Here is a 57671-nt window from a genome sequence, read left to right on the forward strand (position 1 = left end):
CATCGGACAGCAGCACATTTTAGGCCCTGGTAAGCCACTGCGCCGTGCGCTAGAGGCGGGTCACATTCACTCTATGATCCTTTGGGGACCACCAGGCACAGGCAAAACGACATTAGCGGAAGTGGCTGCAAACTATGCCAATGCTGAAGTCGAGCGTGTGTCTGCGGTAACGTCTGGTGTGAAAGAAATCCGTGCTGCAATCGAGAAAGCACGTGAGAACAAAATGGCGGGCCGTCGCACCATCTTATTTGTGGATGAGGTGCATCGCTTCAACAAATCTCAACAAGATGCGTTTTTACCGCATATCGAAGATGGCACGGTTACCTTTATTGGTGCGACGACAGAAAACCCATCGTTTGAGTTAAACAACGCATTGCTGTCACGTGCACGTGTCTACAAGCTAACGTCTCTCGATAAAGATGAAATCTCACTGGCGCTGAATCAAGCGATCAGCGATAAAGAACGTGGCTTGGGTAACACACCTGCACACTTCGCTGATAACGTATTAGACCGCCTAGCAGAACTGGTAAACGGTGACGCTCGCATGTCTCTCAATTATCTTGAGCTGCTCTACGACATGGCAGAAGACAATGCGCAAGGTGAAAAAGAGATCACGCTTAAGTTGCTTGCGGAAGTAGCAGGGGAGAAAGTCTCTCGCTTTGATAACAAAGGTGATATCTGGTACGACTTAATCTCTGCGGTCCACAAGTCGATTCGTGGCTCTAACCCAGATGCGGCGCTTTACTGGGCTGCACGTATGATTGCAGCGGGATGTGATCCTCTTTACATTGCCCGTCGATTACTTGCGATAGCATCGGAAGATGTCGGCAATGCGGACCCTAGAGCCATGCAAGTGGCACTCTCCGCGTGGGACTGTTTTACGCGCGTTGGTCCAGCAGAAGGTGAACGTGCGATTGCACAGGCGATCGTGTACTTAGCGTGTGCGCCAAAAAGTAACGCGGTGTATACAGCATGGAAACAAGCGCTCACGGACGCTCATAACTTACCTGAATATGAAGTGCCGCATCACCTTCGAAATGCGCCAACCAGTTTGATGAAAGACATGGGTTATGGGGCTGAGTATCGTTATGCTCACGATGAGCCTGGTGCTTACGCAGCAGGTGAGCAATATTTGCCACCTGAAATGGGCGATCGTAGGTACTATCAGCCGACAAATCGTGGTCTAGAGACCAAAATCGGCGAAAAGTTAGATTACTTGGCTACTTTAGACGCAAATAGCCCACAAAAGCGCTATGAAAAGTAGGCGTTTTTGGATACATTTGTTCAGTAAATTTTTTTAACGCGTACGCTTGGAAAGTGCGCGTGATTTCACAACAAAAAGCATAGGATTAACAATGCTGGATTCTAAATTACTTCGTACAGAGCTGGATGAAACAGCTGCTAAACTGGCGCGTCGTGGCTTTAAGCTAGACGTAGATACTATTCGTAAACTTGAAGAACAACGTAAGTCCATTCAAGTAGAAGTAGAAAATTTACAATCCACGCGTAACTCCATCTCCAAGCAAATCGGCCAAAAAATGGCGGCTGGCGACAAAGAAGGCGCAGAAGAGATCAAGAAACAAATCGGTACGCTAGGTAGCGATCTTGATGCGAAGAAAGTTGAACTTGAGCAAGTAATGGCTCAACTAGACGAATTCACGCTTTCTGTACCAAACATCCCAGCAGATGAAGTGCCAGATGGCAAAGATGAAAACGACAACGTTGAAATCTCTCGTTGGGGTGAGCCAAAGTCTTACGACTTCGAACTGAAAGATCACGTTGACCTAGGCGAAATGGGCGACGGTCTAGACTTCGCCAGTGCAGTTAAGATCACTGGCGCACGTTTCATCGTGATGAAAGGCCAATTCGCTCGTCTACACCGTGCAATCGCTCAGTTTATGCTAGATCTTCACACTGAAGAGCACGGCTACACAGAAATGTACGTACCTTACCTAGTAAACTCTGACAGCCTATTCGGTACTGGTCAGCTTCCTAAGTTCGGTAAAGATCTTTTCCACACTGAGCCTTTAGCGGAAAAAGTAAACGACGAAGAGCCTCGTAAACTGTCTCTAATCCCTACTGCAGAAGTACCTGTAACGAACCTAGTTCGTGACACGATTTCTGACGAAGCGGATCTACCAATTAAGATGACAGCGCACACGCCATGTTTCCGCTCAGAAGCAGGTTCTTACGGTCGTGATACTCGTGGTCTGATCCGTATGCACCAGTTCGACAAAGTTGAGCTAGTACAAATCACTAAGCCAGAAGATTCAATGAACGCACTAGAAGAGCTAACAGGTCATGCTGAGAAAGTTCTACAACTTCTTGAGCTTCCTTACCGTAAAGTGGTTCTATGTACAGGTGACATGGGCTTTGGCGCTCGTAAGACTTACGACCTAGAAGTTTGGGTTCCTGCTCAAGAAACTTACCGTGAAATCTCTTCATGTTCTAACATGTGGGACTTCCAAGCTCGTCGTATGCAAGCGCGTTTCCGTCGTAAAGGCGAGAAGAAACCTGAGCTTGTACACACGCTAAACGGTTCTGGTCTTGCTGTAGGTCGTACAATGGTTGCTATTCTAGAAAACAACCAAGAAGCAGACGGCCGCATTGCGATCCCTACAGTACTTCAGAAGTACATGGCAGGCGCAACGCACATCGGTTAATTCATTAACCACTAGAACACCAAAACCCAGCCTTAGTGCTGGGTTTTTTGTTATCTGCGTCGAGTGAAAATTGATTATTACTAAGCTGCAATAGTGTTTTCGAATTTACCCTAATTATCTTGTTATTTGTAATCGATATAATCATCCACCTTATCACGGTAAGTAGATTTTCTCATTCAAGTAACGAGGAGGGCTTATGGCCGTAGGGTGGGCAAATGACGATAGCGTCAGCCAACAAATTCAAAACACAATAGACGACGAGATTTCCCGTGTTCGTGGCAGTATCACAAAGGGTGAGAGCGCCCATTACTGCGATGAGTGTGGTGATGAGATTCCGGAAGCGCGTCGTCTTGCTATGAAAGGCGTTCGTTTGTGTATCGAATGTCAGTCAACAATCGAATTGGTGTCTCAACGCCAAGCATTGTTCAATAGACGAGCGAGTAAAGACAGTCAACTCCGATAACTTTACTGCTCTAATAAATAACGAGACGGTTTGAGTCTCATACTCAAACCGTTTTCATGTTCAATTGAACTATGAAGCGAAGCAGTCTTTACGTTGTAACGCAGCATCAATCGCATTCACTAACTTTTCAATATCTTCTGGCTTGCTGATGAACGGCGGCATCATATAAATCAGTTTGCCAAATGGACGAATCCACACTCCGTGTTCAACAAACAAGGCTTGGATGGCTTCCATATTCACAGGGAGATGCGTCTCCACTACGCCAATGGCACCTAACCAACGGGTGTTTTTCACCAACTCGTATTCTTCAAGTTTTGGCAGTAACTCAGAAAACAGCGCTTCGATTTGTTGGGTTTGCTGTTGCCAGTTACCTTGTTCAATCAATTCCAAACTTGCAGTGGCAACAGCGCAGGCAAGTGGGTTACCCATAAAGGTTGGACCGTGCATAAAACACCCAGCATCACCACCACAAACGGTATCCGCAACGTGTTTGCTCGCCAGGGTCGCAGAGAGAGTCATGTAGCCTCCAGTGAGTGCTTTCCCAACACACAGAATGTCTGGTTGAATATCTGCATGTTCGCAAGCAAACAACTTACCAGTACGCCCAAATCCGGTTGCGATCTCATCTGCAATTAATAACAAACCGTATTTGTCGCAAAGCCTACGCACGCCTTTGAGAAATTCTGGATGGTAGATACGCATGCCGCCCGCGCCTTGAACGATAGGTTCTAGGATCACCGCAGCAAGTTCTTGGTGGAGCGTTTCAATCTTGTGCTCGAAGTCGGTAAGGTCCTCTGGCTTCCATTCATCCCAATAACCACAAGTTGGTGACTCCGCAAAGATATGTTCAGGCAAAAAGCCTTTGTAAAGAGAGTGCATTGAGTTGTCAGGATCGGTAACCGACATCGCCGCAAACGTATCGCCGTGATAACCGTGTCGCAAAGTAAGAAACTTCGGTCGGCGTTCGCCTTTTGCATGCCAATATTGCAGTGCCATTTTTAAGCTGACTTCTACGGCAACGGAGCCTGAATCGGCAAGGAATACATGTTCAAGATTACTTGGGGCTAGGGATAGCAACTTCTTACACAAACTGATTGCTGGCTGGTGGGTAATCCCGCCAAACATCACGTGAGAGACCTGATCGATTTGCTGGTGAGCGGCTTGATTTAAATGCGGATGGTTGTAGCCGTGGATCGCCGACCACCAAGAAGACATGCCATCGACAAGCTCAGTACCGTCTTCCAATTTAATGTGAACACCACTTGCTGATGCCACTGGGTAGCAGGTCAGAGGTGTCAATGTCGAAGTGTAAGGATGCCAGATATGCTGGCGGTCGAAGGCGAGATCCATGTGCGATTCCAATAACAGTTAAGATTAAAAAATAAACAGATGTAAACTTTATTATTTTGTGTTGTGTTGACAGTTTATCGAGACTCAGTAGACTGTCAACACAACAACAAAAGTGACTAAAGGAATACACGTGGAAGTTCGTCATAACTGGACGCATGCTGAAGTGCGCGATCTCATGGAAAAACCATTCATGGATCTCCTATTCGAAGCGCAGCTTGTACATCGTCAATATCAACAAACCAACCATGTTCAAGTAAGCACGCTTCTGTCGATTAAGACAGGTGCTTGTCCAGAAGATTGTAAGTACTGTCCTCAGAGTGCTCGTTACACCACAGACATCGAGAAAGAGCGTCTGATGGAAGTAGAACGCGTACTCGATGCTGCGCAAAAAGCCAAAAATGCTGGTTCTACTCGATTCTGTATGGGCGCAGCATGGAAAAATCCAAAAGAGCGTGACATGCCGCATTTGACCGACATGATCAAAGGCGTGAAGAGCATGGGTTTAGAAACGTGTATGACATTAGGCATGTTGACGCCAGATCAAGCAAAACAACTGGCAACCGCAGGTTTGGATTACTACAACCACAACCTAGATACGTCTCCTGAATTTTACGGCAACATCATTACCACACGTACTTATCAAGACCGTTTAGATACTTTGTCTCATGTTCGTGATGCTGGCATGAAGATCTGTTCCGGTGGCATCATCGGTATGGGTGAAAGTGCTAACGACCGAGCAGGTTTGTTGGTTGAATTGGCTAACTTGCCGGTACACCCTGAAAGCGTTCCAATCAACATGCTCGTGAAGGTAAAGGGGACACCACTGGAAGAAGTGGATGATGTTGAGCCTTTCGATTTCATTCGCCTGATTGCGATTGCACGAATCATGATGCCTCAATCAGCCGTTCGTTTATCCGCTGGCCGTGAAAACATGAACGAACAAATGCAAGCGCTGTGTTTTATGGCGGGTGCAAACTCCGTCTTCTACGGCTGCAAGCTTCTGACAACGCCAAACCCTTCTGAAGACAAAGACATGATGCTGTTCAATAAGCTCGGCATTAACAGTCAAGAGGTGTCTCAAAAGCCTGATGAAATCGAAGAAAACGAGTTACTCGATCGCGTCGTAGAGCGCGTTGCTGCCCGTCCGACAAAAGACGACCTTTTCTACGATGCCAGCGTTTAAATCTCGTATCGAGTCCGCCCTTGCTGAGCGTAAAACGCAAGGGTTGAATCGTTCTATGAATGTGGTGTTTGCCGGTAACCAGTCCGTTTTGGAACACGAAGGCAGACGCTACATCAACTTCTCAAGTAATGATTATTTGGGCTTAGCCAATGACCAAGCGCTTGTTCGGGCTTGGCAGCAAGGTTTAAGCGTATACGGCAGTGGCAGTGGAGCATCGCCAATGGTCACTGGCTTTAGTGCCGCGCACAGCAATTTAGAAGCCGCACTAACTGAATGGTTGGGCTACGACAGAGCAATTCTGTTTGGTTCTGGATTCAGTGCTAATCAAGCCTTGTTGTTCACCTTGTTAGAAAAGTCAGACGTATTGATCCAAGACCGTTTGAATCATGCTTCATTGATGGAAGCGGGGGCGTTGTCACCAGCTAAGATGAAGCGTTTCAAGCACAATGACATCGAGCATCTAAAATCGCTGTTGAATAGCGAAGGCAACCATCTAGTTGTGACTGAAGGAGTATTCAGCATGGACGGTGACTGTGCGCCGCTCAGCGATATAGCTGAAGTCACTCGCAGTCATGATGCTTGGTTTGCTGTCGATGACGCTCATGGTATTGGCGTTCTTGGTCAATCCGGTGGTGGCTCTTGCGAGCTTGCCGCGGTTAAGCCTGAGTTATTGGTCGTTACCTTCGGTAAAGCGTTTGGTATGTCTGGCGCGGCTATTTTATGTGACCACGCAACGGGGGACTTTTTAACTCAGTTTGCTCGTCACCATGTGTATTCCACGGCGATACCACCAGCACAAGCGTATGCGTTGACTCATGCAGTCTCGATGGTTCAAGAGCAGTCTTGGCGACGTGAAAAGCTCTCTGAGCTTAGTGAAGTGTATCGAGATAGTCTTAGCGACCTTGAGGGGTTTGTTGAGACTCAAACTTCGATTAAGCCCTTTTTGATTGGTGAATCTGAATTGGCTTTGCGAGTAGCAGGTGCTTGTCGCCAAAACGGTATTTGGGTTACCGCTATTCGACCACCGACGGTGCCTAAAGGGACGTCTCGTCTTCGAATCACACTCACTGCCAATCACACCAACGAACAAGTTAAAACGCTTTCAATGGCATTGAAGCAAGCATTAGGAGCGCTGTAATGGATAATGCAACTACCGCATTAGCGCAAACGCTCGCGTTAGAGAGTTTCCATCAAGATAAAGACGCGATTGCCTCTTCGTTTGGTAAAGCAGCAGAAACGTACGACAAACACGCGGCTTTTCAACGTGATGTCGGGCATCAGCTGCTTGATAAACTTCCTGAAAACTTGACGGGAAAACGTGTATTGGATTTAGGTTGTGGCACGGGTTATTTCTCCCAACTACTTCAACAACGTGGTGCGGAAGTAGTCTGTGGCGATATCTCTCAAGCCATGTTAGATAAAGCAGAGCAGCGTTGTGGTGCAGTACGAATGCATTACCAAGTTGCTGATGCTGAAAACTTACCATTTGACGATGATAGCTTCGATTACGTGTTTTCAAGTTTAGCGCTGCAATGGTGTACAGATTTAAGTTACCCACTAAAAGAAGTGCGCCGCGTGCTAAAAAATGGTGGGAAAGCGTGGTTCTCTACACTGGTTGATGGATCACTGTATGAGCTGCGTGCATCATGGGAAAAAATTGATGCATATCAACACGTCAATAACTTTCTAACGCTCAATCAGGTAAAAATTGCGTTAGCGCAATCTCGATGTGACAGCCATCAACTAGACTTGACCACCATCACAGTTTGGTACGACTCTGCATTTTCAGTTATGCGTGACCTCAAAGGTATAGGTGCAAATCACGTAAGCGGGCGCTCACACGGTTTAACTAGTCGCGAGACTTTGTTAAAAGTTGAGCATGCGTACCAAGCGTTTAAAAACGATCAAGGTCTTCTACCTGCAAGTTATCAGGTTTGTTTTGGAGTAATACATCTATGATTGATGCTTTTTTTATTGCTGGTACGGATACTGATGTTGGAAAGACGGTAGCGTCTAAAGCCATTTTGCAAGCGATCGCAGCAAAAGGACTAAACACTATTGGTTATAAGCCAGTGGCAGCAGGGAGTGACAAGACTGAAGCGGGATGGCGTAACTCTGATGCTTTACACTTACAAGACGCCGCAACACTCGATGTGGCCTATGATGATGTGAACCCATACGCTTTAGAGTTGCCTGCTTCTCCCCACATTGCAGCGAAGCATGAACATGTCGAAATAAGTTACGATGTTCTGAGTCAAAAACTGGCTCAACATAAGCAGCAAGCCGATGTTGTTCTCGTTGAAGGTGCTGGAGGTTGGCGTGTGCCAGTATCCGATACGGACTGTTTATCTACATGGGTAAAAGAAGAGCAGTTACCTGTTGTACTGGTGGTTGGCATTAAATTAGGCTGTTTGAGCCACGCTTTACTCACAGCGGAGAGTATTAAAGCGGATGGTTTGAATCTTGTTGGCTGGGTGGCAAACCGCGTCAACCCAGGCACAGAGCACTACGCTGACATTATCGAGATGCTAGAAGCACGTATCGATGCACCTAAGCTTGGGGAAATTCCATATATTCCAAGTGCTAAACGCAAAGAGCTAGGCAAGTACATTAATGTAGAGCCGTTGCTAAACACTGACTAATGGTGTTTAGGATAAAAGACTAAAAAACCCAAAGGGCTGCGCAATGCAGCCCTTTCTTGTTGGTGTAACCTAAAAAGTCAGATTACTTATCTTGGCTGAGCCCCATCAATGCTTGTTGTGTTTCTGCAACACGCTGAGACATATGATGATCGGTTGAAATACCAAGTTGTTGCTTTGCCTCGTCCTCTGAGATGCCTAGGTGACAACGTAGTAAATCAATAGCCATTTGATAGTCGTTAGTTTCTACCATGGTTTTTCCCTCAATACATGGAGTTTTTGAACTCACCCAATGCACTTTTTGCAATGTACTTAGAGTGGCTCTGTTTTGTTCATCTCATTCGAATTTAGCATGTCCATGTAGCCGCACAATAAGACCAAAGTCTATAGCAGAGCTAACGTACTGTTTTTGGTCTATTAAAAAATTTCTAGCTAAGTTGCTAAGAGGTGATAGATTTAACACCAAGATCATCTATCAATAGATGATGGGTAGCTCAGAGCTTATTTTATCATTTTGATAAATGTATATGAACGGAGGTTCCAGCTCCTACCAAAGCATGTTTTGAAATCGCTTGAATCAAATATTTCAGTCCCGAAAACAAATGTTGCAATTTATTGCTTAACCTTGTTTTTATCGCGGATAGACTATATCTATAACGCACGGAACATGAAAATCAACGGAATTGGCTTTTATAGCGATTACCATTTGTTCCTTATAACAATCCGTTTTAAAAAAACGATAAGCTTCCTCGGAGAAAAGTAATGAAGCGAATTATGTTATTCCTAGCAACTAACCTAGCTGTCGTGCTAGTGCTTAGTGTTGTTCTGAATATTGTTTACGCTGTAACTGGAATGCAACCAGGCAGTCTGTCAGGTTTACTTGTAATGGCTGCTGTATTTGGTTTTGGTGGCGCATTTATTTCGTTGATGATGTCAAAGGGTATGGCGCTACGCTCGGTTGGTGGTATGGTCATTGAAAGCCCGCGCAACGAAACGGAGCATTGGTTAGTCGAAACTGTGGGTCGTCAAGCTCAACAAGTGGGTATTGGTATGCCAACGGTGGCTATTTATGATTCACCAGATATCAATGCATTTGCGACAGGTGCAAAACGAGATGACTCTCTTGTCGCAGTTTCTACTGGTCTTTTACACAATATGACTCGTGATGAGGCAGAGGCAGTACTTGCACACGAAGTGAGCCATATTGCAAATGGTGATATGGTCACGATGACGTTGATGCAAGGTGTCGTGAACACGTTTGTTATCTTCCTATCACGCTTTATTGCCAATATCGTGGCATCGAACGATGATGAAGAAGGCCAAGGTACAAATATGATGGTTTACTTTGGCGTATCCATGGTGCTTGAACTGGTATTTGGTTTCCTAGCTAGCTTCTTGACTATGTGGTACAGCCGTCATCGCGAATTCCACGCGGACGCAGGTGCTGCGCGCCTCGTTGGCAAAGAAAAAATGATTGCGGCTCTAGAGCGTTTGAAGGTGAGTCATGAATCTCAACTGGATGGCACCATGATGGCGTTTGGTATCAATGGCAAGCAGTCGCTGACTGAGCTACTAATGAGCCACCCTCCGCTAGATAAACGTATTGCAGCGTTGCGAGGCCAGCAATACTAATTGTTCCTACTTAAATAATTGTTAATCTGCTGAAAAGGCTTGGTTTTGACCAAGCCTTTTTTTTCGCCGATTGATCGCGTGCGAACTTCATCACGTACTACTTACAGAAATAAAGTTATACAAAATTATTTTTGTACAACTTTGGTGGAATGAACTATCTTGTACATATAATAATTTTGTACAACTTAATGGGCGTGTAGGAGTAAAAAATGGACATACAGTCTGTTGGCAATATCTATCAAAAGCTCAACAAAGCGAACTTACATCTGCTTGAGGATATATATCACCAAGATGTAGTATTTGAGGACGCAGCGCATCGTTTAGAAGGATGGCCAGCACTTTCGGATTATTTCACCTCATTATATGCCAACGTCATCAGTTGTGATTTTGTAATCCATGAGCATCAACAAGTCGGAGATACAGGCTTCCTAACTTGGACAATGGACCTTCAGCATCCCAAACTTCAGAAGGGTGCGCCTATTCTCGTCAATGGTGTTTCGCACCTCAAATTTAGCGAAGGTCAGGTCATTTATCACCGAGACTATTTTGATCTCGGAGAGATGCTCTATGAGCATTTACCGTTACTTGGTTCAGTCGTTAAAACCATCAAGCAGAGGTTAGGACAATGAACAACACCATCTTAATCACAGGCGCCACCTCCGGAATAGGAAGACAGCTTGCCCTAGATTACGCGAACTCAGAATGGAATGTGATTGCTTGTGGTCGGAATCAAGATGTTCTTGCAGAATTGGAGGCAGTTTCCTCCAAAATTCATACATTGCAGTTTGATGTGACAAATTATGAGGAAACTCAGCAGGCGCTGTCTAATTTGCCCTTTACGCCAAACACATGGGTTTTTAACGCAGGCGATTGTGAGTACATGGATGAGGGAGTGGTCGACGCGAAACTCATGGCGCGTGTGATGAACGTAAATGTTGTCGGTGTTGCTAACTGCGTCGAAGGCTGCCAAGTGCATTTAGAGAGAGGGCACCGCATTGTTATTGTTGGCTCTATCGCATCAGAAGTGGCACTGCCTCGTGCAGAAGCTTACGGCGCATCCAAAGCGGCAGTCAGTTATTTTGCACGCACGCTCGCCGTCGACTTGAAAAAGAAAGGGATCAATGTGGTAACGGTGTTTCCTGGTTTTGTTGAAACGCCGTTGACTGACAAAAACGACTTCGAAATGCCAATGATCATTTCTACTCAGCAAGCGTCGGACTCTATCAGGAAGCAGTTAGCCGCAAACAAGACCTATATCTATTTCCCAGCGAGATTTACCAGTATTTTACGTTTTATCTCGTTACTTCCATACAGTTGGCAAGCTCGCCTAACTGCTAAACTCGTATCATAAGAAGGAATAAAAATGAAAACAGCAGGAAGAAAGAAGATAGCGATTGTGGGAACGGGAATCTCTGGCCTTACTTGTGGTTATTACTTGCATAAAGAATATGATGTAACGCTGTTTGAAGAGAACGATTACATTGGTGGCCATACTGCAACCGTTGATGTGAGCCTTGATGGTAGAGAATACGCGATAGACACTGGGTTCATCGTCTATAACGATCGTACGTACCCTAATTTCATTAAAATGATGAGCGAGATTGGCGTTGAAGGTCTGCCGACTCAAATGAGCTTCAGTGTCAGAAATGATGGGAACGGACTAGAGTACAACGGCCACACAGTGTCGACATTGTTTGCTCAAAAACGTAACTGGGCAAACCCTAAATTTTATCGATTTATCTTCGAGATACTTCGTTTCAATAAACTTGCCAAGCGCTTCGCTAGCGAGCAATCCACGCACTCTCAGACGTTAGGTGAGTTCCTTGACGAACACAAATTCAGTGCTTTCTTTACCGATAACTACATATTACCGATGGGTGCTGCGATTTGGTCGTCGACTTTAGCTGACATGCGCGCATTCCCTCTTATGTTCTTCTTACGTTTCTTCCTCAACCACGGTCTGCTAGATGTGACTAACCGGCCACAATGGTATGTGATTAAAGGTGGTTCACGATCATACATACCACCATTGACCAAAGGCTTTGCCGAGAGTATTCGTCTTAATAGTCCTGTCGAAAAAGTGGTTCGCAACGAAAAAGGTGTTGGCGTTCAAGTTCGCGGAGAAACGCATTGGTTTGATGACGTTATCTTTGCTTGTCATAGTGATCAAGCAATGAGAATGCTAGAGGATATCAGCCCAATTGAGCAGGAAATCTTGGGGGATATGACATACCAAGCAAATGAAGTTGTTCTTCATACCGACTCTGCCGTACTACCAAAACGTAAGGCAGCATGGGCATCATGGAACTACCTATTGGAAGGCAGTGAAGAGGAACAGCAACGCCTCCCTTCGCTCACTTATAACATGAACATTCTTCAGCATATTCAATCAGAACACACGTTTTGTGTAACGTTGAACAGTACTGAGCAAATTAACTCAAATAAAGTCTTGCGTTCGTTCACTTATCATCATCCAGTATTCACCAATGAGTCTATTGCAGCGCAGCAGCGCAAAGATGAGATACAGGGCAAACAAAGTACCTGGTTCTGCGGCGCTTATTGGTACAACGGTTTTCATGAAGATGGCGTGTGTAGCGCGCTTGATGTTGTGAAAGAACTAGAAGAAAAGTACCGCGAACAAAATGTGGTTCCTTTCGAAAAAGGCGCAGCGTGATATGGATAGCCAAATGAACAGCCGATTGTTTATAGGCAACGTTCGTCACCGTCGATTCACGCCGGTGAATCATGAGTTGAACTACTCTTTATTTATGCCCGCCATCGATGTAGACGAGCTCGATGCTTTAGAGAAAAAAGTATGGGGTTTTGGTTCGCGTTGGTGGCATTGGGCTCGCTTCAAGCGCAGTGATTACATTGGTGAAGGTAGCGTCAAGTCGGCAGTGCGCAGCAAAATTGAAGAACTGACAGGTGTTCGCTGTACCGGCAAGGTAATCGCAGTCTGCCACTTGCGTTATCTAGGACTTTATTTCAGTCCCGTTAATTTCTACTACGTTTATAACGCGGAAGGAGAATGGAAGTATCTCCTCGCAGAGGTGAGTAACACTCCTTGGAATGAACGACATTACTACGTGGTGTCAGCAGATAAAGAAGAAGAAAAGTTTGGTTGGGAACAAGTTAAAGCATTCCATGTTTCACCATTCAACCCGATTGACCAACTCTACCGCTGGAGAATTAAACCTTTGACAGACAAGTTGAATATTCATCTTGAATGTCACAAAGGAGAGAAACACTTTGATGCCACCATGGTTATGAAAGCCAAGCCACTTTCAAGCAAAACCTTATTGAGGTGTTTGATCGTTACACCAATACAAACGGTAAAAGTAATGGTTGGTATTTATTGGCACGCATTAAAACTTTGGGTGAAAGGCGCACCTTTTTATTCTCATCCTAAATATTCAACGCATGAAGAAATAGAAGCCGATACTGAAAAAACAGACAAAAAAAATAAAAAGCACAAGGAGAATTCTGCATGTTAAATACTAGTTCTATGACATTGCCGCGTAAATTGACGACAACGCAAAAAGCGGCTCGCGGAGTTATTTTTCAATGTCTGCAAAAAATGGAAATCGGCTGCTTAACAGTTATTGAAAGTTTTAAGACGGAAACGACAGAGCGAAGCGAGCGTTTTAGTGCGCCAAATGGGGAGTACAGTGGTCAACCTGTTGTCGCTACTATAGAGGTAAAACATCCAGGTTTTTATTCACGGATCTTGCAGGGCGGCAGTATTGCTGCTGGTGAGGCTTATATGGATGGGTGGTGGGATAGCCCCGATTTAACCTCATTAATGAAGCTGATGGCCCTTAACATGCGTGCTCTAGATAAACTCGAAGAGCAAGGCAGTTGGTTGACTAAAATACTGTACAAGTTCAGCCATTGGTCAAACAGAAACTCTGAAGAGAACTCACGTAAAAATATCCATGCGCATTACGACTTGGGTAACAACCTATACGAAGCGTTCCTTGACACCAATATGCTGTACTCGTCGGCGCTTTACAATCATGCGGATGACTCTCTAGAGCAGGCTCAAATCAACAAAATGGATCGTCTATGTCAGCAACTTGAGCTGAAGCCCACTGATCATGTTGTTGAAATTGGCACTGGGTGGGGCGCTATGGCGATTTACATGGCAGAACAATACGGTTGTCAGGTCACCACAACAACGATATCTGAAGAGCAACACGCGTACGCGGAGCAAAAAATCAAAGAGCGTGGCTTAGAAGACAAAATCACTCTACTCAAAGAAGATTACCGAAACCTAACCGGAACTTATGACAAGCTCGTTTCTATTGAAATGATTGAAGCTGTGGGCAAACAATTCCTTCCTTCGTACATTAAGGTCTGTGAGTCTTTATTAAAGTCCGGTGGCGTGATGGCGATTCAAGCGATTACGATTGCCGATCAGCGTTACGATTACTACAGTAACAACGTCGACTTTATCCAAAAGTACATTTTCCCGGGTGGTTTTTTACCGTCGGTAACCTCACTAACCCAAGCCACAACAAAATACAGTGACTTAGTGACGCGAGACTTGTTCGATATTGGTTTGGACTACGCCAAGACGCTGAACGAATGGCACTTACGTTTTAATCGAGCAGAGGGTGAAGTGCGCTCATTTGGCTACGACGACCGCTTTGTGCGTATGTGGCGCTACTATTTGAGCTACTGTGAAGGTGGCTTTTTGGCTCGCACGATCAGTGCAGTTCACATGACGTTTCAACGCCCGTAGTTCGTCATGAAGGTATTTCTTGCTTCGACATGGTTCCAACTCTGCTGGTTTGCAGCGGTGCTTGGAACCTATCAATGGCAATGGGTGACGTTATTCCTTACTTTGGCAACCCTACTATACTGTCTGAAAAGCGATGCATCTTCGCTCAAAAGTATTGGTGTGATCGTCACGAGCGGGCTCGTGCTTGATACGCTCAATCAACAACTCTCGGTATTTGTCTTTCCAACCCCATGGCTGCCAGTCTGGTTATTATGCTTGTGGGTTTTGTTTTCTTGGTATGCCTATCAACTTAAGTCAATTTTGTACCGTTTCCCAAAAACCTACGTATCAATAATAGGCGGACTCGGAGGAACAGCGAGCTACTTTGCTGGCTATAAGCTCCAAGCCGTTGAATTTGGATTTAGCACTGGAGCTACACTGGCAATGTTGTTTGTCGAATGGTGCGTCATGATGCTCTTGATACTCAAGGTGTACGGAAATGAAAAGCTTGAAGAGAGACTTAACTCAGAGACTGACTAGGCTGCTTGCGTTGGTAATAGTAACTGGCTCTTTTGCTCTGCAAGCTCAACCTGTTGGAAACAGCGAAGCCGCAAGCAACATTGCGAATTGGAAGGGATGGAAAACTGTTGGAGAAGCCCAACTTACTTGGTTCATCTTCGATATTTATCACTCAAGATTAAAAGCGCCTGATGGAAAGTTCATCGTAAGCGAAGACGTATCGCCACATCCCCTTGCGTTGGAAATTAATTACAAGAGAGACATCAGTAAGCAACAGCTGCTTGATGTGACGGATGAGCAGTGGGCGAAATTGGGTTTTACTGACTCATATCGAAAAGCTTGGATCAGCGAGCTCGATCGTATGTTTCCTGATATTCAAAAAGGTGACGAGCTTACTTATCTAACAGATGGAAAATCTGGTCAGCTTTTTTATAAGCAGGTTGGGGACGTGCAAGTAAAGAACGTTGGCATCATTGAAGACGAACGAATGAACGATGCATTTTTAGCTATATGGTTATCACCCAACACAGAATTTCCGAAACTCCGAAAACAATTGATAGGGCAGGTTAGATAGTGCTTAAACGAATTTTTAAATCAGCGACTTTAGTGGCAGCTGTTTTTCTTTCGGCATGTTCCGCAGACATTGATAATTACCGCTCTTCTACACCGACTTTTGACGTATTCGGTTATTTCGAAGGCGACATAAAGGCGTGGGGGATGGTGCAAGATTATACCGAACAGCAAACCCGTCGCTTTGAAGTCGATATAGTGGGTACTGTAGAAGGTGATACGCTGACGCTGGTGGAAGACTTCGTGTTTGATGACGGAGAGGTGGACCAGCGAATTTGGGTTATCACTAGATTAGAAGACGGTAGTTATGAAGGTAAGGCAGACGATATTATAGGTGTAGCAACAGGGGAAGAGCAGGGCAATGCGCTACAGTGGCAATATGACTTTGAGCTACAAATGGAGGATTCATCAGTGACGGTTGCTTTTGATGATTGGCTTTATCGTCAGGATGACAGACACGTTTTCAATCTAACGAAAATAAAAAAGCTTGGTGTGGAAGTAGGAACAATAACCTTGTTCTTCCAAAAGCAGCCATAACAAATGGGGCTGATCTTCAATTAATAATCCATTCCATATAACTAAAATTATTTTCTCCCGACCTAACTCTCCTAACTAAAAAAGGTTGACGCTTTCGCGTCAACCTTTTAGGTATCTGGTCGTTACAGGAGGATTACAGCTTATCTGTCAGCTCGATTGCTTGACCGATATAGTTCGCTGGCGTCATCTCTTTCAGACGTGCTTTCTCGTGCTCAGGAAGCTCAAGACCGTCGATGAAGTTACGCATTGCTTCGCCGTCTACACGCTTACCACGAGTTAGCTCTTTCAGCTTCTCGTATGGCTTCTCGATGCCGTAACGACGCATAACTGTTTGTACTGGCTCAGCTAGTACTTCCCAGTTCTTGTCTAGTTCAGCAAGAAGCGCTTCACGGTTTACTTCTAGCTTGCTGATGCCTTTAAGCGTAGAAGTGTAAGCGATGATAGCGTAGCCAACACCAACACCAAGGTTACGTAGAACCGTTGAGTCAGTTAGGTCACGTTGCCAACGAGAGATAGGCAGTTTCTGTGCTAGGTGGCCGAATACAGCGTTCGCAAGACCTAGGTTACCTTCTGAGTTTTCAAAGTCGATTGGGTTAACTTTGTGAGGCATTGTTGAAGAACCGATCTCACCAGCAATAGTTTTTTGCTTGAAGTGGCCTAGTGCAATGTAACCCCAAACGTCACGGTCGAAGTCAATCAGGATAGTGTTGAAACGAGCGATAGCGTCGAACAGCTCAGCGATGTAATCGTGCGGTTCGATTTGAGTTGTGTAAGGGTTCCAAGTTACGCCTAGAGACTCTGTGATGAACTCTTCAGAGAACTTGTGCCAATCTAGCTCTGGGTAAGCAGAAAGGTGTGCGTTGTAGTTACCTACTGCACCGTTGATTTTCGCTAGGATCTCAACGTTTTCGATTTGCTTGAATTGACGCTCCATACGGTACGCCACGTTTGCCATTTCTTTACCCATAGTAGATGGAGAAGCAGGCTGACCGTGTGTACGAGATAGAAGAGGAATGTCGCGGTATTCCACTGCTAGTGCTTTGATAGCGTCGATTAGGTTACGGATTTCTGGAAGAATCACGTTCTCACGCGCTTCTTTAAGCATTAGAGCGTGTGATGTGTTGTTGATGTCTTCAGAAGTACATGCGAAGTGGAAGAACTCGTTTACTGCGTGCAGTTCAGGAACGTCTGCTACTTTCTCTTTTAGGAAGTACTCAACCGCTTTTACGTCGTGGTTAGTTGTACGCTCGATCTCTTTGATACGGCGTGCATCTTCTTCAGAGAAGTTTGCAGCAAGGTCGTCTAGGAATTGGTTTGCTTCTGCGCTAAACGCTGGCACTTCTGCAATTTCAGCAGTAGCAGCAAGCTTTTGTAGCCAGCGGATTTCAACGATAGTACGGTACTTTAGTAGACCGTATTCACTGAAAATTTCGCGTAACGCAATTGTCTTGCTTCCGTAACGGCCGTCTACTGGTGAAACAGCAGTCAATGCTGACAGTTCCATGATGTTCTCCTGAATTGGGTTTCTAAATTTCGTGAGCTTTATACCAATAACTGTGGCAATTGTCACGAATATTGCGCAAACGTTTGCGCGAGATTTGTTTTAGTCGAAAAAAATGAGCTCGCGATAAACGCGAGCTGCTTATTTGATATTTTACTACAGACGAGCAAGAAGGATTTGTGCTTGCTCTACCATCTTCTTGCGCCCGAAGATTAGGTGGCGACGCTTACCACCAACTTGACGCCAAAGAACTGCACTACGAATGCCAGATAACAACAGCGCACGAACTTTGTGTTGGCTTGCCGTCTGCTGCAGTACAGATGGCGTGCCCGTTACTTGAATGCGTGGGCCAATAGGGCTAACGACATCCAGATAGATGCTCGCTAAATTGCTGATCATTTGATCGTCTAGTAGCTCAAAGTGCTCTGACTGACGCTTGGCCATTTGAATACGATCACCAAGCTGAGACATAGCATCGTTACGAGAGCTTAACTTACGCTCTAACGCCATTAAACTAATAATGTAACGAGTAATTTCACTGCCTGATGGTGTGTTATCAATCCCTTTAACCAAGCATTCTAGGCCGAGCTTTAGATCGGCTTCGCGACCGAATACGCCAACTGTGTTAGCAGGGTTCGTGCTCAAAATAGCGTTGATTGATGTTTCAAAAGCATCTTGATCACAATGTCCGTTTCTCGCTACCTGTTGAACTAAAGCAACAGCTTGGCAAATCCCAGCGAAAGCGATAGTACGGTCATAAAGAGTATTCGCCACGTAACGACTCCTAAGCTTGAGAATATTTAATGCGTTGCTCGATGATGCCGCCACCTAGGCACACGTCACCTTCGTAGAACACTGCTGATTGACCTGGAGTTACAGCAATTTGTGGCTCGTCAAAGATAACTTTAATGTTTTCATCATCGATAGGGATGATTGTACAAGGAATATCTTCCTGACGGTAACGAGTTTTCACTGTGCACTTCATAACATCGCGAATTGGCTCACGATCTACCCAGTGAAGTTGTGATGCAAGTAGACCTTCTGATTTCAACATTGGATGGTCTTTACCTTGAACGGCAATCAAAACGTTACGTTCTAGATCTTTCTCACCAACGAACCATGGGGCCTCGTTACCACCGCCGCCTTTACGGCCACCGATGTGTAGACCTTTACGCTGACCAAGTGTGTGGTACATCAGGCCTTGGTGTTGACCAATCACTTCGCCTTCTGGAGTCTCGATATTACCAGGCTGAGCTGGAAGGTAGCGACCTAGGAATTCCGTAAACTTGCGTTCACCGATGAAACAAATACCAGTTGAATCTTTCTTCTTAGCAGTAATTAGGTCTTGTTCTTCCGCAATGCGGCGTACTTCTGGTTTCTCTAGGTCACCAACAGGGAATAGGCTACGCGCAATTTGCTCGTTGCTTAATGTGTACAGGAAGTAGCTTTGATCTTTGTTGCCATCTAGACCACGTAGCATCTGTGGTTTTTCACCGTTTTCTGGGAAAGAGCGACGCACATAGTGGCCCATTGCAATGTAATCAGCATCAAGTACTTCATCAGCGAATTCTAGGAATGCTTTGAACTTGATTTCTTTGTTACAAAGAATGTCAGGGTTCGGAGTACGGCCAGCTTTGTATTCAGCAAGGAAGTACTCAAATACGTTATCCCAGTATTCGGCAGCAAAGTTGATAGTGTGTAGGTGGATGCCTAGCTTGTCACATACTGCCTGAGCGTCAGCAAGATCTTCTGCCGCTGTACAATATTCTTCGTTGTCATCTTCTTCCCAGTTCTTCATGAAAAGGCCTTCTACTTGGTAGCCTTGCTGCTTTAGAAGATACGCGGAAACAGATGAATCAACGCCGCCGGACATACCGACGATGACTTTCTTTTGACTGTTATCAGACATTACTAAACACCACTTAAATAAACGGGATGCAGATTCTATCAGAATCCACAGACCGGTGACAGATCCGAGATCGAAATCACAATTCGTTTCGCTGGATTTTTCTTCAACAAAGATTCGAACGAGTAATTTCGCAAGTATAGAAGAGGTATATATGGCATAGTTGGCCAAAATCCAAGAGGAAACACCAAATGACAGAAGAAAACCAATTTATGCAAGAAAGTGAGTTGATTGAAATTGTTGAAAATCAGCTCGAAGATGGTAACCCGCTTAAAGTAAAAGAAACCCTTATGCGTTTAATGATGACTGGCACACCACGTGAAGATGCGGTTGCGATGATGGCATGTGCGATGTCAATTGAGATTTTTGATGTGATGAAGAATGAAGGTGAGTTCAACCTAAAGCGTTATAGCGAGCACCTTGAGCAACTACCAGATCTCAGCTTTATGGAAGGTGAATAAGCCACCTAAAAGAAAAAAGTAGTCAGCAAACGTTTGCTATAATCGCTTTTATTGCTGCTTTATTATTAGCGGTATAGAATCCGTTCTCCTTTTCATCCCCTTACTCAGACTGACAATATGAAATTTCCTGGACAACGCAAATCGAAGCACTATTTTCCTGTTCATGCTCGTGACCCGCTGGTGAGCCAAGCACAAGAAAGCAAGAAGATGACGCGCACTCACATCATTGGTATTGACCAAACCTTGGTTGATATTGAAGCAAAAGTTACAACGGATGTGATTGAAAAGTACGGTCTGAGTAAAGGTCACTCTCTGGTTATCGATGACGAAAGAGCAGAAGAGTTATACCAGCAACTGAAAGAAGAGAACTTGATTACCAATGAGTATGCGGGCGGTACAATTGGTAACACGCTACATAACTACTCCGTGCTAGCGGATGACCGCTCCACACTACTTGGAGTGATGAGCCAGGATATTAAGATTGGCAGCTACGGTTACCGTTATCTTTGTAATACATCAAGCCGCATGGATTTGAACTACCTACAAGGTGTAGATGGTGCAATTGGCCGTTGCTTTGCTCTTATCACAGAAGACGGTGAACGTACTTTTGCTATCAGCGAAGGGCAAATGAACCAACTCCATCCTGATAGCATTCCAGAGAAAATCTTTAAAAATGCATCAGCACTTGTACTGACGTCATATCTAGTACGTTGCAAAGACGGCGACCCAATGCCGGAAGCAACAATGAAAGCGATTGAGTACGCGAAAAAGAATGATGTGCCTGTTGTTCTGACTCTAGGCACAAAGTTTGTTATTCAAGATGATCCTAAATATTGGCAAGAATTCATTCGAGATAACGTTTCTGTCGTTGCGATGAATGAAGATGAAGCAGAAGCTCTGACGGGGGAATCTGATCCACTTGCTGCGTCTGACAAAACATTGGAGTGGGCTGATCTAGTATTGTGCACGGCGGGTCCTGTAGGTCTATTTATGGCTGGGTATACGGAAGATAGCGCGAAGCGCGAAACTTCTTTGCCATTACTTCCAGGGTCAATTGCTGAATTTAATCGTTATGAATTTAGTCGTCCGGCGAAAAAAGACTCATGCGAGACGCCAATAAAAGTGTACTCGCATATCTCGCCATATATGGGTGGCCCAGAAAAAATTAAGAATACAAATGGCGCAGGTGATGCCGCGTTATCTGCTGTTCTTCATGATATGGCAGCAAATAAATACCATAAAGAAAATGTGCCTAATTCAAGCAAGCACAGTAACGAGTATTTAACTTACTCTTCTTTTTCTCAAGTCTGCAAATACGCAAACCGCGCGAGCTACGAAGTTCTCGTGCAACATTCACCACGATTGTCGCGCGGACTTCCTGAGCGAGAAGATAGCCTAGAAGAAGCATACTGGGAACGTTAATACGAAGCAGTTTAATTAACTATTCTGTAACTAAAGTAAAAGGCACATTAAGAAATGTGCCTTTTTTATTTGTAATGGTTTAAATAAAAAAGGCTCCCTATGGGAGCCTTTTAAAAATAGCACGGATCTAGATTAGGAACTCATCCAGAGATTTACCTGCATCAAGTTGCTCTTGAATCGCCGAAGGTGTACGACCTTGGCCAGTCCAAGTTTTCTCATTACCGTTTGAATCTGTGTATTTGTATTTAGCAGGGCGAGGTGCGCGCTTCGCTTTGCCTTTCGTCTTAGTTTCGCCAGATAGCGCAGTAATAAGTGCTTCTACATCAATACCGTCTTGAGCGATTTTCTCAGCAATCTCTGCAAGCTTAGCTTCTTGCTCTGCTTGTGCTGCGCGTTCTGCTTCTTCTGCTTCACGACGCTCATCTACGACAGTAGTGAGTTTATCTAGAGCTTCTTCCAATTGTTCTAGAGTCAGCTCACGAGAAAATGCACGAAGGCTACGGATATTTAGAAGGGTTTTAGTCAGCTCTGACATAACGATTCCTATTAAAAGGTTAATGTGTTGGGCACTTTTTATCGTTACGATTAAATAATGCCAATCTATAAATAAACAAAGAGTCCTTATATTTAACTTTATCTTTTCCTTATGTGCAAATGCTAAATCAAAATTTTGTTTAAATTTGACTATTTTTTAAAGCAATTAATATTATTACACTCGAAATAAATCATTATTAGATGAGAACTAAAATCAACAATCATTATTGTATAGAGAGAGTGACAGCTTGGTTTTTTATAAAAAAATTTGAGTTATTACTTAAAAATATGAAGCATCCATCTTTAATGGTGTGTCATATATCCTTAATTTATTGATATAAGATAAACCATGATATTTCTAAGGTAGTAATAATGTTTCATAAATAACATGATTGATGTGATTTCAGTTGCACAAAACTTATGGAAGTAGGCAAGGTTTATAAATTATCTCAGCCATTATTTATTTGTTTAATTTAGTTTGATGTGTTGCATTGACTCTCATCATAAGTACAATGGCTGCCACCTGATGCAATATTGCAGACAATTTGTTGTTAATTTGTACAGTTAGTGGTTAATTGTTTGTTGTTGCCGTAGAGGCGCGGTCTCGAAGAGTAGCTATTATTGGGGTGATGCCAATGAATAATAGTGGAAGGCGAAGATTGCCGAAGTAAGTAACTCATCAAAGTTACTTGCTGGGGTTGTATCTGAAAGGAACAACACTGCCATAGTATATATTCACATTAAACTATGGAGCGCTACTGTAGGGTTGGGTGGAGTGTTCGCTTCCCTGTCGCTAAGTTCAACATGAGCACGTATCGTATGCTACGTGACTTGTCTGCAGTAGATCTCTAGCCAAACTTTGGTTTTTGAAGATCATGAATTTAATAGATTTTTCTAGTTCTCCTGTTTCATTATTGCCACCTATTGTCGCTTTGACTTTGGCGATTTTGACTCGACGTGTATTAGTTTCCTTGGGTGTAGGTATCGTGCTAGGTGCGGTGCTACTTAATAGCTGGTCTATCAGCGACACCGCAGGTTACGTCAGTTCTCAAGTTTCTTCTGTCTTTATTGAAGATGGCGGAATTAACACTTGGAACATGAGCATTGTTGGCTTCCTAATCTTATTAGGTATGACAACAGCTTTATTAACGTTATCTGGCGGTACTCGTGCTTTTGCTGAATGGGCACAATCTCGAGTTAAGAGTAAACGCGGCTCCAAACTTCTTGCCGCCTTTTTAGGCGTATTCATTTTTGTCGATGATTACTTTAATAGCCTTGCTGTTGGTGCGATCTCTCGCCCAGTAACCGATCGCTTTTATGTGTCTCGCGCTAAGCTTGCGTACATTCTAGACTCAACCGCTGCTCCAATGTGTGTAATTATGCCTGCTTCTAGCTGGGGTGCTTACATTATTACTATTATTGGCGGGATCTTAGTCTCACATGGGATCACAGAGTATTCGGCTCTTGGCGCATATGTTCGTCTTATCCCAATGAACTTCTACGCCGTTTTTGCGCTGCTAATGGTGTTCGCTGTTGCGTGGTTTGGTCTTGATATTGGTAAAATGCGTGAGCATGAGATCTCTGCATCGCAAGGTCGTGGCTTTGATAAAGACAAAGAAAATGACTCGCAAGAAGCGCATGACCTAAATGAAGAGCTAGATATCCGTGAAAGTGAAAAGGGTAAAGTGTCAGATTTGATACTTCCTATCGTGACGCTGATTATCGCGACTATCGCTTCAATGCTTTACACGGGTGGCCAAGCATTGGCTGCTGATGGTAAGGAGTTTGCGCTTCTTGGTGCTTTTGAAAATACAGATGTAGGTACATCACTAATCTACGGTAGCTTGCTTGGCTTAGCAGTTGCACTGTTTACTGTTGTGAAGCAAGGTCTACCAATGGCTGAGATCGCACGTACACTTTGGATTGGTGCTAAGTCTATGTTTGGTGCGATTCTAATCTTAGTATTTGCCTGGACCATTGGCTCTGTTATCGGTGATATGAAGACTGGTACTTACCTTTCGACAATGGCGCAGGGCAACATTAACCCGCACTGGCTACCAGTTATCCTATTCTTGTTGTCTGGCCTAATGGCGTTCTCAACAGGTACTTCATGGGGTACGTTCGGCATCATGCTTCCAATCGCTGGAGACATGGCTGGTGCAACAGACGTAGTGCTAATGCTACCGATGCTGAGTGCGGTTTTAGCTGGTGCGGTATTCGGTGACCATTGTTCACCAATCTCAGATACGACTATCCTGTCATCGACGGGTGCACGTTGTAACCACATTGACCACGTATCAACACAGTTACCTTATGCATTATCAGTCGCGCTTGTTTCATGCGTCGGCTTTATTGCCCTTGGTATGACTGCTTCAATTGCGTTCTCGTTCATTGCAGCGTCGATAACATTCGTTATCGTTTGCGCTATTTTGTCATGGCTTTCAAAGTCTAAAATAGCGTCTTGCCAGAGTGCGTAAGTTGTTTTGAATAGATTCGTTACAGAGGGAAGCTCCGCTAATTTAGCGGAGCTTTTTTTTAACGCGACTTAGGTGAGGGGGGCAATCGCGTTTTTGGGGATAAAAGTCTCGTGTTAAGAGCGAATTGTTTGTGTACCGAGCTCTCCTTGATGGGCTGTAATGAAAAAGCAATCCATCTTCTTCTTAGTTCTAAGCAAAGACTATGCCCATTTTAAGCTTTTGATTTTTAATACAGCAAAATACGCATGGTTGCGATGCAGAGTTAACTAAATGATATCTAAAGAGTTACCTGTTACACAGTGTTACGTTACACCTATACAGTATTTAAACATTTAAGTTGTATTTCTTTATTAATCGATAAAGCGTTGTTCTTGAAATGCCGAGGTGACGTGCAGCCGCACTCATATTGTGTTTATTTTCTTCGATAGCTTGCAGTAGGTAGTCGAGATCAATTTGGTCCACAGAAGGGAGCAATTGCCTCTCATTGTTATCAAGGCCCAAGTCAGCGACGAGAAGCGTGTGATCTTCACACATGACAATTGCTCGTTGGATGACATTCCGCAGTTCTCTTACGTTGCCTGGCCAACGATGTTTGAGGAGCTTGGCTTTTACCTTATCAGACATTTTTTGTACCTGACCATGAGACAGATCTGCTAGGAAGTGTTCAGATAAAATAATAATGTCTTTTCCACGCTTTCTCAGTGGAGGGATAGTTAATGGCAATATATTAAGCCGATAGAATAGATCTTCACGAAATCCTCCTTGTACGACCTCATTTTTCAAATCCACGTGGCTTGCTGCAATGACCCTACAGTCCACGTCAATGAATTTATCCGCTCCGACTTTATGGATTTGTTTACTCTCCAAAAAGTGAAGGAGGTGGATTTGTAGGTCTGGTGGCATGTCACCAATTTCATCAAGAAATAGGGTGCCTTTATGTGCCTTTTGAATAAAACCTATACGCTCTGAGATTGCGCCTGTAAATGCTCCTTTTTCATGGCCGAAAAGCTCGGATGCAATAAGACCACTTGGAATGGCTCCACAGTTGACTTCCACAAAAGGTGCTGAGTGTCTGTTCGACAATTGATGAATAAGGCGAGCGCAAAGACCTTTCCCAACACCAGTTTCACCCTGAATGAGGACTTCAGCATCACATTGAGCGTACTTTTGTATTGCAGTACGAAGTTCTTGGATACAGGCACTATTGCCGATCAACGGGTATAGTGCCGTATCGTCGAAATCTACAGCTTGTTTATTACTACCGTTACGCAGTTTCATTGTTAATCACTATTTTTTGCCCCGCTCTAATAATAGTTTTGAATGAATTGTCTCAAACGTGAGTTGCTGTCTCTTTATTGAGAAAAGTGTCAATTAGTGGGTTGGGTACGGTCTAAATAGTTGATTTGGTGGATATTCATACTATTCTTCGTTTTCTTCGTCAGAGTAGAGCTGATTGGAGGTGTTCTTTCTACCAGAGTATTCAATATGGAAAAGAATTTAATTTCATTTAAATCAATGTCTTGTGAAAAATATTTAGAAAATATTCAATTGAGTATTGAAAAATATAGAATCCTTAGTTAGTGTGGTTACTAACAAAGTAACTCAAAAAGAGCCTTAAATAAGTATGCGTAATTTTGTAATGAACATTCATCACCATCATCACCCAATCTAGTCTTTCGGGCGATGTACGCATACCCGGGAGGCAGGAAACTCCCGGAGGTAAAATCAAAGTAAAAGCAGATTTTAAACCCTCGGGAGACTTCAATCTCCCGAGGGTTTTTTAGTTTTATTAGTTTGAAAAATACTTAGATATCAAAATCTTGCATAGGGACAAAGCAATGCAAACACAACGTTTAAGAATCGCAATTCAGAAAAAAGGTCGTCTTAGCAAAGAGAGTCAAGCTCTACTAAAACAGTGCGGCGTAAAGTTCAACGTAATGGGCGAGCGTTTAGTTGTCCATTCTGAAAATATGCCAATTGATTTACTCTTGGTTCGTGACGACGACATCCCAGGTTTAATTATGGATGGCGTGGTTGACCTTGGCTTTATTGGCGAAAATGAACTAGAAGAAGTTCGCCTTGACCGCAAAGCATTAGGTGAACCCTGCGAGTTTGTTCAGCTTCGTCGACTTGATTTTGGTGGCTGTCGTTTATCTATCGCAATCGACAAGGACGAAGAGTACAACGGTCCACAAGACTTAGCTGGCAAGCGTATTGCTACAACGTATCCTCAACTTCTAAAAGCGTACATGGATGAAGCCGGCGTTCCATTCTCTACATGTATGCTGACAGGCTCTGTAGAAGTTGCGCCTCGCGCGGGTCTCGCTGATGCTATCGCTGATTTGGTTTCTACAGGTGCAACACTGGAAGCGAACGGCCTTAAAGAAGCTGAAATTATCTTCAAATCAAAAGCGACATTGATTCAACGCACAGGTGAGTTCGACGCAGACAAAGTGGCGCTAATCGAAAAGCTGTTAACTCGCATGCAAGGCGTGCAGCAAGCGAAAGAATCTAAGTACATTATGCTTCACGCCCCAGCAGAGAAGTTAGATCAAATTAAAGCACTACTGCCAGGTGCTGAAGACCCAACTGTTCTTCCTCTTTCTGCAGATAAGCAGAAAATGGCTGTTCACTTGGTGAGTTCTGAAAACCTGTTCTGGGAAACAATGGAACAGCTGAAAGAGTTGGGCGCAAGTTCAATTCTTGTTCTACCAATTGAAAAAATGATGGAGTAAGCATCATGAGAACAGTCGTTTGGCAATCATTAAGTGAGAATCAGCAAGACTCTATTTTGGAGCGCCCTGCTATTGCAGAAGGTGCCAATATCACCACTGCTGTGGCCGAAGTTATTGCTAAAGTTCGAGAAGAAGGTGACTCTGCTCTTATTGAGCTGACCGAAAAGTTTGACCGTGTTAAGCCTGAATCCATTCGTGTTTCTTCTCAGGAAATTAAGGCAGCGTCAGAGCGTTTGTCAGAGTCAATGAAGAGCGCACTAGAGCAAGCTTACGCCAATATTTCTAAGTTCCACAAAGCGCAAAAGCCGCAACCGATCAAGGTGGAAACGCAGCCAGGTGTCCTTTGTGAACAAGTAACACGTCCAATTCAAAAAGTGGGTTTGTACATTCCTGGTGGCAGTGCGCCTTTGCCATCGACTGTTTTGATGCTCGGCGTTCCTGCAAAAATTGCAGGTTGTCGTAAAGTCGTTCTTTGTTCTCCACCGCCAATCGCTGATGAGATCCTTTATGTCGCGAAACTGTGTGGCATTGATGAAGTGTACAACGTCGGTGGTGGCCAAGCAGTTGCTGCAATGGCTTATGGCACCGAGACTGTATCGAAAGTAGATAAGATCTTTGGTCCGGGCAACGCTTACGTGACCGAAGCAAAACGTCAGGTAAGTAATGATTTCCGTGGTGCTGCGATTGATATGCCAGCAGGTCCATCAGAAGTTCTTGTAATTGCCGATGAAACCGCAGATGCAGACTTTATCGCTGCGGATCTTTTGAGCCAAGCGGAACACGGTCCTGATTCTCAAGTGGTACTTGTGACTCCTTCTCCTGTGATTGCTGATCAAGTGACGGATGTGGTTCAACGTCAGCTTAAGGAGCTATCTCGTGCAGACATCGCAGAAAAGGCTCTGGCATCAAGCTTGATCATTATTTCTGAGTCGATGACGCAGTCAGTTTCTATTTCCAATTACTACGGTCCTGAGCACTTGATTGTTCAGACTAAGAACCCTCGTGAGCTTCTACCTCTATTAGATAACGCAGGTTCTATCTTCCTAGGTGATTGGTCGCCTGAATCAGCAGGTGATTATGCATCGGGCACTAACCACGTTCTTCCTACTTACGGTTACACACGCACGTATTCAAGCTTAGGCTTAGCGGACTTTTCGAAACGTATGACGGTTCAAGAGCTGTCTGCTGATGGTCTAAAGAACCTTGCACCAACGGTGGTCACCATGGCGGAAGCAGAAGGTCTGGATGCACACAAACGTGCAGTGACCATTCGCGTAGAAAAACTGGCAGCTAAGTAAGAGGATATTGAGATGGAAAAGCTAGCGCGCAAACAAGTCCAACAACTTACCCCTTATATGTCGGCTCGTCGAATTGGTGGTACCGGTGACGTATGGCTAAACGCCAACGAATCACCATTCAATAATGAATACAAAACAGACTTCGCTCGTCTTAATCGTTACAGCGAATGTCAGCCTAAAGAACTGATTTCTGCTTACGCAGCCTATGCGGGTGTGAAACCAGAGCAAACACTAACGTCTCGCGGAGCAGATGAAGGTATTGAACTACTGATTCGTGCTTTTTGTGAGCCGGGTGAAGATGCGATTCTGTACTGTCCACCGACTTACGGTATGTACGCCATCAGTGCCGAAACCATCGGTGTAGAGCGTAAAACCGTGCCGCTAACGTCAGATTGGCAACTCGATCTTGCAGGCATCGAAGCTAATCTGGATAACGTGAAGCTGGTTTTTGTATGTTCGCCAAACAACCCAACGGGTAACTTGGTTAAGCGTGAAGACATTGTGTCTCTGCTTGAGATGACAAAAGACCGTGCAATCGTGGTGATGGATGAAGCGTACATCGATTTTTGTCCAGAAGCGTCAACGGTAGACCTACTGGCGCAATACCCGAATCTTGCGATTCTGCGTACTCTATCGAAAGCTTTTGCGCTTGCAGGTCTGCGTTGTGGATTTACGCTTGCGAACGAAGAGCTGATTAATGTACTTCTTAAAGTTATCGCACCTTACCCAGTCCCAGTTCCAGTGGCAGAAATTGCGACTCAGGCGCTTTCGGAAGCTGGTTTAGCACGAGCGAAGTTCCAAGTTCTCGATCTGAATGCAAACCGTGCTTACTTGCAAGTTGGCCTTTCAATGATTCCGGGCTTGGAAGTGTTTGAAGGGTGGGGGAACTACCTATTGGTGAAATTCCCAGATGGCGATGACCTTTTCAAAGCGGCTTGGGATACGGGCATTATTTTGCGTAACTCGCCAATTGAAAATTGTGTGCGTATCAGTGTGGGTAACCGTGACGAGTGCGAAAAAACGCTTGGATTTATCAGAAACTACTACGCATAAATAGAGACAGAATTTATCGCTCTCGCTCAATAGCGGGAGCGCCAAAAGAATAGCAATAAGGAAGTTCGAGTGAGCAAACAACAAAAAATCCTTTTTATTGATCGTGATGGCACCTTAATTGTCGAGCCGCCGATTGATTTTCAAGTAGACCGTTTAGACAAACTAAAGCTAGAGCCATTTGTTATCCCAAGCCTGTTGTCGTTGCAGGATGCAGGATACCGTCTAGTGATGGTCACGAACCAAGATGGTTTGGGTACCGACAGCTACCCACAAGAAGATTTTGATGCACCACACAACATGATGATGGAGATCTTTGAATCTCAAGGTGTGAAGTTTGATGATGTGCTGATTTGTCCTCACTTTGATGAAGATAACTGCTCTTGCCGTAAGCCTAAATTGGGCTTGGTAAAAGAGTACCTTCAAGGTGGCAAAGTGGATTTCCAAAATTCTGTTGTGATTGGCGATCGTCAAACTGATCTTCAACTTGCAGAAAACATGGCAATTCGTGGCATTCAATACAACCCAGAAACCATGGGTTGGAAACAGATCCTGAAAGATCTCACGGTGAAGGCACGCGTTGCTGAAGTGGTTCGCACCACAAAAGAAACGGACATCAAAGTATTCGTTAATCTTGACGAACAAGGCGGCAATGACATCTCTACTGGTCTTGGCTTCTTCGACCACATGCTGGATCAAATCGCGACACACGGCGGGTTCCAGATGGTGTGCAAAGTAGAAGGTGACCTGCACATTGATGATCACCACACGGTAGAAGATACCGCTCTTGCTTTGGGTCAGGCGTTGAAAGAAGCACTGGGTGATAAACGTGGTATTGGTCGCTTTGGTTTCAGCCTGCCAATGGATGAGTGTTTGGCGCAATGCGCACTAGACCTATCAGGTCGTCCTTATCTTAAGTTCGACTCGCAGTTTAGTCGTGAGCAAGTGGGTGATCTTTCAACAGAGATGGTGGTTCACTTCTTCCGCTCTCTGACTGACACATTAGCATGTACGTTGCACCTTTCTTCTGCGGGCAACAATGATCACCACATCATTGAAAGCCTATTTAAAGCGTTTGGCCGTACTTTGCGCCAAGCAATCAAAGTAGAAGGCACTGAGCTACCAAGTAGTAAAGGCGTGCTTTAAGGCTAACGTTAGCAAGGAGAAAAACAGTGACAGAACAGAAAGTTGTCATTATCGATACTGGCTGTGCCAACGTTTCTTCGGTGAAGTTTGCCATTGAACGTCTAGGCTATGACGTAACGATTTCAAAAGATCCGCAAGTCGTATTATCGGCAGACAAGCTATTCCTACCGGGTGTGGGAACCGCCAGCGAAGCGATGAAGAACCTAGAAGAGCGCGATCTGATCAGCTTGGTAAAACAGGTAGAAAAGCCATTACTAGGTATCTGTTTAGGCATGCAACTGTTGGGCAAAGTGTCTCAAGAGAAAGGGCAGAAAGCCGACGATTTGGTTGAGTGTCTTGGACTTTGTGATGGCGAAGTGAAGCTACTACAAACTGGCGATTTGCCGCTGCCGCATATGGGTTGGAACACGGTGTCAGCAAAAGCAGGTAATCCACTTTTCAAAGATATTGAAGAAGGTGAGCACTTCTACTTCGTGCACAGCTTTGCAATGCCTGTTGGGGATTACACGATTGCGGAATGTGAGTACGGTAACCCGTTCACAGCAGCAGTACAAAGCGGTAACTACTACGGCGTGCAATTCCACCCTGAGCGTTCTTCAAAAGCGGGCGCGAAGCTTATTCAAAACTTCTTAGAATTATAAAAGGGATTTAGTGTGATTATTCCAGCTCTTGATTTAATTGAAGGACAGGTGGTTCGCCTTTATCAAGGTGATTACGGCCAAGTAACCGAGTACAAAGTCGATCCAGCAGAGCAGTTCAACTTGTACCACCAAGCGGGTGCTAACTGGCTGCACTTGGTGGATTTAACTGGCGCGAAAGACACGACAGCACGCCAGCTTGATTTGATTGCAAAGCTACTAGCAAGTACACCAGCAAACATCCAAATCGGTGGTGGTGTGCGTACAGAGCAAGACGTTATTGATCTGTTAGAAGCCGGTGCTCAGCGTGTTGTTGTTGGTTCTACAGCAGTAAAACAGCCAGAGCTTGTGAAAGGTTGGATGGAAAAATACGGCGCAGAGAAAATCGTTCTCGCGCTAGATATCAACATCGATCAAGACGGCACACGTAAAGTGGCGATCTCTGGTTGGCAAGAAGATTCAGGCGTGACCATCGAAGCTCTAATCAACGATTACCTAACGATAGGTTTGCAGCACGTGCTTTGTACGGACATTTCTCGTGACGGTACGCTAGAAGGCTCAAACGTAGAGCTTTACGTTGACCTATGCAAACAGTACCCACAAGTGCAGTTTCAATCTTCAGGTGGCATTGGCTCATTAGCAGATATCGAAGCGCTAAAAGGCAGCGGTGTGGCTGGCGTGATTGTTGGTCGTGCGCTGTTAGATGGTAAGTTCACAGCAGAGGAGGCGTTTGCATGTTGGCAAAGCGAATAATTCCATGTCTTGATGTACGTGATGGACAAGTGGTCAAGGGCGTCCAGTTCCGTAACCATGAAATCATTGGCGACATCGTTCCTCTGGCACAGCGTTATGCGGAAGAGGGCGCTGACGAGCTCGTGTTCTACGATATTACCGCTTCAAGTGATGGTCGTGTCGTCGATAAAAGTTGGGTCGCTCGCGTTGCAGAAGTTATTGATATTCCTTTCTGTGTGGCTGGTGGTATTAAATCAGCGGAAGACGCAGCGCGCATTCTTGAGTTTGGTGCAGACAAAGTGTCTATCAACTCACCTGCATTGGCGAACCCTCAGTTGATTACTGACCTTGCTGATAAGTTTGGTGTGCAATGTATCGTCGTTGGTATCGATTCATACTACGACAAAGAGACGGGCAAGTATCAGGTTTACCAGTTTACTGGTGATGAAGAACGCACCAAAGCGACCCAATGGGAAACGCGTGATTGGGTGCAAGAAGTACAAAAACGCGGCGCTGGTGAAATCGTACTGAACATGATGAACCAAGACGGTGTGCGTAACGGCTACGATATCGAACAACTGAATATGGTGCGCGAAGTATGTAATGTACCGCTGATTGCATCGGGTGGCGCGGGTGCTATGGAGCACTTTGCGGAAGCCTACCAAAAAGCAAATGTGGATGGCGCGCTTGCCGCATCGGTATTCCACAAACAAGTCATCAATATTGGTGAACTAAAGCAGTATTTGAAACAACAAGGCATTGAGGTACGACTATGAGTGTGAAAGCCGCCGAAGTAAGTTCGCTAGTTGAGCGAATCAACTGGGAAAAGGTGGATGGTCTGGTACCTGCTATCGTACAAGACTTCCAATCAAGCCAAGTGCTGATGATGGGTTATATGAACCAAGATGCGTTGGCAAAAACGGGCGAAACAGGTCAAGTGACGTTTTTCTCTCGTACCAAGCAGCGTCTTTGGACGAAAGGTGAGACTTCTGGCAACGTATTGCAATTGGTGAACATGCAGCTCGATTGCGATAACGATACGCTGCTGGTGAAAGTGAATCCCATTGGTCCTACGTGTCACTTGGGTAACACAACTTGCTGGGATGTGGACCCTCAAGAGGAGTCACAAATGGTGTGGCTTCATCAACTTGAGCAGCTATTGGCTGCCCGCAAGAGTGCCGACCCAGATTCCTCTTATACTGCCAGTCTTTATGCCCGTGGCACCAAGCGTATTTCGCAAAAAGTGGGCGAAGAAGGCGTTGAAGTCGCGCTTGCGGCGACGTCGGGCGATAAGTCGGAGTTAGTGTGTGAATCAGCAGATTTGATTTACCACTTAATGGTATTGCTTCAAGACCAAGGCTTATCGATGAATGACGTAGTGAATAAACTGAAAGAGCGTCATAAGTAAGCTTGCGATAAGTGAAAGCCCCTATGCTCTCGAGCCTAGGGGCTTTTTACTTTAGTGTTCTTGATTCGGGGCAAAAACCGGCAACAGTGCTGGTGGCGATTAGATTCTGAATCACGCTCGTCCCTCGCTGTTCAGAATGACGGTATATTTTCTAATGGTACTTGCAGTAGAGTTATTTACTTCAAATAGGTACATATATTAACGTCACTCCAACGAACCTAGGCGAAGTCAAGAATCCAATTAAATCGAGCTCAATAAGCTAGGAGTGGATGATCTTACCCACAACACTTCTTAAATTTCTTACCGCTTCCACAGATACACGGGTCGTTACGACCTACTTTTAGGCTACTCACTGGTTGGTTTAGGCGAGGATCTTGTTCTGGTTCTTCTTCTAGCTCTTCTTCTGGAAACGTGCCGTCAATGTAGTACCAAAGCCCATTTTCTTTTACAAAGCGAGAACGCTCTGTCATGCAGTAGCGTTTGCCGTCTTCATCAAAATAAGCGCTAAACTCTACAAAGCCTTCATTGTCATTACTGCCAGCTTCTGTTTTTACAACTTCAAGTTTGCACCAATCGCTGTCGATAGATTGGGCAATGTCTTCACGTTGCTCTTCTGCATTACAGCTTGGATGATAAGTGTTGACCACGTAATCGACTAGACCTAACACATGCGCACTGTAACGAGAGCGCATTAACTGCTCTGGAGTGGTGACGTCAGCATGGTTGTTGTGGGCAATTTCACAACACTGTTGGTAGGTGCGGTTAGATCCGCAAGGGCAAGAAGAAGCCATAAAATGAAATCTCGATTAATTAAGCGGTAAAAACAAACAACCTCACAATTGCGAGGCTGGAGGTGAGGCATTATAGCGATTTAGGGCGTTTGAGACAGCAGTTCTTGAGCCCACTCGGTAGATTGATTAAAAGCGTCCGCTAATTGAGGTTCGGTTAATTTAAGAACGGTGCAATATCGCTCGGCTAACTCCCAGTCCGCTTGTTCATAGGCGATCGTCATCGAAAGTAAGTGACCAAGTACGCCTTTTCGACTGGTTAATGCGAGTTTTATATCTTCGTCAACGGGGATATCTTCAATGACATCCGAGAGCGGTTGATCGAGCAAAGAGCCGAGTAAAGAAAACATGCCTGTCAAAAAAGCCTGCCCAGGGTCATACCTAGTGTTCATTTGACTAAGTAACAGTTCACACATTCGTGCACGCTGAATCGCTAAAGAGTAAAGAGAGTCAGGTTTATCTTCTTGAACGGACGCAATTGCAACTAAGGAAATAAAGCGTCGTAGTCGCTCTTCACCCAGATAAACAAGCGCCTGTCTGAACGATTTGATCTTAGTCGTTAATGTATATCCTGAATTTACGTAAGTAAGCAGCTTGTATGACAGCGTCACATCAATCGAAAACAGACGTTCAACCTCATTGAAGTCGATGGGCTTATCTGCAATCTCTTTACAAAGTTGGATGACGGTAAGAAACGCGGGGTTCAACCGTTTTTTCTGGATCATCTCAGGTTTGCTAAAAAAATACCCTTGAAAATAGTTAAAACCGGCTTCTAGAGCTTGCTCAAACTCTTCATAGGTCTCTACCTTTTCCGCAAGAAAGTCGATTTTAAATGGGCTCAACGCCTGAATAAAAATGGCAGCTTTCTTGATCGGCACAAGTCTAATATCAAACTTGATCATGGAAACGTATGGAAGAAAACGCTTCCAAGCTTTCGTCGGAACAAAATCATCCAGAGCAATTTTGTATCCGCACTCATGAAGGTGCTTGATAGCTTCTAACAGTTCTTCTGTCGGTTCGCAGTCTTCAAGGACTTCAATGACGAGAGATTCTTTAGGGAACAAAGTTGGGACCAAGTTCACCAAGCTTTGATGCGGAAAGTTAACAAAGCCAAGTTTGTTTCCTAATGTGTTGTAATGCGTCGACAAAAAATGATCGGATAGCAGTCGACTAGTAGCCAGCTCTGGTTCTACTTCAGGGAAGGTATTTTTAGGGCCGTCTCGAAAGAGGAGTTCGTAACCTATGGTTCGTTTTTCTCTATCCAGAATCGGTTGGCGAGCTACGTAAGAATACTTCAATTAGGTACTTCGTTCTGTTTAACTTAGTATTATGATAATAGCGATTTTTTACAAAATATCTACGACTTGAGCGTGAATCTTCTACACGCTCTACATGCTTAACGCAAATTCTGTATGAACGGTCTCGTTTGTAGGTCAAAACTATCAGAATTTACTTTTAAAACTGAGCCTTGCGTATACCAATCCCCTAAAACAATTCGGGTCTTTTTAACGCCATCGACGTCAAAAAAATGTGTGTTCGGGCGATGTGTGTGACCATGAATCATTAAGTTGACGCAGTTCTGAGACATCACTTTCTCGACCTCATTTTGGTTGACGTCCATGATATCTAATGACTTGCTCATTTTATCATCACGAATATCGGATTGAACTTTTGAGACAATTTTCTTCTTAATGAACCAAGGAATACGGTTAAACAACCATTGTAGCCATGGTTTGTGAACGGTTTTTCTAAACTCTTGATATTTCACATCGTCAATACAGAGCGTATCGCCATGTAGGATTACGGCTTTTTGACCATAAAGATCAATCGTGCAGACATCGTCGAGTAATGTCATACCGGTTTCTTTGCAAAAGCGTTTGCCGAGTAAAAAATCTCGATTGCCTTGGATGAAAAAAGTTGGCACACCCGCATCCGTCAGTGCTTTAAATTCTGCACGGATTTGGTCTGCAAAAGGGGTGTTGTCATCGTCACCAATCCAGAACTCAAACAGATCGCCGAGTACATAAAGTGCATCAGCTTTTGTTGCTTCTGTTCGCATGAACGTCACAAAACATTCCGTGATATCAGGACGTGATGGGGTAAGGTGAAGATCGGAAATAAATAATGTCGTCATAGAAATAAGGGGAAGCTATGCCTCCCCATTAACTTATCTTTTAAAAATAATTCCTAAGAATTACTCTTCAATTGTTGTACCAGTGATCACTACGTCTTCTAGAGGTACGTCTTGGTGCATGCCGTAAGAACCAGTGCTAACGCCTTTGATCTTATTTACGATGTCCATGCCTTCGATTACTTCACCGAACACACAGTAACCCCAACCATCTAGGCTTTCGCTACGGAAGTCTAGGAATGTGTTGTTGTTTACGTTGATGAAGAACTGAGAGCTTGCTGAATGCGGCTCCATAGTACGTGCCATAGCAAGTGTACCCACTTTGTTGCTAAGACCGTTGTTTGCTTCGTTCTTGATAGGTGCACGAGTCGCTTTTTCACGTAGACCAGACTCCATACCACCACCTTGGATCATGAAGCCGTCAATAACACGGTGGAAAAGCGTGTTGTCGTAGAAACCGTCGCGGCAGTACTGAAGGAAGTTTGCGCTTGTCTCTGGCGCTTTCTCTTCGTTTAGTTGAATCTTGATGTCACCAAAATTAGTGTGAAGGGTGATCATGCTACTTTCCTTTACTGTGTTGTGTTGAGCCCGAGATTCTAGCCTAAGTTCTAGTGCTTTAAAAACTCAGGAAGAGTAAATTCTTCGTTTTGTGCTTGAAGTTTAGCCGATTATCGTTTTATCGGTTAATTGCTATTACCTAACTAGGTTGGAGTTGATATACTCATCTTCTTTTATTCATTCACAATCATAGATAGAGATCATGTTAAAGATATATAACACACTCACAAGACAGAAAGAGGAATTCAAACCAATTACAGCTGGCAAAGTCGGTATGTATGTCTGTGGAGTTACCATCTACGATCTCTGTCACATTGGTCACGGTCGTACTTTCGTCTCTTTTGACGTTGTATCACGTTACCTTCGCTACTTGGGCTATGATCTGACGTTTGTACGTAACATCACAGATATCGACGATAAGATCATCAAACGTGCCGCAGAAAATGGTGAGTCTTGCGATTCATTGACTGAGCGTTTGATTGGTGAAATGCACGCTGATTTTGATGCGCTGAACATGAAACGTCCGGACGTTGAACCTCGTGCGACACAGTTTATTGCTGAAATCATCGAATTGGTTGAGAAGCTAATCGAGCGCGGTTTTGCATACGTTGCAGATAACGGTGACGTAATGTTTGAAGTAGGTAAATTCAACGAATACGGCAAGCTTTCTAAGCAAGACCTTGATCAGCTTCAAGCTGGCGCGCGCGTTGATATCGAAACAGCAAAACGCAGCCCTCTAGACTTTGTACTTTGGAAGATGTCAAAGCCGGGTGAACCAACGTGGGAGTCACCATGGGGTCCAGGTCGTCCAGGTTGGCACATTGAGTGTTCAGCAATGAACTCTTCAATCCTAGGTAACCACTTCGACATTCACGGCGGTGGTTCTGACCTTCAGTTCCCACACCATGAAAATGAAATCGCACAATCATGCTGTGCACACGATACACAATACGTGAACACATGGATGCACAGCGGCATGGTAATGGTAGACCGTGAGAAGATGTCTAAATCTCTAGGTAACTTCTTTACTATCCGTGACGTTCTTGGTCACTACGATGCTGAAACAGTGCGTTACTTCCTAATGTCTGGTCACTACCGTAGCCAGTTAAACTACAGCGAAGATAACCTAAACCAAGCACGTGCTTCGCTTGAGCGCCTGTACACATCTCTACGTGGTTTAGACCTAAACGCTGCGCCTGCTGGTGGTGAAGAATACGTATCTCGCTTCACTGCAGCGATGAACGATGACTTCAACACACCAGAAGCTTACTCAGTACTGTTCGACATGGCGCGAGAAGTTAACCGTCTGAAGACAGAAAACCTAGAGAAAGCGAGCGAACTCGGTGCGCTAATGCGTGAACTAGCTGACGTGATCGGTATTCTTCACCAAGATCCTGAAGCCTTCCTAAAAGGTGATGCGGGTAACGATGATGAAGTGGCTGAAATTGAAGCTCTGATCAAGCTGCGTAATGACTCTCGCGCTGCGAAAGATTGGGCGAATGCAGATATGGCTCGTGACAAGCTGACCGAAATGGGCATTGTTCTGGAAGATGGTCCAGAAGGCACAACGTGGCGTCGTAAGTAATTGAATTTTCATTTTTAAAGGGCTGATAATTCAGCCCTTTTATTTTCCATTTCCATAAATTAAAACTTTAACTTTAGGTAATGCTCTGTGGCTCAGATGTATTTCTATTACTCAGCAATGAATGCGGGTAAATCAACAACGCTTCTTCAATCCTCTTTCAACTATCAAGAACGCGGCATGACGCCAGTTATTTTTACGGCTGCGCTAGATGATCGTTTTGGTGTCGGTAAAGTGAGCTCTCGTATTGGTCTTCAATCTGACGCACATTTATTTCGTCAGGATACCAATTTGTATCAAGAGATCGCAGATCTGAATGAGGTTGAAAAACGTCACTGTATTCTTGTTGATGAGTGTCAGTTCTTGTCGAAAGAACAAGTTTATCAACTTACTGAAGTCGTTGATAAGTTGCATATTCCAGTATTGTGTTACGGCCTTCGCACCGATTTTCTAGGCGAACTTTTTGAAGGCAGTAAGTATCTATTATCTTGGGCAGACAAGCTGGTTGAGCTCAAAACAATCTGCCATTGCGGCCGCAAAGCGAATATGGTTATTCGTACCGATGAACACGGCGTGGCAATTAAAGAAGGCGATCAAGTTGCGATCGGCGGTAACGATAAGTATGTCTCCGTATGCCGCCAACATTACAAAGAAGCGCTCGGTAAATAAGCCGTATTGATATAGAAAAGCCACCGTACTTGGTGGCTTTTTGTTTGTCGGTTAGAAAAAGCTAGACTAAGTCAAAACCAAATCGCTCGAGTAAAGCCTGGTAAGAAGATTCGACTTGCTGAGGGATGTTCTGCTCGGTTTGAAATCCTTTCTCTGGATAGCTTTTCACGCGAGAGAAATCTTCCATTAGTGCTTCTAGCACCATCATTAATGGCATGTCTTCATTAATGTACTCAAAAAATGGAAGAGCCGCAGAGCTTACTTGGAGCTGAGTGTAGGGTGACTGCCACTGTTTTTCAAATGTCGCGATTGCTCTACGCTCCATAAACGGTTTTTGTACCAGAATAAACGAGGAACACTGTTTTCCTTCCTCTTTTAATCGTTGCTCAGTAAAGCGAACGTTTTCTCCACTGTTTGTGGATTTAGTCTCGAGCAAAACTGCTTCGCTTGGAACGCCCGACAACTTTGCAATCTCGGCAAAGGTTTCTGCCTCGCTTTTTTCAAACAGTCCATCTGTGAAGCGACCTTCACCCCCTGAAAATACAATCAAAGGTGCCAACTTTTGGTGGTAGAGCTTGGCAGCGTGCTCCGCTACACGCACATCATTACTGCACATCACAAACAAACAGTCCGCAGGCTTCAGTTCATGTTTAAGTTGCATGTAATCCCAAAGCGTTTCTATATGTCTATAGAGTCTCATAGCGCATCCAAAGTTGAATTGAAGTGAAATCGATAACCAAGTGAGAGTAGTTTGTCAGCAAGAATACGCTTGTCAGCTTGCTCTGTGACGGGTGGAAGAGGTATCTCACTTCCGATTTTGTTTATGGCAGCTTGGTAGAACTCAGCCTTGCTGACAGTATGAGGTGTCGTAACATTAATGACTTGGTTGCTTAAATTGCCTAAGGCAAATTTCGCAGCCGAGACAGCATCATCTTGATGAAGCATATTAGCTGGTGCTTTACGACTAACTTGTTGAAGCCTTGCTGCAAAGCGAGATGGGTGTCTATCTGGCCCGATTAATCCGCTACAACGTAGAATAACAAAGCTAATATTCGAGTCGATAACATGCTGCTCTGCTTGAAGCATAATACGTGCATTGTCAGAGAAATAAGGGCTTTCGGCTGCTAAAGAGATTGACGCGTCAGCTTCTTCCATATCGGAAGCAAGGTTAGGGTAAACCGTTGTAGAGCTGATCATGAGAAGTTTTTCAACGTTGTTTTGCTTAGCTGCGTTGGCAAGTATTTGCCATTGCTGTGCATATTCTTGACCGCGTCCTTTACGAAATCCTGGAGGAAAAGCACCGATAACGTGCGTAATTTGATGCTGTTTGAGCAGCTCATCTAGCCGTGCTGTGGCGTTCAATTGATTGAAATCGAACAATGCGGAGTGAGTTAATGAGGTGGGTAACTCTTTTAATCGAGTTTGGCTACGACGAGTGACGACAACATAGTGTCCATCTTTCATCAATGTTTCTGCTAGCGGAGTTCCGAGCCAGCCTGCACCTACGATCAATGTATTTGCCATTTGGGTCTTCCTACTTACTTATGTCTGCCCGAATAGGTTGAGCAGTTCTGCTTTGGCTTGTTGATGGAGGGGATCTGAATGCCATTTCTGGTGCTGAATAAGGTCAACATTGACTTGCCAAGCCAGTTTTGTGAAATCATCCCCAACCTTTTTTAATGTATTAGGTGAATACGCGACTAAATGCTGTGGTAGAAAGCACCAACCAAACCCTTTATTCGCCAATTCCAACAAAATATAGTAGTTATCAGCGTACCAGATATCTGGGCTAAATGCTTGATTGAGACCACATGGCTCTGCACTTTTGGATCGTATGACCAATTGACGATGTTGTTTTAGTTGATCAATGTGAGTGATTTGCTGCTTTGCTAAAGGATGTGTTGAAGAGACATAGACATCAAATGCAATATTGCCAAGATTGGTGAAATCGATGTGTCTTGGCATTTGTAAATCACTCAAAATAATCCCAGTCGTGGCGCGTTCCGACTTAACCAATTCAATGATATCAGGGCTTGATGCCGTTAAGCATTCAACTTGTAAGTGTGGAAAGCGTTGCTCTAACTTCTTTAGCACATCCGGCAAGCGAGTCAGAGGAATCCCTTCATCAATAGCTAAGACTAATTTGTTCGTTGGCGTGGAAAAGAGCTGTGATGCCCTATTTTTTAGGCGGTCGAGTTGGCTGATTGTTGCTTGTGCATAAGGTACGAGCGCGAGGCCATTCTCAGTTAATTTAGGGTACCTGCCTGCTCGATCAAAAAGCTCAACGCCACAGTCGATCTCCATATTCATGATGTGCTGGCTCACTACAGATTGAGCTCGCCCCAGTTTTCTAGCTGCTCCTGAAAATGATCCTGCTTCTGATGTAGCAATAAAAGCTTGCAGTTGTTCGATGGTAAACATATCGCTTAAACCGATGGTATCTAACTTTTGGTTATCTAAATAATAGATAAAATTCTAAGCATTGAGTAGAACTATTTGGACAGAGAAATATGACTCGTAACGAACGAATTTTTCATGCAGTACTTTTTGAGTTAATCGCACTCGCGATTATTGTACCAGCGGCTTCATTGATCACTGGAAAGGGCTCTAGTGATCTTGCGTTGGTTGGGGTCGGGTTGAGCATGTATACCGTGATATGGAACTACATCTACAACTTGTACTTTGATAAGTGGTTTGGTGACAATCGAGCTGAGCGAAGTTTAGCGATGCGGCTTGGACACACTATTGGTTTCGAGGGAGGATTAATCTTTATCTCTCTACCTGTGATTGCCTGGTTCTTAGAAATTACGCTTCTTCAAGCTCTAATGCTGGAAGCCGGCTTCCTCGTTTTCTTCCTATTTTATGCCACTGGTTTTAACTGGTTGTATGACAAGGTTCAACCATTTAGCAAAATGAAAAAGCGATTATTGCCACAGGCATCGACAGGAAAAATATAGGACTAAAAAACGCCACCGAGTTCGGTGGCGTTTTTTGTTCAAATTACACAGACAAAACTCTTAAAATCTTATCTGCATGTTCTGCAACTTCAATGCCTTCGTCTGTTAGATAACCACCGTCAGGCTGTGTACAAAGTTGCTTCTTATATAGACGAGCAACGGCTGCCTGCATTTCTTCTGACGCGTCTGTATGAACTTTAATACCAGTTGCAGCACTACTTAGGTCGAACTGAAGAAGTAGATTCAATTCGGCGATATGTTCAGCTGAATATTTCATAAATGATTCCTTTGCGCTTTTTTACCAAGCTAGTCTGAAAAGTAGCGTTGGGCAACATTCAACGACAAGAAGTGTTAAGTACGGCGCTATCAGGCTGATATAACGCAGGATCTTTGTTCGAAAGGTCGAATACTTGTTAAGTATCAATGATACTTACGGTAGCGAATGATAGGCGCTATTTATTGCTTGATCTCCCAATAACAACGATTTTAGTAAACACGCCAAATAGCACTTGAAAAAATAGGGAAATAGAGCGATTATCCGCGCCTCTTTAAATGTTTCTAAATGTTACACCAGAATGAACTTTAATCAGTTTGACTCACTATTACCGCCACAAGCTGCGGAACGCGCGGCTGAAGTGGGGGTAGGCAAAGCAACGAAAGCTCCAATCAAATCTTTTCTGCTCGCCATTTCTGCGGGGCTTCATATTGGTATTGCTTTCATCTTCTATACCACAGTAACGACAGGCGCAGGCGAGCTGCCTTGGGGCATTACACGACTCATTGGTGGTCTGGCATTTAGCCTTGGTTTGATTTTGGTGGTGGTTACTGGCGGAGAGCTTTTCACTAGCTCTGTGCTGACACTAGTTGCGCGTGCGAGTGGAAAAATCTCTTGGCAAGCACTTATCAAAAACTGGTTGGTGGTTTACTTTGGCAATATGGTTGGGGCCATTTTGCTCGTGGCCTGTATGCTAGTTACCAAGCAATATATGTTTGATCATGGCCAAGTTGGTCTCAACGCGATGGCGATCTCCCAACACAAATTACATCATGGTTTCTTTGCCGCTGTTGCGCTTGGCATCATGTGTAACGTATTAGTTTGTATTGCAGTTTGGATGACGTTTAGTGGGCGAACATTGACAGATAAAATAGCGGTCATGATTTTGCCTGTGGCTATGTTCGTGTCGGCAGGTTTTGAGCACTGTATTGCGAATATGTTCCAAGTACCTATGGCGATTGGTATTAAGTACTTTGCGCCAGAAGCGTTTTGGCAAATGACAGGGGCAGATATTGCAAACTACGCGGACTTAAACATGATGGGGTTCATCGTAAACAACCTAATTCCTGTTACGATAGGAAACATTATTGGTGGTGGCGTATTTGTTGGCATGTGGTATTGGATGATTTATCTACGCGATGAAGATAACCATTTGCGATAAGTTTAGAAGATCACAAGAAAGGCGAACCAGATGGTTCGCCTTTCTTTTTATTTGTCTCTGCAAATGTCAAATAAGTCGAGTCATGCTAAAGCAACTCTTCGTTGATGCCAAAATCGGTTGGGAGCCAATGAGAAGTTACTTCCTTTGGTTCTTGAACGAGCCAATCCAGAGGTGCATCGGACAGGAGTTCATCGTAATTTTCTTTGATCATTAAGACATCCATGTACGTCTCTCCAAGTTTGTGGTCACTGCCTTTACTTTAAAATTAGAACATGTCAGTCACGTGATCAATGCATGACGATTCGATTGATCACTTATGTTGCTATGTTTCTGGTTGCGTATGGGTTTTGGGGGCTTATCCACATTTTCTGTGGATAACCTGTATCAAAGGTCGTGCGTATCTAAACTTGCAAAGAAAATTTCATAAAATTAGAGGCTTATATCAAAAAGAATTCTGCCTGACTTTTCATCTGAAAGCGTCTTGATGAGTGCTCGAAGAATAGTTGAGTTATTCAGTTATAAGTACGTTCGACTTGGCAACATGAGTTGTTTAACGGGCTTTACCCACAAGCGCCAACTAACCGTGAGTTTTGGTCGATTCGGGTTGCTCGATTTTTATCTTGATTCGGCCTTCTTTGGTTTGTACCCAGCGCAATGTCATTTCTAACGTTATGGTTACGGAGGCACTCAACATGACGAAAATAGCCAGCATAATTACTAACTGGTATTTAATCGCAACCATCGGGCTCGCGCCACCTAGAATTTGACCGGTCATCATACCCGGTAAGGTAACCAGCCCTGTAGTGGCCATAGAAGCTAAAGTCGGGGCAAGGGACTTTCTAAGAGCCTCCTGAATGAAGGGGAAGGATGCGTAGCGAGGAGAGGCTCCAAGTGAGATTGCAGCCTCATATTCTGCTTGTCTCTGCTCAAAAGCCGTAAACAAATTCTGAAGAGCGATGATATTACTACTCAAGCTGTTACCCAATAACATACCAGCAAGTGGGATCATGTACTGCGCATTGTAAATAGGGGATGGTTGCACTAAGCCTGCTGTAATTGCTATCAGAAGTGGTATTAGACCACAGGTAAGGCCCGTTAGTAGCGGAAGCATAAGTGGCTTTTTAGGTAAGCGAGCTTTTCCCGCAATTGAGCTGGCACCAATCAGTAGCATGATGGCAAGCCAAAGTATATTGACAAGTAAGCTGTTTAATTGAAAAAGATATTCTAAATACACGCCAATCAATATGAGCTGAAATGTCATTCGGATAACACTGATTATCGTGTCTTTTGCTATCCCTAATTTGTAGCGGGCATTGATAAAAAAGGGGACCAATAAAATCAAACCAAACAGTGCCAGTTTGACCCAGCTTATATCCAACACGTTATCCATAATCGCTCCTTGAAAGTACGCGAATAATTGTATCTAAGCCTCTCCTTTATATGAACCACTACGTGCACTTTTTGCTGTTCTTAAAGTAAATCTTGAGTGCTATTTTAGACATTAATACGCAGCATTTTGTTTACAAACGGTTATCTTTTTCGGAGTTTTTAAGTCGATTTATGGCATGGTAATTACGATTTAAATGTGATCGATGTTTCTTAAATGTTGGTTATTTAACAACTCCTTAAAAGACTTATTTTGTCACATCTGTTCATGTTTTTTAATAAATAACATCAATCCATCATATCTCTGGATGAGCTCAAAAAAGTGTTGAATTACAAGGTCTGAGGTCGCTTATTTGATTGAACCCTACTATTAGTATGGTCTAACATTTTCCATTAGAGATTGTAAAAAACTTAAGCTTGGTTACGCGGGCTTTTCAATAACACTAGATACAAAATAGGCAAATGTATGAGTGATGTTAATAAAATTGAGAGTGGTGAAAAACGCTCCCTGGAGTGGAAGTCGTTCCTCTTCATTGCAGTTGTTCTCTTCCCAATTCTGAGTGTGGCCTTTGTTGGCGGCTACGGGTTCATCGTTTGGATGTTGCAAGTCTTCTTCTTTGGGCCTCCAGGCGCACACGGCATGTAAGCCAGTGAGCTCATAACCACACTTTTGAAAAGATTTTAAGAGAGCAAATAATGAAATCATTAATCATTAAACTGTGGCGTACCATGACGCGCCCAGCTGTACATATCAGCCTAGGTGTGCTGACTATGGGCGGCTTTATTGCTGGTGTTATCTTTTGGGGTGGCTTTAACACCGCTCTAGAAGCAACCAACACAGAAGAATTCTGTATTAGTTGTCACACAATGCGTGACAACGTATACGTTGAGCTACAAGAAACGGTGCACTGGAAAAACCACTCTGGTGTTCGTGCTACCTGCCCTGATTGTCACGTTCCACATAACTGGACAGATAAGATCGCTCGTAAGATGCAAGCTTCTAAAGAAGTATTTGCACAAGTATTTGGCAACTACGACGAACCGGGTGTGTTCGAAGAGCGTCGTATCGAACTTGCTAAACACGAATGGGATCGTTTCTCGGCAAACAAATCTCTGGAGTGTAAAAACTGTCACAACTACGAATCGATGGATTTCGAGCAAATGTCTCCAACCGCTCGTATCCAAATGAAGCAAGCCGCTGAGAAAGATCAAAGCTGTGTTGACTGTCACAAGGGTATTGCGCACAACCTACCAGCAGGCATGGACAGCATTGGCGGTATCGTGGGTGATCTAGAGGGTATGACTTCTAACACGGATTACGGCGTTGGTCAGCAACTCGTGAGCGTTCGTCACCTACCAATTTACTTTGATGCGCAAGGCAGTAAAGAAGCTGGTCTTCTTAATCCTGCATCGACCGTTAAAGTTCTTGAAGACAAAGGCGAGTTCGTTGAAATCGAAATCGACGGTTGGCGCAAAGCAAAAGGTTTTGGTCGTGTAATTCAAGAAGACTTCGGTAAGAACATTGCGACTGCGTCTCTGATGAAAGAAGCAGCAACAGACAGCAACATTGTGACGACTGGTGAGAAAAAAGTGGATGAGCTAACAGGCCTTCCTTGGGAAAAAGTAGCGGCGAAAGTATGGATTAAGAAAGAGTCTATGCTGAATGACATCAATCCTGTTTGGGAAAAATCTCGTGAAGCCTACAAGACCAATTGTTCTGTATGTCACACTCAACCTGCGGAAGCGCACTTCGACGCGAACACCTGGCCAGGTATGTTCGACGGTATGTTGGCGTTCGTTAACCTAGATACAGACAGTGAAGCACTGATCTTGAAGTATCTACAGAAACACTCTTCAGATTATGCTGAAGGTCACCACTAATAAGCGTCGGATTGGAGTAATTTTAAATGGCTATTACACGAAGAAGTTTTCTTAAAGGTGTAGCAACCACAAGTGCAGCGTCAGTAATTGGTCCTAGCTTATTGGCGTCCGCCTCTGCAAATGCCGTTGAGACGACAGGTACTTGGAAAGTAACTGGTTCTCACTGGGGCGCGTTCCGCGCCCACATCTACGCGGGTAAAGTTCAAGAGATCAAGCCGCTAGAGCTAGACAAAAACCCAACAGAAATGTTGAACGGCATTAAGGGTATTATCTACAGCCCTTCACGTGTTCGTTACCCAATGGTTCGTCTAGATTGGTTGAAGAAACACAAATACAGCGCGGATACTCGTGGTAACAACCGTTTCATCCGAGTAACTTGGGATGAAGCGCTAGATTTGTTTTATCGCGAACTAGAACGTATTCAAAAAGACTACGGCCCATGGGCGCTGCATGCAGGTCAAACAGGTTGGAACCAAACGGGTTCATTCAACAACTGTACTGCGCACATGCAACGTGCAGTAGGTATGCATGGCAACTTCATCACTAAAGTAGGTGACTACTCGACGGGTGCAGGTCAAACCATTATGCCGTACGTGCTAGGTTCAACCGAAGTGTACGCACAAGGTACGTCTTGGTCTGAGATCCTAGAAAACTCTGACAACATCGTTCTTTGGGCTAACGACCCAGTGAAAAACCTTCAAGTAGGTTGGAACTGTGAAACGCATGAGTCGTTTAAGTACCTTGCACAACTAAAAGAAAAAGTGGCGAAAGGTGAGATCAACGTTCTATCTGTAGACCCAGTGAAGAACAAAACTCAGCGCTACTTAGAGAACGATCACTTGTACATCAACCCGCTGACAGACGTAGCGTTCATGCTCGCTGTGGCACACGTGTTGTACAACGAAAACCTGTACGATAAGAAGTTCATTGATACTTACTGTCTCGGCTTTGAAGAGTTCATTCAATACGTTCAAGGTAAGACAAAAGACAAAGTAGAGAAGACGCCTGAATGGGCAGCAGCGATTTGTGGCGTGAAAGCGGACAAGATCCGTGAATTCGCACGCATGCTAGTCAGCGGCCGTACACAGATCCTGATGGGTTGGTGTATCCAGCGTCAAGAGCACGGTGAGCAGCCATACTGGGCAGCGGCTGTGGTTGCTGCAATGGTTGGTCAAATCGGTCTACCTGGCGGTGGTATCTCTTACGGTCACCATTACTCAAGTATCGGTGTGCCTTCTACTGGTTTCGCGGGCCCTGGTGGTTTCCCTCGTAACCTTGACCAAGGTATGAAACCTAAGTGGGACAACAACGACTTTAACGGTTACAGTCGTACTATCCCTGTTGCACGTTGGATCGACTGTCTGCTAGAACCTGGCAAAGAGATCAACTACAACGGCGGTAAAGTGAAACTGCCTGACTTCAAGATGATGGTTATCTCGGGTTGTAACCCATGGCACCACCATCAAGATCGTAACCGCATGAAGAAAGCGTTCCACAAACTTCAAACGGTTGTAACGATCGAGTTTGCTTGGACTGCGACATGTCGTTTCTCAGATATCGTTCTACCGGCGTGTACGCAATGGGAACGTAACGACATCGACGTATACGGTTCATACTCGAACAAAGGTCTGATTGCGATGCATCGTCTCGTTGATCCATTGTTCCAATCTAAGCCTGACTTCCAAATCATGAGTGAACTCACTCAGCGTTTTGGTCGCCGCGAAGAATACACTCGTGGTATGAGCGAGATGGAATGGATCGAAAGCCTTTACAACGATTGTAAAAAAGCGAACGAAGGTAAGTTTGAAATGCCAGAATTCAACGAGTTCTGGGAGAAGAGCGTACTAGACTTCGGTGAAGGTAAACCTTGGGTTCGTCATGCGGACTTCCGTAAAGACCCTGAGCTGAATCCACTAGGTACGCCGTCTGGCTTCATCGAGATCACGTCTCGTAAGATCGGCCGTTACGGTTACGAACACTGTCAAGAGCACCCAATGTGGTTCGAAAAATCAGAGCGTTCACACGGTGGTCCTGGTTCAGATAAATACCCATTCTGGTTGCAGTCTTGCCACCCAGATAAGCGTCTTCACTCTCAGATGTGTGAGTCTGAAGAGTTCCGCGCGACTTACGCGGTACAAGGTCGTGAGCCGGTTTACATCAACCCAGCGGATGCCAAAGCAAAAGGCATCAAAGATGGTGATTTGGTACGTGTATTCAACGGTCGTGGTCAGCTATTAGCTGGTGCTGTTTTGACTGACAGCTACCCACGTGGCGTTATTCGTATCGAAGAAGGTGCATGGTACGGTCCTCTAAACGAGAAAGAAGGCGCAATCTGTACCTACGGTGATCCTAACACGCTAACGCAAGACATCGGTTCTTCTGAGCTTGCACAGGCGACTTCTGCGAACACATGTATCGTAGACTTCGAGAAGTTCACAGGTAAAGTGCCGCCAGTCACTTCATTTGGTGGTCCGATCGAAGTTGCTTAATTAGTGCAGTTTGCATAAATCCAAATACCAGCCTCAGGGCTGGTATTTTTTTATCAAAATTTCAGTGAGCGTTGTCTCAATAGTAACTTCATAACGTTAAACGAGACTGGTATTCGTGATGATGGTAACGAATTGGGTGAAACAAGCAGGAGATAATGCGCCAAGCTAAACAATAATAATTAAGTGAGTAGACTCTTTATGGCTCAGAGCATTCAATTAGCAAATCACACTGAGATCACTGTGAATAACAATGACTCCCAAGTTGAAGTCAAGGGTAATCAATTACATTTTTCTTTTGCCGGTCTTCACAATAAAACCTTTACCGACCGTGAAGTGTTATTCGAAATGCCGTTTTTGTACGAGCACGAGGCCAACGTAATTGGGGATGGTTTTCAAATGTTGGCGCAAACGGCGGGAACGATCAATCACCCCGTTGATATTGGTCGCTGCCCAGACAATAATCCTTCTTATCGAATCTACCCTAAAGATGCCCCTAAGCGTTATTACAACTATTTAGTGGTGGAAGGTTCAGCGGGCTACACATTATTTGGCTTCACATCATGTCATCGCTTTGCAGGCTATTTTGATGTTGTGCTGCGTGATGGGCATTGGGTTTTATCAGCCGCAATTGATGGTGAGTTGACTCAAGTGGCGGATTGGGAAAGTAATCAACTTGAGTCCGTGGCGGTACTCTGCGGTCAATCACTGTCCGAGCTTTATCAAACCTATGGCGAGATGATTGCAGAGCATCATCCTGTTCGCCAAGGTGTGACACAAGATACGCCTGTTGGTTGGTGTTCGTGGTACGCGTACTACGCAGACGTGACAGAGCAAAACATCATGCAGAACGTAGATTGTATGCAAGATAAGCTCGAAGACCTAGAGTGGGTACTTCTGGATGATGGCTATCAAGCCTTTATGGGCGATTGGTTAACCCCATCAGATAAGTTTTCTGGTGGCGTAAAAGAGCTCATTCATAACATCCGTGCAAAAGGAAAAAAGCCGGCAATTTGGATGGCGCCTTTCATTGCACAGCCTGAGTCGGAGATCTTCAAACAGCATCCAGAGTGGTTTGTTCGCCACAAGGATGGTGGCTTACTTAAAGCAGAAGATGTCACATACGGTGGTTGGCGATGCACGCCTTGGTACATACTCGATACCTCAAACCCAGAAGTACAAGACCATCTGACGCATGTAGTCTCTGTCATGAGACAAGAGTGGGGCGTTGAGTTGTTCAAGCTAGACGCGAACTATTGGGGCACCTTAAAAGGTGTTCGTAAACAATCTGGTATTACAGGCGTTGAGGCGTATCGCTTAGGAATGGAAGCGATTGCCAAAGGCGCTGGTGATGCGTGGCTTTTAGGTTGCAACGCGCCAATGTGGCCATCTCTGGGGCTTGTGGATGCAATGCGTGTTTCTGACGATGTAGAGCGTCATAGTCGTCGATTCGAACAGATAGCCAAAGAAACCTTTTACCGTAGTTGGCAGCATCGAAAATTGTGGCAAATTGACCCGGATTGCGCCACGTTCACTTCATTAGCTAATCAATCTGCATCCAGAGAAGAGTATGAATTTCATCGCACGGTGTTATTAGCGAGTGGTGGTTTGCTGCTGTCTGGTGACCCGCTCCCTGAGATTACGCCGTTTGCTAAGAAGACACTGTCTAAGCTCATGTTACGTCAACAACGTAACCAGCAATCTGCAAAGTTTACCGCTTTGAGTTTAAATCACGCGTTTTTAAAACTAACGACGAAGAATGACCTCCATTGTTTGTTTAATTATGCGAGTTACGGAGCGATGGAATTTACGCTGACGTCTGATCAACCGGTGGACTGGTATGATTACTGGACAGGGGAAAAGCTAAACCAAGAACCTTGCCAGTTGTTAATGGTGAGCGTGGATAAAGGGCTCAATGCGAAAGCGATCGTTACAGCATAAAACGTGAAGTAAATCGCCTAATACCAAGATCAAGAAAGGAGCCTATTGCGGCTCCTTTCTCGTTTGATGCTCTGAGCGTTAGAACTCGAATAAAAAGTAATACCCGTATCCAACAATAAACGCAGGAATGGACGAGTAAATAGTCGCGACCAAAGCAGCTTTCGGTGCCATTGCAATAGCGGGGAATAGGGCGTCACCATCGTTAGAAATCGCATTGGCCAGTTGCGCAGAAAGTGGCGCTGCACCAGAAATGTATAGGCTAGTGACTAAAATTTGCGGTCCACAACCAGGCAACATACCAATGGCTAGGCCAGCTAATGGCATCCAAATTCCCCAATGAGAAAAGGTTTCTACAAGGTCGAGTCCAGAAAAATAGGTCGTCAGTTCAAACGCCAGAAACGCCACGATCACCCAAGCACTGACGAAATTCGTATCTTGTGCTGCTTTTTGAATCGGGTGTGAGTCCACGATTTTTTCATCTTCAGAGACCGTTGACTGATAATCGCCGAGCTCTTTTGTCATAGCCCACAACGACATTGTGATCACCGCGAAGATAGCGCCCAGCCATTCAATGGTATTGGCCTGCAAAGACAACAGCTGATTAATATCGATTTGGAAAGACATTAACACAGCAACGACACTAGCAGGCACAATAAGCCATTTCCAAAATGCGCCTTGTAGATTGATTGCACGTTGTTCAAGGGGTGTGTGTCGGTCTGTCTGGTGTTGGCAACAAGCATGTGTCTGAGGTGCTTCTTTTGGTTCTGGTCGCAGAAAGTTATCAGCATGAAAAGCATTAACGACTAACCCTGAAAGAGTACCCACGATAATGCCTAATCCAACCACGCCTAATCCAACACTTGGTTTGGCGGCCAGAAGTAAAAAGGCAGCGTCACCCATTGTTGAAGTAAGTACCGCGACAATCGCACCAAATCCTACTCGGCCACTAATAAATTGCGTTGTCACAACAATAGCGCCACCACAGCCAGGCAAAGCACCCAACAAAGAAGCAAAGAAAACCTGATGATTACGCGAGCGATGATATAGCTCGGTAATTCGATTGGTTTTCGACATAAAGTTTGAAAGATAATGATAAATAGCCAATGTGGCAGCAACATAGCATGACACCGCCCAGAATGAGTCGGATAGCGTCTGTACGGCTACGTCACGTGTATTTTCATTGCCTAGCAAAATGAGCATGACGATAGGGATCAGCAATCGCTTATAAGCTAAACGAAACTGAGTAGGCTGAAACAACTGTTGTACAGAGTGTAATAATTGGGTCGCGTTCATCGTTTACTCAAATGCAAATAGGAATAATTATCATTATATGTAAATGAGATTTATTCGCAATAGCATTGTGAACTTTTCTTCGTGTCAAACTCTCTGAAATCAGGTAAAGTATCGGCCTTTGTGAGCAAACACGCCCTAATTAACTGTATTAGGCGGCGTATAAAATTGACTTGAATAGGAAGAAACATGATTCTAGTTGTAGGTCATAAGAACCCAGACAGTGACAGTATTTGTAGTGCACTCGTTGCAACTGAACTTCTAAAAGCGCGTGGCGTTGAAGCTATGCCAATTCGCCAAGGCGAAATCAACCGTGAAACTCAGCACATCCTAGAAGTTGCTGGCGCTGAAGTTCCTGAGCTTCGCACATCAGTTGCGGGTGAGACCGTTTGGCTAGTAGATTACTCAGATCTAGCACAAGCACCAGACGATATCGCAGAAGCTGAAATTGCGGGTATTGTTGACCACCACCGTCTAGGTGACGTGATGACAGTAAACCCAATGGAAGCATGGATCTGGCCTGTTGGTTGTACCAACACTGTTCTATTCAACATGTTCAAGATTGAAGGTCACGCGATTACTCCACAAATTGCTAAGCTAATGATGTCAGCAATTCTATCTGACACAGTAGGTTTTGCTTCTCCAACTTGTACACAAAAAGACAAAGATGCCGTTGCTGAACTAGCGGCAATCGCAGACGTACAAGATGTTGACGCGTTCACTAAAGATCTTCTAATTGCTAAAACAAACATCGAAGGTCTATCAGCGGCTGAGCTTGTTGAGAAAGACCTTAAAGGTTACCCATTCAACGGTCGTGACGTAGTGGTTGGTCAGGTTGAACTTGCAACTCTTGAGCAAGTTGACGGTATGATCGAAGCACTAGAAGCAGACCTAGAATCTCGTTGTGAGAAAGATAACCTAGCGTTCGCTGCTGTAATGCTAACAGACATCACGACTGCTCAAACTCGTCTTCTATACAAAGGTGAGTGGGCTGAGAAGCTTGTTAAGCACGAAAAAGACGGCATGCTAATGATGGAAAACACGCTAAGCCGTAAGAAGCAAGGTTGGCCTTGGCTTCAAACTGAGCTAGCTTAATTTTCTAGCATATACTTTAAATGCCCGCCTAGCTGCGGGCATTTTTCTATGGGAAATAGGAGACGAATATGTCTGAGCAACTGACCCAAGAGCAGATGGATACCATTAATCGCTACAACGAAGAGCAACGTTTAAAGTACTGCGTAAAAGAGATTGTGGCGAATCGTAAGGTTTGGATTCTGAAAGACGAACATGGCTGTGTCATGTTAAATACAGAAGATGATGATTGTGTACCAGTATGGCCAAACGAAGAATTTGCTTTGCAATGGGCGAATGGTGATTGGGAAGATTGCGAGCCTGAGGCGATCTCTTTAAACAAGTGGCACAGCCGTTGGACCTCTGGTCTAGAGGATGACGAGCTATCGATTGTTGTATTCCCAAATCAAAATGAAGAAGGGGTCGTATTGTTTCCTGACGAGTTTGATTTTGAACTGCGCAAACAAGCGAGCCGCCGTTAGTTTTTTGATTAGTACCCATGCAATAAAGAAGCCTGCGTTAAAGCAGGCTTCTTTACATTTGCACGATTACATCTTTGATAAGCTATTTTGTTTGATGGCTTGGCGCTTTATAAAAGTGGCTTTCGACTAGTCGTTGAGTAATAGGATGCTCGGGATGAGTCAATACTTGGTTGGTCTCGCCAAACTCGACCACTTCACCTTCATGCATCACCATCACTTTATCAGTAATATGCTTAACAATGCCAATATGCTGAGACACGTACACAAATGACAATCCCATCTCTTCTTGCAACTCGAGGAATAAGTTAATGATCTGCGAGCGCATTGCCATATCCAAACCGTTTAACGCCTCATCAGCGACAATGATGGAAGGTTGAAGAATAAGTGCACGAGCCAAACACACGCGCTGTTTTTGACCGGCAGCTAGCATTTGTGGATAAAAATAGGCGTGCTCAGGCAGCAATCCTACGCGGAGCAGGGTGTTCTTTACACGCTGCATGCGCGCATCTGGCGGCATGTTGGTATTTCGCTTTAGCGGACCTTCTAAAATACGACCAATCTGGATTCGTGGGTTTAACGATGTGTTTGGATCTTGGAAAATCATGCGGATGAGCTTGCAGCGTGTCGCGTAATCTTTGTGCTCCAATCGTTCGCCATTCACACGGATCTCTCCGGAGCTTGGTTCAACAACGCCAGCAAGCATACGAGCTAGTGTGGATTTTCCTGACCCGTTTTGACCAATAAAACCAATAGTTTGTCCTGGCTCTAAAGTAAAGCTTACCGGTTTAACTGCCTCATTAACCTGACGTTTGAACAGACGGGAGCGCGTAACAAATTGCTTCGATAAATTATCGACTTCAAGTAACGCACTCATGACTTTTTCTCCGTGTTCAATGGAAAGTGGCAGTTAAATTTATGATTCTTAATTCGTCTGGTGTGTGGAATTTCTACACATTGTTTCTGCGCATATGGGCAACGTGGTCCGAGGCGACAACCGATAGGTAGATGCTGCAATGGCGGAATCGAGCCCGGTAGGGATTGGAGTTTTTGCTTGTGTGGTACCCAATCATTAAAGTCAGGCATCGCTTTAAGCAAGGCATCGGTGTACGGGTGCTTGGGTGCCGCAATGATTTTACTGGTATCGGCAGACTCCACCGACTGACCACAATACATTACCGTAATACGTCCTGCCCACTGTGTTATGGTCGCTAAGTCGTGGCCGATAAGCAGAATGGTTGTGTTATTAAGTTGGTTCATGCGGCTCAAGAGACGCAAGATTTGCGATTGGGTAATCGGGTCTAAGTCGTTGGTTGGCTCATCTGCGATCAGCAACTTTGGTTTGGTCGCTATCGCCATGGCAATCATGACTTTTTGACACTCACCATCAGTCAGTTCATAAGGGTAGCTACCCATTAAACGCTTGTGATCTTTAATACCCACTTTATGCAAAAGCGCGATGGCCTGTTTTTTACGCCATTTAAATCGCTCCCACCATTTCCCTTCAAATGCGCGAGATGGAATGGATTCAATCAATTGACGCCCGACTTCCTCTGAAGGGTCAAGACAAGTTGAAGGTTCTTGGAAAATCATCGCAATATCACGAGCAATGACGCGCCGACGCTCTTTTGGTGTAAGCTGAAGCAAGTCAATATTGCCAAGGCGCATACGGTCTGCGGTGATGCGCCAGTTATCTTTACTTACCCCGACAATCGCTTTTGCAACTAAGCTTTTCCCTGAACCAGACTCACCTACAAGACCACGAATTTCGCCTTCGTTCAAAGTTAGGCTCATTCGGTCAACGGCTTTGACCAACCCTTGAGGTGTTTCGATCTCAATGGTCAAATGTCGAATATCTAACAACGGCATTATTCGATCCCCGCATTAAGCGCTTGACGTACACCTTCACCTACTAAGTTTAGGGTAATAACAGTAAACATGATGGTCAGGCCGGGTAGGGTCACTGTCCAAGGTGCAATATAAATAAGCTCGACAGAGTCACCTAATATTGCTCCCCACTCGGTGCTTGGTGCCTGTGCGCCTAGGCCAAGAAAACCCAGTGCCGTAATATCTAAAATCGCAGCAGAGAGCGCGAGTGTGATTTCAGCGGCAATGACCGTCAGAATGTTAGGAAGAATTGAACTCCACAGTAAGTAGAAATCATTAGCGCCATCAAGGCGTGCTGCCATTATGTAGTCTTTTTCAACTTCGGTGTGGACTGCGATATAAACGGAGCGAATAAAACGCGGAATCAAAGCCAAGCAGATTGCGAGTAAAATATTGAACCCACCAAAGCCTAGAAATGCCACAAAAATGATTGCTAATAAGAGCGACGGGATCGACATGACGGTATCGAGCAAGTGGTTGAGAGTACTCGACAGTAAGCCTTTCGTCATACCTGCCAATACGCCAATTAAACAGCCTACAACGGCAGCAATTGCGGTGATGGCGACAGCAGCGCCAAATGTCAGCTGAGAGCCCATAATCAGGCGCGAAAGAATATCTCTACCTAAGTCATCGGTCCCCAAAAAGTAATCAACCGTTCCTGCTGGAGCCCATGATGGCGGCACAAGCAACTCACCTGACTGTGCTTGGGCGTCAAATGGTGCAAGTAGGGGGGCAAAAATGGTAATAAGGACGATAAACACCAAGCACCACAAGCCAAACATGGCTAGTCCGTTGGCGCGGTAGCTTCGCCAAAAACGCTCAAACTGTGTTGGAATGCGCTCTTCCTGATAAACGTTATTTGTTAGCATACCATTCCTTTCGAACTAAAGGGTTAATCATCGCGCCAATCAAATCCGAGAGTATGTTAGCGGTAAGAACCAAAGTCGCAAGTACCATCACGCCAGCTTGGATAGATGCATAGTCTTGGCTTGCTAGCGCATCTAAAAGCCAACGACCAATACCTGGCCAGTTAAAAATAGACTCCGTGATGATAGCTAAGGTAATCATACTCGAGAGTTGAACACCAACTTTGGGAATGATAGGCGGTATCGCATTCCGCAATACATGTTGAGTTACGATTTCGCGGTTAGAAAGACCTTTGATTCTCGCTGCACGGATGTAGTTTTGGCTCATCACTTCCGCTACCGAGGAGCGCATTAGTCCGACAACCTGGGTGGTTGGAGCCAAAGCGAGCACCAAACATGGCAGCACCATATGCTCAATAACGCTTTGCAGTGCGTGAGCGCGGTATTCGCCTTTCGCCATGAATGCGTCGATAATGGCAAACCCGGTTACATGATCAATTTCGTAAAGTAAATCATACCGTCCCGCAACGGGAAATAGTTGGTATTCCAATGAAAAGACCATGATAAGTAGCAGAGCTACCCAAAAGATTGGGGCGGAATAACCAGACATTGACATGAATGAAATGCTGGTATCGAGCCATTTACCTTGCTTCATCCCAGCCACGGTTCCAAGAGG

59 protein-coding genes, 1 riboswitch and 1 other annotated feature (2 of these 61 running past the window's edge) are annotated in these 57671 nt (G+C 44.6%); of the genes, 37 read left to right on the forward strand and 22 right to left on the reverse strand.

Annotated elements, in window-relative coordinates:
- The 3 genes from R7P67_RS07645 to R7P67_RS07655 all read left to right on the forward strand — a co-directional run.
- Positions 1-1264: the 3' portion of a replication-associated recombination protein A gene (locus R7P67_RS07645; protein ID WP_242542049.1), read on the forward strand. It extends 92 nt beyond the left edge of the window; 1264 of the gene's 1356 nt are visible here — the last part of the coding sequence; the start codon falls outside the window, past its left edge; its stop codon occupies positions 1262-1264.
- A 91-nt stretch (positions 1265-1355) separates the two neighbouring features.
- The gene (gene serS / locus R7P67_RS07650; RefSeq protein WP_005378225.1) at positions 1356-2663 is read left to right on the forward strand and encodes a serine--tRNA ligase; all 1308 of its coding nucleotides are present in this window, start codon (positions 1356-1358) and stop codon (positions 2661-2663) included.
- A 196-nt stretch (positions 2664-2859) separates the two neighbouring features.
- Positions 2860-3126 (forward strand): DksA/TraR family C4-type zinc finger protein, encoded by a 267-nt coding sequence (locus R7P67_RS07655; protein WP_005437185.1) that lies wholly within the window; start codon positions 2860-2862, stop codon positions 3124-3126.
- A gap of 69 nt (positions 3127-3195) precedes the next feature.
- Here the strand turns inward: R7P67_RS07655 and bioA are convergent, their stop codons facing one another.
- On the reverse strand, positions 3196-4476 hold the full coding sequence (gene bioA, locus R7P67_RS07660) for an adenosylmethionine--8-amino-7-oxononanoate transaminase (protein ID WP_213905303.1): 1281 nt from the start codon (positions 4474-4476) through the stop codon (positions 3196-3198).
- Positions 4477-4606: 130 nt separating this feature from the next.
- On the opposite strand from bioA, the gene bioB reads away from it, so the two are divergent.
- From bioB to bioD, 4 genes are read left to right on the forward strand one after another with little or no spacing between them, the layout of a single operon-like run.
- Positions 4607-5659, forward strand: a complete 1053-nt coding sequence (bioB, locus tag R7P67_RS07665) for a biotin synthase BioB (RefSeq protein ID WP_151514668.1) — start codon at positions 4607-4609, stop codon at positions 5657-5659.
- A complete protein-coding gene (gene bioF / locus R7P67_RS07670; protein WP_198556796.1) occupies positions 5646-6797 on the forward strand; it encodes an 8-amino-7-oxononanoate synthase in 1152 nt (383 codons plus the stop codon). Before bioB ends, bioF begins: the two co-directional genes overlap by 14 nt.
- Positions 6797-7618 (forward strand): malonyl-ACP O-methyltransferase BioC, encoded by an 822-nt coding sequence (bioC, locus tag R7P67_RS07675; protein ID WP_005388087.1) that lies wholly within the window; start codon positions 6797-6799, stop codon positions 7616-7618. Before bioF ends, bioC begins: the two co-directional genes overlap by 1 nt.
- Complete coding sequence (gene bioD, locus R7P67_RS07680) at positions 7615-8301, forward strand: dethiobiotin synthase (protein ID WP_005378217.1); 687 nt, start codon at positions 7615-7617, stop codon at positions 8299-8301. Before bioC ends, bioD begins: the two co-directional genes overlap by 4 nt.
- 82 nt (positions 8302-8383) lie before the next feature.
- Here the strand turns inward: bioD and R7P67_RS07685 are convergent, their stop codons facing one another.
- The gene (locus R7P67_RS07685; protein WP_054575128.1) at positions 8384-8587 is read right to left on the reverse strand and encodes a hypothetical protein; all 204 of its coding nucleotides are present in this window, start codon (positions 8585-8587) and stop codon (positions 8384-8386) included.
- Between the two features lie 473 nt (positions 8588-9060).
- Between R7P67_RS07685 and htpX the strand changes: the two genes are divergently transcribed.
- The 9 genes from htpX to R7P67_RS07730 all read left to right on the forward strand — a co-directional run bounded on the left by htpX (position 9061) and on the right by R7P67_RS07730 (position 16279).
- Positions 9061-9930, forward strand: coding sequence for a protease HtpX (htpX, locus tag R7P67_RS07690; RefSeq protein WP_005388085.1), 870 nt, complete (start codon positions 9061-9063; stop codon positions 9928-9930).
- Between the two features lie 209 nt (positions 9931-10139).
- A complete protein-coding gene (locus tag R7P67_RS07695; protein WP_213886279.1) occupies positions 10140-10559 on the forward strand; it encodes a nuclear transport factor 2 family protein in 420 nt (139 codons plus the stop codon).
- Positions 10556-11281: an SDR family oxidoreductase gene (locus tag R7P67_RS07700; RefSeq protein WP_005378209.1), complete on the forward strand. Its 726-nt coding sequence runs from the start codon at positions 10556-10558 to the stop codon at positions 11279-11281. The genes R7P67_RS07695 and R7P67_RS07700 overlap by 4 nt, the downstream gene beginning before the upstream one ends.
- Before the next feature lie 12 nt (positions 11282-11293).
- On the forward strand, positions 11294-12604 hold the full coding sequence (locus R7P67_RS07705; RefSeq protein WP_239939249.1) for an NAD(P)/FAD-dependent oxidoreductase: 1311 nt from the start codon (positions 11294-11296) through the stop codon (positions 12602-12604).
- Between the two features lies 1 nt (position 12605).
- Positions 12606-13424: a DUF1365 domain-containing protein gene (locus tag R7P67_RS07710; protein ID WP_262652516.1), complete on the forward strand. Its 819-nt coding sequence runs from the start codon at positions 12606-12608 to the stop codon at positions 13422-13424.
- Positions 13418-14674 (forward strand): SAM-dependent methyltransferase, encoded by a 1257-nt coding sequence (locus R7P67_RS07715; protein ID WP_005378204.1) that lies wholly within the window; start codon positions 13418-13420, stop codon positions 14672-14674. Before R7P67_RS07710 ends, R7P67_RS07715 begins: the two co-directional genes overlap by 7 nt.
- A 6-nt stretch (positions 14675-14680) precedes the next feature.
- Complete coding sequence (locus tag R7P67_RS07720; RefSeq protein ID WP_005378203.1) at positions 14681-15193, forward strand: DUF2878 domain-containing protein; 513 nt, start codon at positions 14681-14683, stop codon at positions 15191-15193.
- Complete coding sequence (locus R7P67_RS07725; RefSeq protein ID WP_318085926.1) at positions 15153-15746, forward strand: chalcone isomerase family protein; 594 nt, start codon at positions 15153-15155, stop codon at positions 15744-15746. Before R7P67_RS07720 ends, R7P67_RS07725 begins: the two co-directional genes overlap by 41 nt.
- Complete coding sequence (locus R7P67_RS07730) at positions 15746-16279, forward strand: DUF3833 domain-containing protein (RefSeq protein WP_262652515.1); 534 nt, start codon at positions 15746-15748, stop codon at positions 16277-16279. The genes R7P67_RS07725 and R7P67_RS07730 overlap by 1 nt, the downstream gene beginning before the upstream one ends.
- Positions 16280-16412: 133 nt before the next feature.
- Here R7P67_RS07730 and purB read toward each other — a convergent pair whose 3' ends face one another.
- The 3 genes from purB to mnmA all read right to left on the reverse strand — a co-directional run bounded on the left by purB (position 16413) and on the right by mnmA (position 19689).
- On the reverse strand, positions 16413-17783 hold the full coding sequence (purB, locus tag R7P67_RS07735; protein WP_005378198.1) for an adenylosuccinate lyase: 1371 nt from the start codon (positions 17781-17783) through the stop codon (positions 16413-16415).
- A gap of 153 nt (positions 17784-17936) precedes the next feature.
- Positions 17937-18554 carry a high frequency lysogenization protein HflD gene (gene hflD, locus R7P67_RS07740; protein WP_262639272.1) on the reverse strand — a complete coding sequence of 206 codons (618 nt, stop codon included), beginning with the start codon at positions 18552-18554 and terminating at the stop codon, positions 17937-17939.
- A gap of 10 nt (positions 18555-18564) precedes the next feature.
- Positions 18565-19689, reverse strand: coding sequence for a tRNA 2-thiouridine(34) synthase MnmA (mnmA, locus tag R7P67_RS07745; RefSeq protein WP_262652514.1), 1125 nt, complete (start codon positions 19687-19689; stop codon positions 18565-18567).
- A 188-nt stretch (positions 19690-19877) separates the two neighbouring features.
- On the opposite strand from mnmA, the gene R7P67_RS07750 reads away from it, so the two are divergent.
- Positions 19878-20147, forward strand: a complete 270-nt coding sequence (locus tag R7P67_RS07750) for a hypothetical protein (RefSeq protein ID WP_005378190.1) — start codon at positions 19878-19880, stop codon at positions 20145-20147.
- A 117-nt stretch (positions 20148-20264) separates the two neighbouring features.
- Positions 20265-21569 carry an inosine/guanosine kinase gene (locus tag R7P67_RS07755; RefSeq protein ID WP_005378187.1) on the forward strand — a complete coding sequence of 435 codons (1305 nt, stop codon included), beginning with the start codon at positions 20265-20267 and terminating at the stop codon, positions 21567-21569.
- A gap of 127 nt (positions 21570-21696) precedes the next feature.
- Here the strand turns inward: R7P67_RS07755 and R7P67_RS07760 are convergent, their stop codons facing one another.
- Positions 21697-22104 (reverse strand): H-NS family nucleoid-associated regulatory protein, encoded by a 408-nt coding sequence (locus R7P67_RS07760; RefSeq protein ID WP_005378185.1) that lies wholly within the window; start codon positions 22102-22104, stop codon positions 21697-21699.
- A 582-nt stretch (positions 22105-22686) separates the two neighbouring features.
- Positions 22687-22869, forward strand: a riboswitch (Lysine riboswitch).
- A 109-nt stretch (positions 22870-22978) separates the two neighbouring features.
- Between R7P67_RS07760 and tet(35) the strand changes: the two genes are divergently transcribed.
- Positions 22979-24580, forward strand: a complete 1602-nt coding sequence (tet(35), locus tag R7P67_RS07765) for a tetracycline efflux Na+/H+ antiporter family transporter Tet(35) (RefSeq protein ID WP_262652512.1) — start codon at positions 22979-22981, stop codon at positions 24578-24580.
- A 324-nt stretch (positions 24581-24904) separates the two neighbouring features.
- Here the strand turns inward: tet(35) and R7P67_RS07770 are convergent, their stop codons facing one another.
- The gene (locus R7P67_RS07770) at positions 24905-25858 is read right to left on the reverse strand and encodes a sigma-54 interaction domain-containing protein (RefSeq protein WP_005388056.1); all 954 of its coding nucleotides are present in this window, start codon (positions 25856-25858) and stop codon (positions 24905-24907) included.
- Positions 25859-26227: 369 nt separating this feature from the next.
- Positions 26228-26365: a sequence feature (His leader region), on the forward strand.
- A gap of 53 nt (positions 26366-26418) precedes the next feature.
- Between R7P67_RS07770 and hisG the strand changes: the two genes are divergently transcribed.
- The 8 genes from hisG (at position 26419) to hisIE (ending at position 33587) form a co-directional block, all read left to right on the forward strand.
- Positions 26419-27315, forward strand: coding sequence for an ATP phosphoribosyltransferase (gene hisG / locus R7P67_RS07775; RefSeq protein WP_005378180.1), 897 nt, complete (start codon positions 26419-26421; stop codon positions 27313-27315).
- A 5-nt stretch (positions 27316-27320) separates the two neighbouring features.
- Positions 27321-28613, forward strand: a complete 1293-nt coding sequence (hisD, locus tag R7P67_RS07780; RefSeq protein WP_017821714.1) for a histidinol dehydrogenase — start codon at positions 27321-27323, stop codon at positions 28611-28613.
- Between the two features lie 12 nt (positions 28614-28625).
- Entirely contained in the window at positions 28626-29666 is a 1041-nt protein-coding gene (hisC, locus tag R7P67_RS07785; RefSeq protein WP_017634689.1) for a histidinol-phosphate transaminase, read from the forward strand.
- 69 nt (positions 29667-29735) lie between these two features.
- Positions 29736-30809 carry a bifunctional histidinol-phosphatase/imidazoleglycerol-phosphate dehydratase HisB gene (gene hisB, locus R7P67_RS07790; RefSeq protein ID WP_262652511.1) on the forward strand — a complete coding sequence of 358 codons (1074 nt, stop codon included), beginning with the start codon at positions 29736-29738 and terminating at the stop codon, positions 30807-30809.
- Positions 30810-30835: 26 nt separating this feature from the next.
- Positions 30836-31450 (forward strand): imidazole glycerol phosphate synthase subunit HisH, encoded by a 615-nt coding sequence (hisH, locus tag R7P67_RS07795; protein WP_262652509.1) that lies wholly within the window; start codon positions 30836-30838, stop codon positions 31448-31450.
- 12 nt (positions 31451-31462) lie between these two features.
- Positions 31463-32200, forward strand: coding sequence for a 1-(5-phosphoribosyl)-5-[(5-phosphoribosylamino)methylideneamino]imidazole-4-carboxamide isomerase (hisA, locus tag R7P67_RS07800; protein WP_239938341.1), 738 nt, complete (start codon positions 31463-31465; stop codon positions 32198-32200).
- Complete coding sequence (gene hisF / locus R7P67_RS07805; protein WP_004749837.1) at positions 32182-32955, forward strand: imidazole glycerol phosphate synthase subunit HisF; 774 nt, start codon at positions 32182-32184, stop codon at positions 32953-32955. Before hisA ends, hisF begins: the two co-directional genes overlap by 19 nt.
- Entirely contained in the window at positions 32952-33587 is a 636-nt protein-coding gene (gene hisIE / locus R7P67_RS07810) for a bifunctional phosphoribosyl-AMP cyclohydrolase/phosphoribosyl-ATP diphosphatase HisIE (RefSeq protein WP_213971452.1), read from the forward strand. Before hisF ends, hisIE begins: the two co-directional genes overlap by 4 nt.
- Positions 33588-33862: 275 nt before the next feature.
- Here the strand turns inward: hisIE and R7P67_RS07815 are convergent, their stop codons facing one another.
- The 4 genes from R7P67_RS07815 to R7P67_RS07830 form a co-directional block, all read right to left on the reverse strand.
- Positions 33863-34378 (reverse strand): YchJ family protein, encoded by a 516-nt coding sequence (locus tag R7P67_RS07815; RefSeq protein WP_033905094.1) that lies wholly within the window; start codon positions 34376-34378, stop codon positions 33863-33865.
- A gap of 80 nt (positions 34379-34458) precedes the next feature.
- Positions 34459-35673: an EAL and HDOD domain-containing protein gene (locus R7P67_RS07820; RefSeq protein WP_262652506.1), complete on the reverse strand. Its 1215-nt coding sequence runs from the start codon at positions 35671-35673 to the stop codon at positions 34459-34461.
- Positions 35674-35771: 98 nt separating this feature from the next.
- Complete coding sequence (lpxH, locus tag R7P67_RS07825; protein WP_005389817.1) at positions 35772-36509, reverse strand: UDP-2,3-diacylglucosamine diphosphatase; 738 nt, start codon at positions 36507-36509, stop codon at positions 35772-35774.
- 60 nt (positions 36510-36569) lie between these two features.
- The gene (locus R7P67_RS07830; protein ID WP_005378156.1) at positions 36570-37064 is read right to left on the reverse strand and encodes a peptidylprolyl isomerase; all 495 of its coding nucleotides are present in this window, start codon (positions 37062-37064) and stop codon (positions 36570-36572) included.
- A gap of 202 nt (positions 37065-37266) precedes the next feature.
- Here R7P67_RS07830 and cysS point away from each other — a divergent pair, with 202 nt between their 5' ends.
- The gene (gene cysS, locus R7P67_RS07835; RefSeq protein WP_005378155.1) at positions 37267-38649 is read left to right on the forward strand and encodes a cysteine--tRNA ligase; all 1383 of its coding nucleotides are present in this window, start codon (positions 37267-37269) and stop codon (positions 38647-38649) included.
- An 87-nt stretch (positions 38650-38736) separates the two neighbouring features.
- Positions 38737-39315 carry a thymidine kinase gene (locus R7P67_RS07840; RefSeq protein WP_042522050.1) on the forward strand — a complete coding sequence of 193 codons (579 nt, stop codon included), beginning with the start codon at positions 38737-38739 and terminating at the stop codon, positions 39313-39315.
- Between the two features lie 61 nt (positions 39316-39376).
- Here the strand turns inward: R7P67_RS07840 and R7P67_RS07845 are convergent, their stop codons facing one another.
- Genes R7P67_RS07845 through R7P67_RS07855 form a run of 3 tightly spaced genes read right to left on the reverse strand, consistent with a single transcriptional unit; the run spans position 39377 to position 41736 of the window.
- Complete coding sequence (locus tag R7P67_RS07845) at positions 39377-40015, reverse strand: YdcF family protein (protein WP_262652504.1); 639 nt, start codon at positions 40013-40015, stop codon at positions 39377-39379.
- Entirely contained in the window at positions 40012-40839 is an 828-nt protein-coding gene (locus tag R7P67_RS07850) for an NAD-dependent epimerase/dehydratase family protein (protein ID WP_017634682.1), read from the reverse strand. The genes R7P67_RS07845 and R7P67_RS07850 overlap by 4 nt, the downstream gene beginning before the upstream one ends.
- A gap of 18 nt (positions 40840-40857) precedes the next feature.
- Positions 40858-41736: a LysR family transcriptional regulator gene (locus tag R7P67_RS07855; protein WP_262652503.1), complete on the reverse strand. Its 879-nt coding sequence runs from the start codon at positions 41734-41736 to the stop codon at positions 40858-40860.
- Between the two features lie 89 nt (positions 41737-41825).
- Here R7P67_RS07855 and R7P67_RS07860 point away from each other — a divergent pair, with 89 nt between their 5' ends.
- Positions 41826-42272 carry a PACE efflux transporter gene (locus R7P67_RS07860; protein ID WP_042522041.1) on the forward strand — a complete coding sequence of 149 codons (447 nt, stop codon included), beginning with the start codon at positions 41826-41828 and terminating at the stop codon, positions 42270-42272.
- 43 nt (positions 42273-42315) lie between these two features.
- On the opposite strand, the gene R7P67_RS07865 is transcribed toward R7P67_RS07860, so the two are convergent.
- Positions 42316-42549: a TIGR02647 family protein gene (locus R7P67_RS07865; RefSeq protein WP_005387662.1), complete on the reverse strand. Its 234-nt coding sequence runs from the start codon at positions 42547-42549 to the stop codon at positions 42316-42318.
- Positions 42550-42847: 298 nt separating this feature from the next.
- Here R7P67_RS07865 and focA point away from each other — a divergent pair, with 298 nt between their 5' ends.
- Entirely contained in the window at positions 42848-43708 is an 861-nt protein-coding gene (focA, locus tag R7P67_RS07870; RefSeq protein WP_005378146.1) for a formate transporter FocA, read from the forward strand.
- Positions 43709-43793: 85 nt separating this feature from the next.
- On the opposite strand, the gene R7P67_RS07875 is transcribed toward focA, so the two are convergent.
- Together R7P67_RS07875 and R7P67_RS07880 are read right to left on the reverse strand one after the other, a co-directional pair.
- Positions 43794-43931 (reverse strand): hypothetical protein, encoded by a 138-nt coding sequence (locus R7P67_RS07875; RefSeq protein WP_262656357.1) that lies wholly within the window; start codon positions 43929-43931, stop codon positions 43794-43796.
- A gap of 354 nt (positions 43932-44285) precedes the next feature.
- Positions 44286-45098, reverse strand: a complete 813-nt coding sequence (locus tag R7P67_RS07880) for an ABC transporter permease (RefSeq protein WP_262652502.1) — start codon at positions 45096-45098, stop codon at positions 44286-44288.
- Positions 45099-45560: 462 nt separating this feature from the next.
- On the opposite strand from R7P67_RS07880, the gene torE reads away from it, so the two are divergent.
- From torE to R7P67_RS07900, 4 genes are all read left to right on the forward strand, one after another.
- Complete coding sequence (gene torE / locus R7P67_RS07885) at positions 45561-45740, forward strand: trimethylamine N-oxide reductase system protein TorE (protein ID WP_005378141.1); 180 nt, start codon at positions 45561-45563, stop codon at positions 45738-45740.
- Between the two features lie 50 nt (positions 45741-45790).
- On the forward strand, positions 45791-46975 hold the full coding sequence (torC, locus tag R7P67_RS07890) for a pentaheme c-type cytochrome TorC (protein WP_005378139.1): 1185 nt from the start codon (positions 45791-45793) through the stop codon (positions 46973-46975).
- A gap of 26 nt (positions 46976-47001) precedes the next feature.
- Positions 47002-49464 carry a trimethylamine-N-oxide reductase TorA gene (gene torA / locus R7P67_RS07895; protein WP_262631775.1) on the forward strand — a complete coding sequence of 821 codons (2463 nt, stop codon included), beginning with the start codon at positions 47002-47004 and terminating at the stop codon, positions 49462-49464.
- A gap of 198 nt (positions 49465-49662) precedes the next feature.
- Positions 49663-51402 carry a glycoside hydrolase family 36 protein gene (locus R7P67_RS07900; protein WP_262652501.1) on the forward strand — a complete coding sequence of 580 codons (1740 nt, stop codon included), beginning with the start codon at positions 49663-49665 and terminating at the stop codon, positions 51400-51402.
- Between the two features lie 78 nt (positions 51403-51480).
- On the opposite strand, the gene R7P67_RS07905 is transcribed toward R7P67_RS07900, so the two are convergent.
- On the reverse strand, positions 51481-52695 hold the full coding sequence (locus R7P67_RS07905) for a putative manganese transporter (protein WP_318085928.1): 1215 nt from the start codon (positions 52693-52695) through the stop codon (positions 51481-51483).
- A 186-nt stretch (positions 52696-52881) separates the two neighbouring features.
- On the opposite strand from R7P67_RS07905, the gene R7P67_RS07910 reads away from it, so the two are divergent.
- Together R7P67_RS07910 and R7P67_RS07915 are read left to right on the forward strand one after the other, a co-directional pair.
- Positions 52882-53787, forward strand: coding sequence for a manganese-dependent inorganic pyrophosphatase (locus R7P67_RS07910; protein WP_017634678.1), 906 nt, complete (start codon positions 52882-52884; stop codon positions 53785-53787).
- 68 nt (positions 53788-53855) lie between these two features.
- Positions 53856-54245 (forward strand): DUF2750 domain-containing protein, encoded by a 390-nt coding sequence (locus R7P67_RS07915; RefSeq protein WP_005378129.1) that lies wholly within the window; start codon positions 53856-53858, stop codon positions 54243-54245.
- An 82-nt stretch (positions 54246-54327) separates the two neighbouring features.
- Here the strand turns inward: R7P67_RS07915 and R7P67_RS07920 are convergent, their stop codons facing one another.
- The 4 genes in view from R7P67_RS07920 to R7P67_RS07935 are tightly spaced (each overlapping or abutting the next) and all read right to left on the reverse strand, a layout consistent with a single transcriptional unit that may run on beyond the window.
- Complete coding sequence (locus tag R7P67_RS07920; protein ID WP_005393308.1) at positions 54328-55119, reverse strand: ATP-binding cassette domain-containing protein; 792 nt, start codon at positions 55117-55119, stop codon at positions 54328-54330.
- The gene (locus tag R7P67_RS07925; protein WP_005378126.1) at positions 55116-56111 is read right to left on the reverse strand and encodes an oligopeptide/dipeptide ABC transporter ATP-binding protein; all 996 of its coding nucleotides are present in this window, start codon (positions 56109-56111) and stop codon (positions 55116-55118) included. The genes R7P67_RS07920 and R7P67_RS07925 overlap by 4 nt, the downstream gene beginning before the upstream one ends.
- Positions 56111-56998: an ABC transporter permease subunit gene (locus R7P67_RS07930; RefSeq protein ID WP_005378123.1), complete on the reverse strand. Its 888-nt coding sequence runs from the start codon at positions 56996-56998 to the stop codon at positions 56111-56113. Before R7P67_RS07930 ends, R7P67_RS07925 begins: the two co-directional genes overlap by 1 nt.
- A protein-coding gene (locus R7P67_RS07935) for an ABC transporter permease (protein ID WP_005378122.1) crosses the window boundary here: on the reverse strand, positions 56985-57671 show its 3' portion. It continues 276 nt past the right edge of the window; only the last 687 of its 963 coding nucleotides appear in the window; its start codon lies beyond the right edge, outside the window; the stop codon is at positions 56985-56987. The genes R7P67_RS07930 and R7P67_RS07935 overlap by 14 nt, the downstream gene beginning before the upstream one ends.

The sequence above is a fragment of the Vibrio sp. Vb0937 genome, from assembly GCF_033338855.1.

Coding starts and splice junctions, on each gene's coding strand:
- torA (WP_262631775.1), top strand. CDS start 47,002: ATGGCTATTACACGAAGAAGTTTTCTTAAAGGTGTAGCAACCACAAGT.
- R7P67_RS07715 (WP_005378204.1), top strand. CDS start 13,418: ATGTTAAATACTAGTTCTATGACATTGCCGCGTAAATTGACGACAACG.
- R7P67_RS07915 (WP_005378129.1), top strand. CDS start 53,856: ATGTCTGAGCAACTGACCCAAGAGCAGATGGATACCATTAATCGCTAC.
- R7P67_RS07750 (WP_005378190.1), top strand. CDS start 19,878: ATGACAGAAGAAAACCAATTTATGCAAGAAAGTGAGTTGATTGAAATT.
- R7P67_RS07830 (WP_005378156.1), bottom strand. CDS start 37,064: ATGATCACCCTTCACACTAATTTTGGTGACATCAAGATTCAACTAAAC.
- R7P67_RS07875 (WP_262656357.1), bottom strand. CDS start 43,931: ATGGATGTCTTAATGATCAAAGAAAATTACGATGAACTCCTGTCCGAT.
- torE (WP_005378141.1), top strand. CDS start 45,561: ATGAGTGATGTTAATAAAATTGAGAGTGGTGAAAAACGCTCCCTGGAG.
- R7P67_RS07900 (WP_262652501.1), top strand. CDS start 49,663: ATGGCTCAGAGCATTCAATTAGCAAATCACACTGAGATCACTGTGAAT.
- R7P67_RS07710 (WP_262652516.1), top strand. CDS start 12,606: ATGGATAGCCAAATGAACAGCCGATTGTTTATAGGCAACGTTCGTCAC.
- R7P67_RS07920 (WP_005393308.1), bottom strand. CDS start 55,119: ATGAGTGCGTTACTTGAAGTCGATAATTTATCGAAGCAATTTGTTACG.
- R7P67_RS07910 (WP_017634678.1), top strand. CDS start 52,882: ATGATTCTAGTTGTAGGTCATAAGAACCCAGACAGTGACAGTATTTGT.
- R7P67_RS07865 (WP_005387662.1), bottom strand. CDS start 42,549: ATGAAATATTCAGCTGAACATATCGCCGAATTGAATCTACTTCTTCAG.
- bioA (WP_213905303.1), bottom strand. CDS start 4,476: ATGGATCTCGCCTTCGACCGCCAGCATATCTGGCATCCTTACACTTCG.
- R7P67_RS07755 (WP_005378187.1), top strand. CDS start 20,265: ATGAAATTTCCTGGACAACGCAAATCGAAGCACTATTTTCCTGTTCAT.
- R7P67_RS07815 (WP_033905094.1), bottom strand. CDS start 34,378: ATGGCTTCTTCTTGCCCTTGCGGATCTAACCGCACCTACCAACAGTGT.
- mnmA (WP_262652514.1), bottom strand. CDS start 19,689: ATGTCTGATAACAGTCAAAAGAAAGTCATCGTCGGTATGTCCGGCGGC.
- purB (WP_005378198.1), bottom strand. CDS start 17,783: ATGGAACTGTCAGCATTGACTGCTGTTTCACCAGTAGACGGCCGTTAC.
- cysS (WP_005378155.1), top strand. CDS start 37,267: ATGTTAAAGATATATAACACACTCACAAGACAGAAAGAGGAATTCAAA.
- R7P67_RS07770 (WP_005388056.1), bottom strand. CDS start 25,858: ATGAAACTGCGTAACGGTAGTAATAAACAAGCTGTAGATTTCGACGAT.
- R7P67_RS07760 (WP_005378185.1), bottom strand. CDS start 22,104: ATGTCAGAGCTGACTAAAACCCTTCTAAATATCCGTAGCCTTCGTGCA.
- R7P67_RS07655 (WP_005437185.1), top strand. CDS start 2,860: ATGGCCGTAGGGTGGGCAAATGACGATAGCGTCAGCCAACAAATTCAA.
- focA (WP_005378146.1), top strand. CDS start 42,848: ATGAACTTTAATCAGTTTGACTCACTATTACCGCCACAAGCTGCGGAA.
- R7P67_RS07695 (WP_213886279.1), top strand. CDS start 10,140: ATGGACATACAGTCTGTTGGCAATATCTATCAAAAGCTCAACAAAGCG.
- torC (WP_005378139.1), top strand. CDS start 45,791: ATGAAATCATTAATCATTAAACTGTGGCGTACCATGACGCGCCCAGCT.
- serS (WP_005378225.1), top strand. CDS start 1,356: ATGCTGGATTCTAAATTACTTCGTACAGAGCTGGATGAAACAGCTGCT.
- hisC (WP_017634689.1), top strand. CDS start 28,626: ATGGAAAAGCTAGCGCGCAAACAAGTCCAACAACTTACCCCTTATATG.
- htpX (WP_005388085.1), top strand. CDS start 9,061: ATGAAGCGAATTATGTTATTCCTAGCAACTAACCTAGCTGTCGTGCTA.
- lpxH (WP_005389817.1), bottom strand. CDS start 36,509: ATGACGACATTATTTATTTCCGATCTTCACCTTACCCCATCACGTCCT.
- R7P67_RS07725 (WP_318085926.1), top strand. CDS start 15,153: ATGAAAAGCTTGAAGAGAGACTTAACTCAGAGACTGACTAGGCTGCTT.
- hisF (WP_004749837.1), top strand. CDS start 32,182: ATGTTGGCAAAGCGAATAATTCCATGTCTTGATGTACGTGATGGACAA.
- R7P67_RS07860 (WP_042522041.1), top strand. CDS start 41,826: ATGACTCGTAACGAACGAATTTTTCATGCAGTACTTTTTGAGTTAATC.
- R7P67_RS07850 (WP_017634682.1), bottom strand. CDS start 40,839: ATGGCAAATACATTGATCGTAGGTGCAGGCTGGCTCGGAACTCCGCTA.
- R7P67_RS07720 (WP_005378203.1), top strand. CDS start 14,681: ATGAAGGTATTTCTTGCTTCGACATGGTTCCAACTCTGCTGGTTTGCA.
- hisIE (WP_213971452.1), top strand. CDS start 32,952: ATGAGTGTGAAAGCCGCCGAAGTAAGTTCGCTAGTTGAGCGAATCAAC.
- R7P67_RS07880 (WP_262652502.1), bottom strand. CDS start 45,098: ATGGATAACGTGTTGGATATAAGCTGGGTCAAACTGGCACTGTTTGGT.
- bioD (WP_005378217.1), top strand. CDS start 7,615: ATGATTGATGCTTTTTTTATTGCTGGTACGGATACTGATGTTGGAAAG.
- R7P67_RS07925 (WP_005378126.1), bottom strand. CDS start 56,111: ATGCCGTTGTTAGATATTCGACATTTGACCATTGAGATCGAAACACCT.
- R7P67_RS07905 (WP_318085928.1), bottom strand. CDS start 52,695: ATGAACGCGACCCAATTATTACACTCTGTACAACAGTTGTTTCAGCCT.
- R7P67_RS07700 (WP_005378209.1), top strand. CDS start 10,556: ATGAACAACACCATCTTAATCACAGGCGCCACCTCCGGAATAGGAAGA.
- hisD (WP_017821714.1), top strand. CDS start 27,321: ATGAGAACAGTCGTTTGGCAATCATTAAGTGAGAATCAGCAAGACTCT.
- R7P67_RS07845 (WP_262652504.1), bottom strand. CDS start 40,015: ATGAGACTCTATAGACATATAGAAACGCTTTGGGATTACATGCAACTT.
- R7P67_RS07930 (WP_005378123.1), bottom strand. CDS start 56,998: ATGCTAACAAATAACGTTTATCAGGAAGAGCGCATTCCAACACAGTTT.
- bioC (WP_005388087.1), top strand. CDS start 6,797: ATGGATAATGCAACTACCGCATTAGCGCAAACGCTCGCGTTAGAGAGT.
- R7P67_RS07705 (WP_239939249.1), top strand. CDS start 11,294: ATGAAAACAGCAGGAAGAAAGAAGATAGCGATTGTGGGAACGGGAATC.
- bioF (WP_198556796.1), top strand. CDS start 5,646: ATGCCAGCGTTTAAATCTCGTATCGAGTCCGCCCTTGCTGAGCGTAAA.
- R7P67_RS07855 (WP_262652503.1), bottom strand. CDS start 41,736: ATGTTTACCATCGAACAACTGCAAGCTTTTATTGCTACATCAGAAGCA.
- hisG (WP_005378180.1), top strand. CDS start 26,419: ATGCAAACACAACGTTTAAGAATCGCAATTCAGAAAAAAGGTCGTCTT.